General features: G+C 69.8%; 61 protein-coding genes and 3 pseudogenes (1 of these 64 cut by a window edge). 28 read left to right on the top strand and 36 right to left on the bottom strand.

Going from position 1 to position 54388, the window contains the following annotated elements; genetic code table 11:
- From ACIQ7M_RS39490 to ACIQ7M_RS39470, 5 genes and pseudogenes are all read right to left on the bottom strand, one after another.
- Positions 1-313 carry the 5' portion of a hypothetical protein gene (locus ACIQ7M_RS39490; protein ID WP_403653569.1) on the bottom strand. It extends 200 nt beyond the left edge of the window, so 313 of the gene's 513 nt are visible here — the first part of the coding sequence; it begins with the start codon at positions 311-313; the stop codon falls past the left edge of the window.
- A gap of 73 nt (positions 314-386) precedes the next feature.
- Positions 387-1208 (bottom strand): annotated as a pseudogene (locus ACIQ7M_RS39485) (DUF317 domain-containing protein).
- Entirely contained in the window at positions 1199-1480 is a 282-nt protein-coding gene (locus ACIQ7M_RS39480; RefSeq protein ID WP_403653566.1) for a hypothetical protein, read from the bottom strand. The pseudogene ACIQ7M_RS39485 and the gene ACIQ7M_RS39480 overlap by 10 nt, the downstream one beginning before the upstream one ends.
- Positions 1481-1506: 26 nt before the next feature.
- Complete coding sequence (locus ACIQ7M_RS39475; RefSeq protein ID WP_403653563.1) at positions 1507-2310, bottom strand: DUF317 domain-containing protein; 804 nt, start codon at positions 2308-2310, stop codon at positions 1507-1509.
- Complete coding sequence (locus ACIQ7M_RS39470; RefSeq protein WP_403653560.1) at positions 2307-2687, bottom strand: hypothetical protein; 381 nt, start codon at positions 2685-2687, stop codon at positions 2307-2309. Before ACIQ7M_RS39470 ends, ACIQ7M_RS39475 begins: the two co-directional genes overlap by 4 nt.
- Before the next feature lie 25 nt (positions 2688-2712).
- Between ACIQ7M_RS39470 and ACIQ7M_RS39465 the strand changes: the two genes are divergently transcribed.
- Positions 2713-3075 (top strand): hypothetical protein, encoded by a 363-nt coding sequence (locus ACIQ7M_RS39465; RefSeq protein WP_403653557.1) that lies wholly within the window; start codon positions 2713-2715, stop codon positions 3073-3075.
- Here ACIQ7M_RS39465 and ACIQ7M_RS39460 read toward each other — a convergent pair.
- From ACIQ7M_RS39460 to ACIQ7M_RS39380, 17 genes are all read right to left on the bottom strand, one after another.
- Complete coding sequence (locus ACIQ7M_RS39460) at positions 3059-3817, bottom strand: hypothetical protein (RefSeq protein ID WP_403653554.1); 759 nt, start codon at positions 3815-3817, stop codon at positions 3059-3061. The genes ACIQ7M_RS39465 and ACIQ7M_RS39460 overlap by 17 nt on opposite strands.
- A gap of 380 nt (positions 3818-4197) precedes the next feature.
- Positions 4198-4623: a hypothetical protein gene (locus ACIQ7M_RS39455; protein WP_403653551.1), complete on the bottom strand. Its 426-nt coding sequence runs from the start codon at positions 4621-4623 to the stop codon at positions 4198-4200.
- 97 nt (positions 4624-4720) lie between these two features.
- Positions 4721-5218, bottom strand: coding sequence for a hypothetical protein (locus tag ACIQ7M_RS39450; RefSeq protein ID WP_403653548.1), 498 nt, complete (start codon positions 5216-5218; stop codon positions 4721-4723).
- 34 nt (positions 5219-5252) lie between these two features.
- Positions 5253-7052, bottom strand: coding sequence for a hypothetical protein (locus tag ACIQ7M_RS39445; protein ID WP_403653545.1), 1800 nt, complete (start codon positions 7050-7052; stop codon positions 5253-5255).
- On the bottom strand, positions 7049-8191 hold the full coding sequence (locus ACIQ7M_RS39440) for an AAA family ATPase (RefSeq protein WP_403653611.1): 1143 nt from the start codon (positions 8189-8191) through the stop codon (positions 7049-7051). The genes ACIQ7M_RS39445 and ACIQ7M_RS39440 overlap by 4 nt, the downstream gene beginning before the upstream one ends.
- Positions 8192-8386: 195 nt before the next feature.
- The gene (locus ACIQ7M_RS39435) at positions 8387-8608 is read right to left on the bottom strand and encodes a hypothetical protein (protein ID WP_403653608.1); all 222 of its coding nucleotides are present in this window, start codon (positions 8606-8608) and stop codon (positions 8387-8389) included.
- 413 nt (positions 8609-9021) lie between these two features.
- The gene (locus ACIQ7M_RS39430; protein ID WP_403653542.1) at positions 9022-9372 is read right to left on the bottom strand and encodes a hypothetical protein; all 351 of its coding nucleotides are present in this window, start codon (positions 9370-9372) and stop codon (positions 9022-9024) included.
- Between the two features lie 461 nt (positions 9373-9833).
- On the bottom strand, positions 9834-11018 hold the full coding sequence (locus ACIQ7M_RS39425) for a hypothetical protein (RefSeq protein WP_403653539.1): 1185 nt from the start codon (positions 11016-11018) through the stop codon (positions 9834-9836).
- Positions 11019-11125: 107 nt separating this feature from the next.
- Entirely contained in the window at positions 11126-11602 is a 477-nt protein-coding gene (locus ACIQ7M_RS39420; protein WP_403653536.1) for a hypothetical protein, read from the bottom strand.
- A 145-nt stretch (positions 11603-11747) separates the two neighbouring features.
- Positions 11748-12182, bottom strand: a complete 435-nt coding sequence (locus ACIQ7M_RS39415) for a hypothetical protein (RefSeq protein WP_403653533.1) — start codon at positions 12180-12182, stop codon at positions 11748-11750.
- A gap of 110 nt (positions 12183-12292) precedes the next feature.
- Positions 12293-13807, bottom strand: coding sequence for a VirB4 family type IV secretion system protein (locus ACIQ7M_RS39410; protein WP_403653530.1), 1515 nt, complete (start codon positions 13805-13807; stop codon positions 12293-12295).
- 28 nt (positions 13808-13835) lie between these two features.
- Positions 13836-14297, bottom strand: a complete 462-nt coding sequence (locus ACIQ7M_RS39405) for a DUF6238 family protein (RefSeq protein WP_403653526.1) — start codon at positions 14295-14297, stop codon at positions 13836-13838.
- A gap of 105 nt (positions 14298-14402) precedes the next feature.
- Positions 14403-15875: an SCO6880 family protein gene (locus tag ACIQ7M_RS39400; protein WP_403653523.1), complete on the bottom strand. Its 1473-nt coding sequence runs from the start codon at positions 15873-15875 to the stop codon at positions 14403-14405.
- An 81-nt stretch (positions 15876-15956) separates the two neighbouring features.
- A complete protein-coding gene (locus ACIQ7M_RS39395) occupies positions 15957-17336 on the bottom strand; it encodes an ATP-binding protein (RefSeq protein ID WP_403653521.1) in 1380 nt (459 codons plus the stop codon).
- Positions 17337-17372: 36 nt separating this feature from the next.
- Positions 17373-18065 carry a hypothetical protein gene (locus tag ACIQ7M_RS39390; protein ID WP_403653518.1) on the bottom strand — a complete coding sequence of 231 codons (693 nt, stop codon included), beginning with the start codon at positions 18063-18065 and terminating at the stop codon, positions 17373-17375.
- Complete coding sequence (locus tag ACIQ7M_RS39385) at positions 18065-18379, bottom strand: DUF6112 family protein (protein ID WP_403653515.1); 315 nt, start codon at positions 18377-18379, stop codon at positions 18065-18067. Before ACIQ7M_RS39385 ends, ACIQ7M_RS39390 begins: the two co-directional genes overlap by 1 nt.
- A gap of 138 nt (positions 18380-18517) precedes the next feature.
- Positions 18518-19642, bottom strand: a complete 1125-nt coding sequence (locus ACIQ7M_RS39380) for a C40 family peptidase (RefSeq protein ID WP_403653512.1) — start codon at positions 19640-19642, stop codon at positions 18518-18520.
- Positions 19643-20155: 513 nt separating this feature from the next.
- Here ACIQ7M_RS39380 and ACIQ7M_RS39375 point away from each other — a divergent pair.
- The 16 genes and pseudogenes from ACIQ7M_RS39375 (at position 20156) to ACIQ7M_RS39300 (ending at position 33147) form a co-directional block, all read left to right on the top strand.
- Positions 20156-20911 carry a DNA-methyltransferase gene (locus ACIQ7M_RS39375; RefSeq protein ID WP_403653509.1) on the top strand — a complete coding sequence of 252 codons (756 nt, stop codon included), beginning with the start codon at positions 20156-20158 and terminating at the stop codon, positions 20909-20911.
- A gap of 252 nt (positions 20912-21163) precedes the next feature.
- A complete protein-coding gene (locus ACIQ7M_RS39370) occupies positions 21164-21703 on the top strand; it encodes a DUF4913 domain-containing protein (protein WP_403653506.1) in 540 nt (179 codons plus the stop codon).
- Positions 21700-22185, top strand: coding sequence for a hypothetical protein (locus ACIQ7M_RS39365; protein ID WP_403653503.1), 486 nt, complete (start codon positions 21700-21702; stop codon positions 22183-22185). The genes ACIQ7M_RS39370 and ACIQ7M_RS39365 overlap by 4 nt, the downstream gene beginning before the upstream one ends.
- A gap of 269 nt (positions 22186-22454) precedes the next feature.
- On the top strand, positions 22455-23204 hold the full coding sequence (locus tag ACIQ7M_RS39360) for a hypothetical protein (protein WP_403653500.1): 750 nt from the start codon (positions 22455-22457) through the stop codon (positions 23202-23204).
- Positions 23205-23352: 148 nt separating this feature from the next.
- Positions 23353-23664 (top strand): SH3 domain-containing protein, encoded by a 312-nt coding sequence (locus ACIQ7M_RS39355; protein ID WP_403653497.1) that lies wholly within the window; start codon positions 23353-23355, stop codon positions 23662-23664.
- A gap of 70 nt (positions 23665-23734) precedes the next feature.
- Complete coding sequence (locus ACIQ7M_RS39350; RefSeq protein ID WP_403653494.1) at positions 23735-24211, top strand: hypothetical protein; 477 nt, start codon at positions 23735-23737, stop codon at positions 24209-24211.
- Positions 24208-24651, top strand: a complete 444-nt coding sequence (locus ACIQ7M_RS39345; RefSeq protein ID WP_403653491.1) for a hypothetical protein — start codon at positions 24208-24210, stop codon at positions 24649-24651. Before ACIQ7M_RS39350 ends, ACIQ7M_RS39345 begins: the two co-directional genes overlap by 4 nt.
- A 10-nt stretch (positions 24652-24661) precedes the next feature.
- A complete protein-coding gene (locus tag ACIQ7M_RS39340; RefSeq protein ID WP_403653488.1) occupies positions 24662-25075 on the top strand; it encodes a hypothetical protein in 414 nt (137 codons plus the stop codon).
- Between the two features lie 40 nt (positions 25076-25115).
- Complete coding sequence (locus ACIQ7M_RS39335; RefSeq protein ID WP_403653485.1) at positions 25116-25958, top strand: winged helix-turn-helix transcriptional regulator; 843 nt, start codon at positions 25116-25118, stop codon at positions 25956-25958.
- A 40-nt stretch (positions 25959-25998) separates the two neighbouring features.
- A pseudogene (locus tag ACIQ7M_RS39330) lies at positions 25999-27015 on the top strand (MFS transporter); the annotation flags it as partial.
- A gap of 387 nt (positions 27016-27402) precedes the next feature.
- Positions 27403-28629, top strand: a complete 1227-nt coding sequence (locus ACIQ7M_RS39325; protein WP_403653605.1) for an ATP-grasp domain-containing protein — start codon at positions 27403-27405, stop codon at positions 28627-28629.
- On the top strand, positions 28626-29771 hold the full coding sequence (locus ACIQ7M_RS39320; protein ID WP_403653482.1) for an MFS transporter: 1146 nt from the start codon (positions 28626-28628) through the stop codon (positions 29769-29771). Before ACIQ7M_RS39325 ends, ACIQ7M_RS39320 begins: the two co-directional genes overlap by 4 nt.
- Complete coding sequence (locus ACIQ7M_RS39315) at positions 29768-30388, top strand: HAD family hydrolase (RefSeq protein ID WP_403653479.1); 621 nt, start codon at positions 29768-29770, stop codon at positions 30386-30388. The genes ACIQ7M_RS39320 and ACIQ7M_RS39315 overlap by 4 nt, the downstream gene beginning before the upstream one ends.
- 55 nt (positions 30389-30443) lie before the next feature.
- Complete coding sequence (locus ACIQ7M_RS39310; RefSeq protein WP_403653602.1) at positions 30444-31286, top strand: DUF317 domain-containing protein; 843 nt, start codon at positions 30444-30446, stop codon at positions 31284-31286.
- Positions 31287-31315: 29 nt separating this feature from the next.
- Positions 31316-31804, top strand: a complete 489-nt coding sequence (locus ACIQ7M_RS39305; protein WP_403653476.1) for a hypothetical protein — start codon at positions 31316-31318, stop codon at positions 31802-31804.
- A 293-nt stretch (positions 31805-32097) separates the two neighbouring features.
- Positions 32098-33147: a SpaA isopeptide-forming pilin-related protein gene (locus tag ACIQ7M_RS39300; protein ID WP_403653473.1), complete on the top strand. Its 1050-nt coding sequence runs from the start codon at positions 32098-32100 to the stop codon at positions 33145-33147.
- Here the strand turns inward: ACIQ7M_RS39300 and ACIQ7M_RS39295 are convergent.
- Positions 33071-33418 carry a hypothetical protein gene (locus ACIQ7M_RS39295; protein WP_403653470.1) on the bottom strand — a complete coding sequence of 116 codons (348 nt, stop codon included), beginning with the start codon at positions 33416-33418 and terminating at the stop codon, positions 33071-33073. The genes ACIQ7M_RS39300 and ACIQ7M_RS39295 overlap by 77 nt on opposite strands.
- A 767-nt stretch (positions 33419-34185) precedes the next feature.
- On the opposite strand from ACIQ7M_RS39295, the gene ACIQ7M_RS39290 reads away from it, so the two are divergent.
- The 3 genes from ACIQ7M_RS39290 (at position 34186) to ACIQ7M_RS39280 (ending at position 36624) form a co-directional block, all read left to right on the top strand.
- Positions 34186-35586 (top strand): SMI1/KNR4 family protein, encoded by a 1401-nt coding sequence (locus ACIQ7M_RS39290; protein WP_403653467.1) that lies wholly within the window; start codon positions 34186-34188, stop codon positions 35584-35586.
- A 286-nt stretch (positions 35587-35872) separates the two neighbouring features.
- Positions 35873-36160: a hypothetical protein gene (locus ACIQ7M_RS39285; protein WP_403653464.1), complete on the top strand. Its 288-nt coding sequence runs from the start codon at positions 35873-35875 to the stop codon at positions 36158-36160.
- A gap of 266 nt (positions 36161-36426) precedes the next feature.
- The gene (locus tag ACIQ7M_RS39280; protein ID WP_403653462.1) at positions 36427-36624 is read left to right on the top strand and encodes a hypothetical protein; all 198 of its coding nucleotides are present in this window, start codon (positions 36427-36429) and stop codon (positions 36622-36624) included.
- Between the two features lie 59 nt (positions 36625-36683).
- Here ACIQ7M_RS39280 and ACIQ7M_RS39275 read toward each other — a convergent pair whose 3' ends face one another.
- Positions 36684-37316 carry a DUF2461 family protein gene (locus ACIQ7M_RS39275; protein WP_403653459.1) on the bottom strand — a complete coding sequence of 211 codons (633 nt, stop codon included), beginning with the start codon at positions 37314-37316 and terminating at the stop codon, positions 36684-36686.
- Between the two features lie 333 nt (positions 37317-37649).
- On the opposite strand from ACIQ7M_RS39275, the gene ACIQ7M_RS39270 reads away from it, so the two are divergent.
- From ACIQ7M_RS39270 to ACIQ7M_RS39260, 3 genes are all read left to right on the top strand, one after another.
- A complete protein-coding gene (locus ACIQ7M_RS39270) occupies positions 37650-38003 on the top strand; it encodes a DUF317 domain-containing protein (RefSeq protein WP_403653456.1) in 354 nt (117 codons plus the stop codon).
- A gap of 108 nt (positions 38004-38111) precedes the next feature.
- Complete coding sequence (locus ACIQ7M_RS39265; RefSeq protein ID WP_403653453.1) at positions 38112-38402, top strand: hypothetical protein; 291 nt, start codon at positions 38112-38114, stop codon at positions 38400-38402.
- Positions 38403-38417: 15 nt separating this feature from the next.
- A complete protein-coding gene (locus ACIQ7M_RS39260; protein ID WP_403653450.1) occupies positions 38418-39239 on the top strand; it encodes a DUF317 domain-containing protein in 822 nt (273 codons plus the stop codon).
- Between the two features lie 197 nt (positions 39240-39436).
- Here ACIQ7M_RS39260 and ACIQ7M_RS39255 read toward each other — a convergent pair whose 3' ends face one another.
- A complete protein-coding gene (locus ACIQ7M_RS39255) occupies positions 39437-40108 on the bottom strand; it encodes a hypothetical protein (protein ID WP_403653447.1) in 672 nt (223 codons plus the stop codon).
- Positions 40109-40187: 79 nt separating this feature from the next.
- On the bottom strand, positions 40188-40631 hold the full coding sequence (locus ACIQ7M_RS39250; RefSeq protein WP_403653444.1) for a hypothetical protein: 444 nt from the start codon (positions 40629-40631) through the stop codon (positions 40188-40190).
- Positions 40632-40817: 186 nt separating this feature from the next.
- Here ACIQ7M_RS39250 and ACIQ7M_RS39245 point away from each other — a divergent pair, with 186 nt between their 5' ends.
- A complete protein-coding gene (locus ACIQ7M_RS39245) occupies positions 40818-41633 on the top strand; it encodes an SDR family oxidoreductase (protein WP_403653441.1) in 816 nt (271 codons plus the stop codon).
- A 31-nt stretch (positions 41634-41664) separates the two neighbouring features.
- Here ACIQ7M_RS39245 and ACIQ7M_RS39240 read toward each other — a convergent pair whose 3' ends face one another.
- Entirely contained in the window at positions 41665-43392 is a 1728-nt protein-coding gene (locus tag ACIQ7M_RS39240; RefSeq protein WP_403653438.1) for a relaxase/mobilization nuclease domain-containing protein, read from the bottom strand.
- Between the two features lie 84 nt (positions 43393-43476).
- On the opposite strand from ACIQ7M_RS39240, the gene ACIQ7M_RS39235 reads away from it, so the two are divergent.
- Positions 43477-43962: a hypothetical protein gene (locus ACIQ7M_RS39235; RefSeq protein WP_403653435.1), complete on the top strand. Its 486-nt coding sequence runs from the start codon at positions 43477-43479 to the stop codon at positions 43960-43962.
- 9 nt (positions 43963-43971) lie between these two features.
- Here the strand turns inward: ACIQ7M_RS39235 and ACIQ7M_RS39230 are convergent, their stop codons facing one another.
- From ACIQ7M_RS39230 to ACIQ7M_RS39205, 6 genes are all read right to left on the bottom strand, one after another.
- Positions 43972-44442 carry a plasmid mobilization protein gene (locus ACIQ7M_RS39230; protein WP_403653432.1) on the bottom strand — a complete coding sequence of 157 codons (471 nt, stop codon included), beginning with the start codon at positions 44440-44442 and terminating at the stop codon, positions 43972-43974.
- A gap of 465 nt (positions 44443-44907) precedes the next feature.
- Positions 44908-45099, bottom strand: coding sequence for a hypothetical protein (locus ACIQ7M_RS39225; protein WP_403653429.1), 192 nt, complete (start codon positions 45097-45099; stop codon positions 44908-44910).
- Entirely contained in the window at positions 45096-46736 is a 1641-nt protein-coding gene (locus ACIQ7M_RS39220) for a hypothetical protein (protein WP_403653426.1), read from the bottom strand. The genes ACIQ7M_RS39225 and ACIQ7M_RS39220 overlap by 4 nt, the downstream gene beginning before the upstream one ends.
- A complete protein-coding gene (locus ACIQ7M_RS39215) occupies positions 46733-47374 on the bottom strand; it encodes a WhiB family transcriptional regulator (protein WP_403653423.1) in 642 nt (213 codons plus the stop codon). The genes ACIQ7M_RS39220 and ACIQ7M_RS39215 overlap by 4 nt, the downstream gene beginning before the upstream one ends.
- Before the next feature lie 162 nt (positions 47375-47536).
- The gene (locus tag ACIQ7M_RS39210; protein WP_403653420.1) at positions 47537-48253 is read right to left on the bottom strand and encodes a hypothetical protein; all 717 of its coding nucleotides are present in this window, start codon (positions 48251-48253) and stop codon (positions 47537-47539) included.
- A gap of 2 nt (positions 48254-48255) precedes the next feature.
- A complete protein-coding gene (locus ACIQ7M_RS39205; protein WP_403653416.1) occupies positions 48256-49152 on the bottom strand; it encodes a helix-turn-helix domain-containing protein in 897 nt (298 codons plus the stop codon).
- 611 nt (positions 49153-49763) lie between these two features.
- On the opposite strand from ACIQ7M_RS39205, the gene ACIQ7M_RS39200 reads away from it, so the two are divergent.
- Positions 49764-50636, top strand: coding sequence for a helix-turn-helix transcriptional regulator (locus tag ACIQ7M_RS39200; RefSeq protein ID WP_403653413.1), 873 nt, complete (start codon positions 49764-49766; stop codon positions 50634-50636).
- A 61-nt stretch (positions 50637-50697) separates the two neighbouring features.
- Here the strand turns inward: ACIQ7M_RS39200 and ACIQ7M_RS39195 are convergent, their stop codons facing one another.
- From ACIQ7M_RS39195 to ACIQ7M_RS39185, 3 genes are read right to left on the bottom strand one after another with little or no spacing between them, the layout of a single operon-like run.
- On the bottom strand, positions 50698-51150 hold the full coding sequence (locus tag ACIQ7M_RS39195) for an NUDIX domain-containing protein (RefSeq protein ID WP_403653409.1): 453 nt from the start codon (positions 51148-51150) through the stop codon (positions 50698-50700).
- A gap of 2 nt (positions 51151-51152) precedes the next feature.
- On the bottom strand, positions 51153-52445 hold the full coding sequence (locus ACIQ7M_RS39190) for an MAB_1171c family putative transporter (protein WP_403653406.1): 1293 nt from the start codon (positions 52443-52445) through the stop codon (positions 51153-51155).
- Complete coding sequence (locus tag ACIQ7M_RS39185) at positions 52432-52950, bottom strand: hypothetical protein (protein WP_403653403.1); 519 nt, start codon at positions 52948-52950, stop codon at positions 52432-52434. Before ACIQ7M_RS39185 ends, ACIQ7M_RS39190 begins: the two co-directional genes overlap by 14 nt.
- A 534-nt stretch (positions 52951-53484) precedes the next feature.
- Here ACIQ7M_RS39185 and ACIQ7M_RS39180 point away from each other — a divergent pair.
- Both ACIQ7M_RS39180 and ACIQ7M_RS39175 read left to right on the top strand, forming a co-directional pair.
- A pseudogene (locus ACIQ7M_RS39180) lies at positions 53485-53826 on the top strand (helix-turn-helix domain-containing protein); the annotation flags it as partial.
- A 48-nt stretch (positions 53827-53874) separates the two neighbouring features.
- Complete coding sequence (locus ACIQ7M_RS39175) at positions 53875-54315, top strand: hypothetical protein (protein ID WP_403653599.1); 441 nt, start codon at positions 53875-53877, stop codon at positions 54313-54315.
- Positions 54316-54388: the final 73 nt, after the last annotated feature.

Raw genomic sequence — 54388 nt, 5'->3', positions numbered from 1 at the left:
GAAGGGAGTCCCGGGTCACCAGCCACTGCTCGTGCAGTTCGTCGAGCCGGTCGAGGGCGGCGTACAGGATGCCCAGCTGGTAGACCCAGCGGCTCTGCATGGTGTCTTGCGGCAGGCGCCCCAGTTGGATCTCCGCTGTGGCCAGCAGGTGACGGGCGCCGTACCGGAGCGACTCGAACGCCTCGGCGGTGTCGGCGTCGCGCTGGCTCGCGCGCAGGCCGTAGGCATGGTTGTCGTAGGGCCATCCGTCGCGGTCGGTGTGCTCGTCGGAGTAGGCGTCCCAGGCGTCGAGGATCTTCCTGCTGCCGCTCATGTAGCGGTTGAGGTGACGGAGGGAGTCGCGGTGTGCGCGGTGATCGGCGGAAATAGGGAGGGGTCCTGTCAGTTCAGCGGCGGGTGGCTGGCCGGGGGGTGCGGGCCTTCGTCGGGGTTGGTGCGGGCTTTGTCTGCTGTCGGCGGGCGGAGCGTGCCTGGGCGCGAAGCGACTCGATACGTGCGGCGTGCGCGTCGACCACCTGCTGCGGGCGCAGCGGGCTCGGCTTCTGTACGGCGCTTTAGTGGCCGGTGCGGTCGTACATGCCGCGTTGGAGCGGGCTACGGTCGGCCAGTGCGGTGAGGAACGATCCGACGAGGTGGGCCGGGGTGTGTTCGTCGAAGTAGGCGTGCCAGATGCACGGGCCGGGGTACCCACCGTGACCGGGCTCACGGGTCTCGACGTGCCAGGACGGCCGGGCGCTGAATTCACTCAACGGGCGCAGTTCGATAAGGCACATGGAGTCCGGTGAGTACGCCGTGCCGTCTGCGTTGCGGGGCCAGCCCGCCGAAGTCACTGGCTGCCACGGGTCCTGCTGTCGTGGCGGCGGGGCGATGAGGGCATCGGTGAAGCCGACGAGGACCTCGGCGGGCACGAGTTCGCCGAACTCGGCGTACCAGCCAGGCTCGGCATCGGTGGGCTCGGCCCGCAACCGCCACCACGCGAAGGTGGCGGACTGCGGGTCGAACTGCAATCGGTGGCGAAGGTCGGGACTGTGCAGGACGATCTCGGCACCCAACGGGTCGGAGACGGCACTCCATCCGGCGGCGGCCAGGCCGTGGGTGACGTGGCGGGCATCGCCAGGGCCGGCGAGGTGGCGGGGGCTGGTGTCGAAAGGGATCTGCCAGGCGTGCTTGTCGGCGAACGCGGCGAGCTGCCGTTTACTCAGGGACACCAGCCATGCCCCTGCTCGCTCGCGGCAGTGCGCAACTCAGTGATCAGGAGATCGACCTGCGCGGGGCACGACGTGTCTGGGTGTTCCTGTACGGCGCGGGCAAGGGAGCACAAAGTGTCGGCGAGGCGGACAGGCAAGCCCGTGTATTCGTCGAGGAGGGGCTCGATGAGAGCGCGGACTTCCACGGGATCGGGGTTCTCGCACAGGTGGTCGGTGAGATCAGACAGGGTTTCGGGAAGTGTGAGCATGGTGTCCAGAGCAAGTGCGGGCATTGGGCTCCATGGAACGAGGCGTCGGGTCAGCGGTGGGCCCGTGCGCCGCCGACGGAGATGTCGGGACGAGCGGTGGCGCGTGACCGGGTGCTTCGAGCGCTGTTGTGGGCCCAGGCGGCGGCGCGGGCAGACGTGACTCTGGCCTGCTGCCACGCACTGAGTTGGGAGGGCTTGACGGAGACCGACCGGGTACGGATCTGCGCACTCAGCGGAATGCGTCCGCGCGGACGCATCACGGGATCGGGGCTGGCGAGTTCGGCCGAGAAGGCTTGCACCAGGTGCATCGGGGTGCTCGGCGTGAAGTTGGCCGTCCAGCCGTGGCCCTGTCTGTCCTTCGCCCCGGTCCACCACATCGCCGTCCCGTCGGGACTCTGCTGGTACTGCATCCACGTCGTGCCGTCGGGACTGGTCGCCGTGTAGTCCTGGCCCTCGAACCGGGTGTGCCAGTTCTGTTCCTCCAACGGTGCCCAGACGTTGGGGGCATGGGCGGAGCGGGGACGAGTGAGGGCGTCGGTCAAACCGGCGACGATCTCCACCGGGGTCTGCCGGCCCAAGTGCGCCGACCACTCGCTGTTCCGACTGCCTGCTCTGCCGTGGATGGTCCATCCGCCGGGAAGGACGTAGGGGTCATAGGCGATACGGACGGTGCGGTCCGGGCTTTCCACGAGCAGAGGACCGCCCTTCTTGGACTTGTCCCGCCATCCTGAGGCGCGCAGGAACTCCGAGATGTGCCGAACGTCGCCGCCACCGGCGAGGGCGCGAGGCTGGACGAGGTAGTGCTGCTCGGCCTGCTCGCCTGGTCCCCAGTTCTGCCACTGCCTTTTCTTCACCGGCGCCGCCAGACCACGAGCGGTGCAGGTGCCGGGGGCTTCGCCGCGGTGGTGGGCAGGGAGCCGACGTGCTGCAAGGTGGCCTTGTGTTCGTCCAGGTCGAGGCTGATGTCGCGCAGTTCGTTCGTTGCGCGGCCCAGGGCGAGCCAGACCTCCGCGGGGAGGGCGCCTCGTTCGGCCTGATCCTTGGCGAACATGCTGCCGGTGGCGACGAGGTGGGTGATGCTGCCGAGGATTCCGGCGTCCGGATCGAGAACGCGGGCGATGACCCGCGCGGCCTGGGGCGTGGGGAGCTGAGAGAGGTGGTCGGCGAGCTGGTCGAGCTGGCGGGTGATCTCGTCGGCCAGTTTCACCGGGTAGAGGGCGGGGTGGGACATGCTTCTCCGGGGCAGGGGGCGGTCAGTGGCGGTTGCTGACGCGCTGCGGCTTGACGAGGACGGCCTCCGGGTGGGTGCTGGCCTGTGGGGAGGCATCGTCCGGGTCGGTCGGGATGCAGGCGTGCAGGTAGCGGCGGAACAGTGCGGTGGCGAGTCGGGGCTTGAGCCGGTGGGTGATCGGTGGGGGCGTGCGGGCTGCTACGGGTTTCTCCGGGGATTGAGCGGTGCGATGGGCGGCCTCGACGTGATGCCGGTTCGCTGGAGGATGTCCGCTGCCTTCTTGGTGTCGCTGATAGCCACGATCAGATCAGTGCAGGGATCTTTGGCGATGGGGACGTACTTCCGCACCCAAAAGGGAGGCTTCTCGAACGTCATCGAGTCCGGGTGACCGACGTACGAGTGCCGACCGGGACCGGTGGCACGGAAGCGGGGGCGGAGGTGGGTGCGGTCCGGCCTGCGGGGTGCTGCAGCGCGATGCCGACGCCTAGCATGTGCAGCCGGGGGCCGATCTCGCGTAGGGCGCGCGCCTGCGCCTGGGTATCGTCGCCGTTGAGGCGGTAGACACCGTTCTGCGGGTCGTGGACGAAGCCGTGGGCGACGAGGATCGCACCGGCACGGTCGTCGGCGGGGTCGGTGGCGATGCTGCCGTCCTGCTGCCAGGTCAAGACCACCCGGTCCGACTGGGAGGGCTGGATGCTGGCCAAGGCGTTGTAGCGGACTTGGGCGAGGGCGCTGTCGTAGCGGGCGAGCAGGTCGCCGGCTATCTGCTGGGCACTCAGAAACGGGTCGTCTGCCAGGGCGATGCCGTTGGGCTCGGGAACGGCGCGGTACGCCTCGTCGGGTAGGGCGCGGGGGGCTACGGCGGCGATGAGGAAGCCGTCGCGTTCGTCGTGCCGGTCCAGGACGACGAGCTGGGCGCCGTCCGGGCGGCTCAGGACGACGGTCTGCCGGAGCGGGTGCTCGGCGAGGGAGGCGGCGACCAGGTCCAGGTCCCAGATCCGGTCGGCGAGTTCGGTGAGGTCATCCTTGGCATCCGGATGCAGGTGGGAGCTGGTCCAAGTGCCGGGGAGTTCGCCGGCGAGGACGTCGGCGTACGAGGCGAGGCGCTCGGAGATGTCGTGGTCGTGCATGGAGTCCTTGGGTGAAGTGGGAATCAACGGCGTAGTCGGGCGGTCCTTGGGGCAGGGAGCGTGCGCGGCGGAGGCGGGCGGCGCATACGGCGGAGCGCTCGTGTTCGGTGGTGGGGATCAGCTCCAAGCGGTACGCCGTGTCGGTGCCAGCGGCTCCCGGTTGACGGGCGATCCGGTGCGCGGTGTGTTCGACGAAGCCGCGCGCCGTAGCCAGCGGACCGAGCTGCTCGTCGGCGAGTTGCGTGAGGACTCTCGCGAACTGGGCCGATGCCGTGGGTAACGACCGTGTACTCCGCCGGGCCCTCGTCTGGTGAGACCGGCCGCCTCAGCGCCTCGGCGAGTGTGTCGTGCGGTGTGGGTCCGCTCGTGCATGCGCGGTATCACCGGCCGACTCTGATGTCGGCGATGTGCACGAGCTGGTTGAGCGCAGTGGTGGTGTACCAGCCGCAGTCGATCAGCTCGTTGCGTCCGGCGAACCGCCGCAGGAGGACGTCCTCCATGGCGCGCAGGTGGATCAGGCAGTCTGGGCAGCGGCGCGAGAGGTGCACGAGGTAGCGGGGGTGGGCGGTGACGTAGGACTGCTCACCGCCGCTCGCATCGCGCACCCGCCATCCGTCCTCGTCGGTCGGGGTGTGCCATGACGAGGCGACTACACGCAGCGCGTCGCCCCACAACTCTTCGCCGACCACCCCTTTCACGACGACGACCGTGTCTCCGGCCTGGAAGTGTGCGTGGGTGATGTCCCGGCCGGGGGTGAGCGGGTCGGGCGTCGGAGCGAATGCCGGGGTAGGAGGGGGCAGGGGCATGCGAGTCCTTCCACGCGAGAGGGGCGGTGGGGGAACAATGGTCCAGAGGATCGCCGGTTTGGCTAACCGGCGATCAGCGGCTATGTTCCGGTCCCGGTCAGCGAAACGGGTTCTCCGTCCCGCGGTCGTTCTCGTCCGCGGCATCGAGGAGTTCGGGCAGGTCGCCGCCCTGTGCATCCCGCTGATCGATCCACCATCCGGCACGGTGGATGGAGCGCGCCTTCTCCTCCAATTCGGTCCAGGCAGCCTCGTCCACACCGCCCTCGACGACGAGAGCAGTGTGCGCGGACGTCATCAGCTGATGACGGGACCGCTCGCCCCAGTCCAGAGCCTTCTGGGAGCCCTCCAACGACGGCATGTCGAACTTCCGCGCCCAGTCGGCGGCGTCCTGCTGCTCCGCGGCGCGCTTGGCGGCGAGCCATTCCTCCTTGGACTCCGTGTCGGCGTCGCGGGTTGCCTTCCAGCAGTCGGAGCAGTCCCGGCCAGCGAGCCAACGGGCGAATCCGGCGCGTTTGTCGGCAGGACGCTTGGACAGGTCATGGGCGACCTGGTGAGAGCAGGCGTGCTCGACGGTCCAGTGCGTAGGGATTGCCACGTAGTTGTTCCTGCTTTCTGTCTTCTGCGTCGTCTCAGCGTGTCCTGCGGATGGCGTCTGTGGCCGCCGCGGCGATGGCGACGGGAGCGCTGGAGGGCCGGGGCAGGTGCAGCAAGGTGGTCCCCGGCAAGTGGTGAGACTTCGCGGTGAGGGTGAGCTGGAGTGCGGCGCAGCCGGCGGTCGTGAGCTGCTTGACGCGGGTGACGGCTTGAGCGGTTTCGTCGCTGCGGTACCGGGCGTCGGTGACGATCACGAGGAGGCGGCCGGCGCCGGGGCGGCTGAGTTCGAGGCCGTGGTCGAGTGCGTCGATGGCGTCGCCGAGGTTGTGGTGGCCGCCGTTGGCATCGAACGTCGTCACGCGCTCTGGTGCTCGGTGGGTGGGGCGGGTCAATGCGGTCAGGTGCATGTCGTAGGCGATGGTGGCGGTAAGGGAGTCGGGGTCGGTCAGGGCTGCTGCGCGTGCCACGATCCAGGCGGCGGATGCGACGGGTGCGCAGGCGGCACGCATGGAGCCGGAGACGTCGACGGCGATACCCACGCGCAGCGGTGGGGTGGGGGAGTTCCGGCGGCGGGTGTGGGTGAACGGTTCGGCGGTGGGGACCGACCCGGCCGCGCGCTGAGCGTCGCGGGCGAGGGCCGCGCGCATGTTGAGGCGGCCGGGTGGGGTGGGGCTGGTGGTCCGCTCCTCGGTCCGCTCGCGGTAGGCGGCGGCACGCAGGGCGCGGCTCAGGCGTGCGGCGGCACTCTGCTCGGCGGCGGTGGGCCTGCGGGTGCCGGTGACCGGGTTGCCGTAGGGCGCCGGTGTGCCGTCGGGGGTGACGGTGGTGCCACGGGCGTTGAAGACCGACTTGGCGGTGGCGGCGGCTTTGCGTCGCTGGCCGGCCCGTTGGGCGCGGTCCTGAGCCTGCGCCTTGGACTGCACGGCCATGGCGTTGGTCGCTGCGGCCTGTGCCGCGAGGTCGGCGGCGTCGGTGGCTGCGGTGTTGTCCATGACGACCCCCACGGCGCCGGACAGCAGATCGGTGAGGTTCTCCGGCACGGGCAGGGCGGGGGCCGCGGTGTCCAGAGCGTCGCACCATTTTCGAGCGTGCGCGAGCATGGTCGTGGCGTCGTGGTCGGCGCACTGGTGGGCTGCGGTCCAGATGCGGGTGAGTGTGGCCAGCAGGTCTGGGCCCAGCACCTTTTCGCACAGATCGGCGACGGCCCGGGTCTCGCCGGCGTCCAGGATGCCAACGTCACGGCGGCCGAGGACCAGGGCCGCCACGGCGGCGGCGTGCTCGATGCCCTGGAGCGTGGGGTGGGCGATGTCGGGCATGACCAGGGTTCGGGTACTGGTGCGCAGGTAGGTGCGGTCCGTGGGCCGCGTGATCAGGTGTGCGCCTTCGACACGGCTCTCCTCCAGCAGGAGCGCGGCCTCGACGACACGGGGGTTCGCTCCGGGAGGCGTCGTCCAGACGGAGTGGGCCGCGTGCGCGGCCTCGTGGACGAACACTCCCCAGGCGGCGGGATACCGCTCCTCGTCGCCCACGATTCGCGGATGGATCTCGTGGGGCTGGAGCGGGGCGAACAGGCCGGCGTCGAACTCGACCTCGCCCAGAGTGGGGAAGAAGGCGGCCGGTGCGCCGCTGCGCGTGCCGGGGCGGCAGGTGACGAGGAGGTCCTGGCGGCCGGAGAGGGTGACCAGCCGATCGCCGAGTTCGGCTCCCACGCGCAGCCACGCGTCCGGGGAGGAACGGGGTTGCGCGGGCGGGGCGCCGTCGTCGTCCCATCGCGCGAGGTCGGCGTCGTCGTCCAGCGTGGTGGCGGGGGACTGGACGTGGTGGTGGGCGCTCATCGCGAGCGGCCCCGGTGCGCGGAGCCGGTGCTGCCCGGGGGCTGCCGGACGGCCGAGGCGGAAAGCTGCTTGCCGAGAGTGAGGGGGGTGACCTGCTTGACGCCGACAGTCTTGATGACGGCAGCGGCGACGGCGTCGCGATCCTCCAGAGGGGCGATGCCGACCAGGTTCGCGAGCGCGGCTTTGGTGCCGAGGACGGCCTCGGTCCTCTGGTAGCTGAGCAGTTCCCGCAGTTGGGGGGCCCAGCCCAGCTCACCGAGTTCGACCTGGTGGGAGAGGTGTCGGGCGACCCGGACCACCCGGGCATCGATCCTCAATGCCAGGGCGAGGTCATAGTCCGTGCCGATCTGGATCTGCACGCTGAACCGGCTCGCGAGCGCCTCCGTCAAAACCGCCCCGTGGACGCCGGGATTGTGGCCCGCCACCACGTAGAAGCCCGGCTCGGCCTTGATGGTCTCGCCCTTGTGGGCCTTGACCTGGATCTGCCTGCGCCCGTCCATCGCGGGATACAGCGCCGCCAGGACCTTCGGTGAGATCAAGGTGGCATCGTCGATCAGCAGGGCGCGGCCCTCGGTCATCGCGGTGACCAGCGGACCGTACTGGAAGACATAGGCTCCCGCGTCGTCCTGTGTGTACTCGCCGATCAAGTCGCCGACCGTGGTGTCGCCGTCACCGGCGACGGTGAGCAGGTCCGGGAACGCCGCCTCGACCAGACTCGTCTTGCCGGTGCCCGGAGGGCCGTAGAGCAGCACCGGCACCTCGGCGTCACGCAAGCGATTCAACGCCTCGACGTCGGGCAGATCGGCCAGCTCCCGGGGGTGGTAGACCTGGCCCCCCGCGCGGCGGATCGGGCCGGTCTGCCTGGGCGTGGCTGCTGCGGGAATGGTCGTGCGGGCCCTGGCCGCCTGGGCGCGCGGAGAGTGGGTGCCCGGCGGGCTGATCACAGCGGTCTGCGCGGCTGCGGCGGTCTTCGCGTTCGCGCGGAACTCCGGTTGCCCGGTTCCGCCTTGGTCGGCCTCGCCGCGCCGCACCAGGGTGAGGGCGGCGTTGCGGACGGCGCCGTGGGAGTGGCCCAGCTGCCTGGCCATATCCCCGATGGTGAGCGTGTCCGCCGGCCGGTCTGCTAGCAGTCGGGCCACCTTGGCCCGTAGTTCGCCGCCCTTGGTACGCGCTGGACTGGTAGGCGTTCCGGGTGTGGTCAAAACGAGACCCCTCCAACAGGTGTAGATACGGGCGGGGTTGGCGATGCGCTGGAGAGGCTCGCCGCTCTCGGAGCGGATCACGGACTGTGCCGACATCGGCGACAGGGCCAACCGGGGGAGTACTGTCGGCGCTCACCGGCCGACCGAGGGCTCGGTCCAAGTGGACGGGATGGCCGGCGACGAGCAGCTCGCTGGCTGCCGAGCAGGCCCGTGCGTCCGCTCCGTACCGGGTTCCGTCGCTCGGCAGGCGCAGCCTGGCGTCTCTTCGAAGCCGTCCTGGAGAAGGATCCGCCGGGCGGCGGCGTTGTAGCCGGTGGTGGTGATCTCGCCGGTGATGGTGTGCCGGATCGTCATGAACGGCTCTGCTGGTGCTTCGGGCAAGGCGGATCTCCTATCGGTGGTGGCGAAAGCGGTGGGGTGTTGGGCGAAGGCGAGGCGGGCCCGGAGCTTCCAGCACATCAACGGTGCGTGGCTGGACCACGAACGATGGGCAATGACTGCCGACATGCTCCAGGGCGGGCCTCACCGCCCCGCAGCTACCTGACTCGCCTTTCCGCACGTTCCGATAGCCGGGTGTACCAACAACTGTCACGGGTGATGGCTCTCCTCAAAACGGTGCAGGATCGGGGATGTCGAAGCCTGCGGGCCTTGATCTTCTGGTGGCCCGAGACACGCGGTTGTGGTGTCGAGGGAGACGGCTCTATGGGGTCGGCATGCGCGCGCAGGGAAACAGGGCAGCGATCGCGGACGCGAAACCCGCGGCTGGCTCAACGCCGTTGCCGTGGTGGGCTGCCGGCAGGAGCGGGCTGCGTGGTCGTCGCGACCCGTGTCCGGCCTACGACCGCAGGAGCCGATCCGTTGGGCGGCGTGGTGCACAGGTCAGGATCGAGGTCGACGTGGTACCGGGCGGCGGTCAGCATGTTCGCAGCCCAGGTGGCGTGCTTGTTCTCCCAAGCGCGACCCAGGTCGAACGGGAGGCGAATCCACCAACCCCGCAATGCGGGGTAGGTGGCGAATCCAGCGCGGGCCAGCACGTCGGCGGCGAAGGCGTCGACCGGACCCCGGACTTCGACTTCACCGCCCGGGCCGCGGATGATGCGAATGGCTTCGGAGCTCACCGGCTTCGACCCATTCGGGCCGACTGCGCGCGGCTGGTGAGGGGCACGTTGGCGGGGCGCGGCGGCTCGGTGCGGTGCGCAGCCGGGATGGCGAGGTTTCGAGGGGAGGGTGTCGCCGCCACCTGCGCGATACGGCGGTGCCGCTCCATCAGGCTCTGACCCAGGGACGGTTGAGGCGGCTCGGGAGTGCGGGCCGGACCGAGAGGAAGGCCCGCTTCCACTGTGAAGCCCACGCGGCGAAGGTCGCGGACGGCCTGGCGGTTACGGCGTGGGCCGTCCAGCTCGGGATTGGCCAGCCGGTACAGGCCAGGGACCGTGACAATGGGTTCGAACTGCTCGCTGACGAGGAACCAGTTGGCCAGGTGCGCGGGGATCTCTGATGAGGAGGTCGCCGCAAAGCCGTGGTTGGGATCGGTAACGAAGCGGAAGTGGTCAGACAGAGACAGATCCTTTCTGCGCGGTCAGCGGTGTGCGGCATCCGTCCGGGATGCGGGCGGAGGCGTCAGGCGGGAGGTGAGCTGCAGCGGGCTGGGAGCGGACAGCGCAACGGGGCCGCCCGGCGCGGCGGCGCGGGCCTGGCGCTCGAACGCTTCGCTGCCGGCGAGCCATGTCTCGATGGCCGGCAAGACGGTGAGACCGAGCCGCCCGCGGACCTTGCTCCATTCGTGGGCCGCCAGAGTCCGGGGGATCGAGTACAGGTCGCGGCGCAGGGCGTTCCATTCGTTCCAGGCGCCCTGGCTGTCGACGAGGACCTTGCCCAGCCGGGACAGCGCAGCGGCGTCATGGGGCCAGGCGGTGGCGGCAGGACGGCAACGGGCGAGCAGCCCCGGGGCGTGCTCGAGGACGACCAGGAAGGAAAGCCAGGCGTGGTCGGCGAAGTCCCGCTCCATTCCGGTGATCAGACGGGACTCCTTGAGCGGTACCCCGTCGCTGTAGCGGCCGGAATCCTTGATCACCTGGAGCGTCTCGTGCTCCTCCCGGATGCGTTCCAGACCGTCCAGGACGATGTGCAGGTCCTGGTTATGCAGAGCGCGGCGGTAGGCAGACAGGAAGGTATGGGAGATCGCGTGTGCGGCGAGGCTGGGATCGGCCGGCAACACGACGCCGGCTGGCGTGGTGGGGTCCTGGCGGGGGTCCTCTTGCTCGCGGTCGGTGAGAGCGCCCAGCAGAAAGTCGTTCCGGTGACCGGGGCGCTCGATCAGCAGCAGCTCGGTGTCGGCGCCGTTCTTGAGTACGCAGGTGAAGGGGATGCGGTGGTCTTCGAGCGCGCGGTGGATCTCTCCGGCCTCCCACAGCATGGGCCAGAGGTCTTCCTGCCACAGCGGGTGGCTCAAGATCTGCAGCTCCGCGCTCCATGACCCGGGGAGCCGCGCAGCGACGTCGGATCCGAAGTCGCCCAGGTAGGGCCGGCTGCTGGTGGTGAGGGTGGCGCAGTGCGCGTGGGCGTGGTGGACCAGGGCGCTGGCGGTCGCCCGGGTGGCCTGCGGGTCGGTCAGCGGGAAGGTGAACGCTCCGTTGGGCAGGCGGCTGAATCCGGCGGCCTTCAGAGCGTGCTCGGCGTTCTGGTACTTCTCGCCGGACGCAATGGCGACGAGGCCGAACGTGCGGCTGGTGGCGAGGGTGATCTCGGCGGAGAGGGGTGGCATCGAGGTCCTGTGGAAGGGAGGATCGAGCAGGCGCGGTCGCCGGGGCGGGCGAGGCAGGAAGAGGCCACGGGATCAGCGGGAAGGTATCCTCGCCTGTTGCATGCCCTTCAGCGGGGCCGCCTGTCGCGCCGGGGAGAGGGCGCGGTGCTCGGCCGCAGTACGGAGCACGGACGCCGCGCGGACCAAGCGCTGGTGTGCACGGACGACGGTCCACCCAGGCCGTCGTGCACGAAGGCAAGTGCCCGTTCACGGGCGGGACCTGCGGGCCGGTGCTGGCAGTCGTCGGCGCGGCCCAGGCAGGACAGCGCTGCGGCGAGATCTCGCAATGCGGCGCCGACCGGGTCGGCGGCCATCACGATCGCGGTGGTGGTCTGCCTGATGTGGGTGGCGGGCGGGAGAGGTTCCCGGCTGCCGGCGCGGATGCGGAAGGCGGACTCGCTGGCCAGGTTGTTCAGCAGGGCTCCGACGGCGCGGATCTCGTTTTCCAGGATCTCCGCGAGGGCTGCGTCGGGCTCGATCTTGTCGGGCAGCGGAAGTCTGTCGGCGGCGTCGTTGAGCTGCTCGGCCAGGGTGCTCAGCAGCAACCGCTGGTTGAGGTCGGGCAGAAAGAACTCCTCCCAGAAGGCTATGGGCTCAGCTCAGCGGCCGAACCAACGTGGGCCGGGAGACTTGCCGGGGTCCCGCACAGCTGTCCGGACGGACACCCACGGGCACCCGAATCCCGGCATGTCACCGCCGAGGCGGACGAGGGCTGTTGGCCGAGTTCAGTGGCGGCGTCGGCGGTGTTGGCCGTTCGGGACGCGAGGCTTCGAGGCTCGGCGGCGGGTCGTAGTGCGCGCGCAGGAGACCCAGGTCTGCCTCGAAGGCCATGCTCAGCCCGCGCCCGATGTGGCTGGCTGCGTCACGCAGCCGCGCTGGCGGTGAACCGGGTTCGGCGTTGCGATGCTCGCGCTGCCGAGTGACGCTTCTGCCGAGACAGTCGAGCACCTCGTTCAGAAACGGTCCGGTTGCGTCGAGCAGGGCGTTGAGGACGTAGCTGAACTCGGCTGGCGTCTGAGCGGCGCGCAGGGCCCCGGTGAAGGGCGTCAGGTCCGGCGCGAGGAACGGCTGCGGCAGTGGGTGTTCGGTACGGAAGCGTTCGGAGTCGCGACGGGCCCAGCGCATCAGATCGTTGTCGGTGGTGGCCCCGAAAGCGGCGGCAGCGATCTGTTCACGGGAGCGACCGATGTTGTCGTACGACTCGAAGTCGAGGTGGGACAGTAGTACTCCTCATCTCAGTGCATGCGGGCGTCGGTGTCGAAGAGCGCCAGCTCGTGGGGGTGCAGCAGGTGCTGCACGATGAAAGATCGTCCGGCGACCTTCCACAGGCCACGCCCTCGGTTGAGGTGGGCGATGGCGTCCATTTCGACGGAGGTCAGGCCAAGTAGCAAGGCTGCCGTGTGGAGTTGGTCCGTCTCCTGGCGGTAGATGATGCGGGTGGAGCAGTCCGCGAGGAGTCCTTCGGCCAAGGCGCGCCCTTGAGACCCTGCGTCGCCGGCGGTGAGCAGGTCGCTGAGCCGGTGGATCACCATGAGGTTGGCGATACCGAGGCCGCGGCTGAGCTTCCACTGGGCCTGCATGCGCTGGAGCAGTCCGACGTGCCTCATCAGGCGCCATGCCTCGTCGTACACAATCCAGCGCTGGCCTCCGGACGGATCGGAGAGGGCGGACTCCATCCAGGCGCTCGCGCAGGTCATCGCCAGGACGAGGGCGGTGTCGTCGCCGGACCCGCCGAGCCGGGACAGGTCGATGGTGAGCATCGGCGCGTTCGGGTCGAAGGCGACGGTGGAGGGGGCGTCGAACATGCCGGCCAAGTCACCGTGGACGAGGCGCCGCATCGCGTGGGCCAGGTCGCGGGCTGCGTCACCGAGCTGGCCCGACAGCATCCCGGTGGCTTCGTCCAGCGCACTGGGGTTGTTGAGGGTGGCTGCGACGTCGCCGAGGAGCGGGGTGCGGCCGGTGGTGGCGGCGCGAGTGACGACGGCGTCCAGGGCGACGTCCAGGGCGGTGTGTTCCATGGGCATCAGGTCCCGGCCCAGGACCGTCCGGGCGAGGGAGCCGAGCAGGAGCAGGCGCCGTTTGCGGATCTCGCCGACCCATTCGGCTGCGGCGACGCTCTCTGGGCGTGGGGCCGCGTCCAGGGGGTTCAGTCTGCCGGGCAGCCCGGGTCCGAGAGCGACGGATCGGCCGCCGAGGGCTTCCGCCACCGGCGTCCACTCACCTTTCGGGTCACACGGCACGTAGACGCGGTATCCGAAGGCCACCGAACGCAGCGCGAACGACTTGGCCAAGGCGCTCTTGCCCTGGCCGATGACCCCGGCGAGCAAGAGGTTCGGATTGGTGAATCCCTCCACGCGGCCGTACAGCGCGAAGGGGTCGAACACGAAGGACGCTTCGGCGTGAACGTCGCGCCCGATGTAGATGCCCTCGGCGCCGAGGCCACCCTCGGCCAGGAACGGATACGCGCCGGCTGCCACAGCCGTCGTCATGCGGTGGGCAGGCAGTTTCAGCCTGCCCACGCGTGCGGAGGCGGGACCAGGACGTCCGCTCGGCGGGTAGAGCGCGGCGGGCATCTGGCGCTCGGCAGACGTGCTCTCGGCTAGGTGGACGTTGGCTTCCGCGCGGGCCTTGGCGGTGGCCTCGGCGAGCTGACGACGCGCGATCTTGCGGCTGGCACGGTCCGTGCCATGAGGAGTGAAGAGTGGGCTGGCAGAGGCGCGGCGGCCACTCCGGGCGGGCCGATGGCTCATCAGGGGCCCTCGATTCTGCGGGTGGTGCTCATCGCACGCAGGCCGTGGTGTGCAGGCGGAGGCCGGTGGGGGTGGTCTTGCGGCGGACGACATGCCCGGCGGCGAGGTGGCGTTGGCAGATCGTCAGCACGGGCGGTCCCTCGGGCAGCCGCTCTGGACGGCAGGCGCTCGTTTCACCATTTGCTGCGGCGTTGGCGGGCAGTAGATGGAAGGCTGAATGGACCTCGCTGGTGGCCCGCCAGAGGAGGGTGTGCGCGCTGGCTAGGTGGCGGCCGGCCGCGGGGTGCGGCGGGCGGGTGGTTTCGGCGAGGCGGTCCAGGAGCTGGAGCAGGGCGGTGAGGTGGGCATGAAGCACGTCAAGGTGCGGACGGTCCGCCCGCCGAGGTGGGGTCGAGTCCGACGAGACAAGGGTCCGGGTGTGGTGACGGACCCCGGCGCTCGCGGCGCGGAGGTAGGGGTGTGCGTCGTCCGGAGGTGTGCGAGAGGTCAAAGGTGGTGGTCCTTCCTGCCGGGAGGCAAGGGCGGCGACGGGTGGTGGGCGCGGATGAGTGAAGAACAACGGGCCAGGGTGCCGGCCGGTGGGGACGGGCCCGGCTCACAGGGAGGTCCGAGCGAGCGGGAGCGCGGTGAGGGTGAAGGCCTCCGGCTGCTGATAGTTGAGCCGTCGCAGATCGACGCCCGAAGCAACGGCGTGGGTCTCGATCTGCGCGCAGGCGGCGTCCAGGAGAGAGTCGGTCTCGGCGGTGACGGTGACCAGGCCAGTCAAGGCCACGTCCGCGTGCCCAGCGATGAGCTGGCGCTCACGCTCCTTGACGTCGGCGTACTCGACGGAGTCTTCCTCGCTGTCGACCTGCCCCCGGCGGGCCCTCTCGCTGGCGTCGGCGATGATCGCCGCCTTCTTCCGCTGGACGTCCCGCAGCGCGGACTCGAGTCCCTGCGGCACGTAGATGAGGGAGAGGCTGCGCCGCACGCCAGCCGTGAACATGATCCCGTGCAGGAACCCGGCCCCCATTTCGGTGCGCGGCCAGTTCTCCACCCAGTACGTCGCGTGCCGTGCGCTGTCCGTGGCGAGGCGGTCGTACTCCTCGAACTGGACGACGGGCCCGGCGGCGGCGGGGTCGGCCTCGGCGCGGCCGGTCTCGGACCACTGCTGGAGTGCGGCGAGCGCCCCCGGGTCGTAGGCGGTGCGGATGACGGCGGCGATCTCGCGTGCTGTCAGCCAGCCCGTGACCATGAGTCCGGCGTTGCGGGCGGCCTGAGCGATGGACGCGGTGGTCTGCTCCATGACGGTGAACGCCCCGGGCAGCCCTCCGCCGGCCTGCGAGATCAGGCGCCGGGCGGCCTTGAGGTCGAGGGAGATGGCGAGGTAGCTCTCGTGCGGGGCTGCGGCAGGTCCTGCCGAGGCGACCAGTTCGGAGTAGATCTGTCCGGCGACCGGGGTCTGGGGCTGCCCGTTCTGGGTCCAGTGGCGGGTGAGGGTGTCGCCGCTGTCGGGGACGGTACGTTCCAGCACCTGCACGGTGGCGATGTGCCCGGTGCGGGCGATGCCCGCCAAGGCCCGTCCCCAGCTGGTGACGTTGTGGTTCTGGGTGGCGGGGTCGAGGAGGGCGAAGGCGCGGGAGGTGACGCGGGCGACGGCGGTCAGGATCTGCTGGTGCGGGTCGTGCACGGCCGCGGCCTGGTTGGCCGAGTCGCCGGGGGTGACCACCTTGAGGCAGGAGGCGGTGCCGGGCAGGTGAAGGACGCCGTCCTGCCGGGGCCGGGTGACGGGCCGGGCGAGCCAGAGGGTCTGGCCGGTACGGCGGCGGTGTACGTAGCGGGCGACGATCGGCGCCCAGTCGATGAGAGAACGGCCGTGTCGCCGAATCACGACGAGCGCACCGGATGCCGCCCACAACGGGGTCAGGGCGACGGCGCCCAGCAGTCCGGTGGAGATCACCGTCATCAGCAGCAGCGTCAACATGCTGGACACAAGGACGAGTTGGGACAGGGAGAGACCGAGGAGGATGCCGCGGCGGGACCGGTGCGGAAACTTCACCGTGACCGGGGCGACGGAGAGATCAGTCAAGGGGCAGGTCCTGGAAGCGCGGGTGGAACCCGGGGACGGGATGTGGCGTGCACGTCCCGCCCCCGGGAGTCGGGCAGGGGCTCAGAGGCCGGTCGGTGACGGCGGCGGTGAGGTCGACCCGCTCGACGTGGCATTCGGTGAACTGGAGGACGGCGGTGCACCCTGCGGCGGCGGGGTTGTGGTCGGCGCCGTGGACTGCCATCCCCCGCCCTGTCCGGACCCGGCATTCGCACCGGATCCGCCTGGCCCCGGACTGCCGCCCACCTGGCCGCTGGTGTCGCCGGACACGCGCGTCGGCGCGGGTTGCACGGTCCTCTCCGGACCGGACTTGACGGCATCGCCACCGGACGAGACGCTCATTCCGCCGCCCTGCGAACCTTCCTTGCCCTTTCCTCCGCCGCCGGTCGGGTTGGCGGCGACGTCGCCGGGAAATCCGCCCCCGCCAGCGGCGTCGGGGCCCTGCGGGGCGGCGCCCGCTCCGGCTGCCGCGCCGCCGGTTCCGGCGGTGGCCGCAGCCGCGGCGGCCTTACGTGCGGCCTTCTCGGCATGAGCCTTGGCGATCTGCGCTCCGGCGCCGCCGGCCCGGTGGATGGACTCGCCGTCAGTGCCGTCGGCTGCCCAGTGCACGAACTTGAAGACGGCGTACGGGCAGAGCAGCACCAGGACCATGATCACGATGCCGGACATGACGTCGGCCAGAGCGGCGATGCCGTCCTTGGCCTCGGTCTTGCCCATGGCGGCGATGCCGAGTACGAAGATCACGGTCATCAAGAGCTTGGAGACGACGAGGGTGGCGGTGGTCTCGATCCAGCCCTTGCGCCACCGTCTGGCGACCTCCCAGCCGCCGCCGGCGGACGCGAAGACGGCCAGCGTGACCATGACGAGGATGCCGACCTTGCGGACCATCATCACGCACCAGTAGAGGAAGGCGCCGACGGCGGCGCCGAGGCCGGCGACGACCGGGACGAGCCAGCCCAGCCCGGAAAGTGCCCCGATCTGGCTGACCTTCACGATGCGGCGTACGGCCGATTCGATGTTCAGGTGCGCCGTCTTGAACAGGCCGTCGGAGACGGTGTCGACCACGTCGACGGCGACCGTGGTGAAGGCGACGGCGCAGAAGGCGAACAGGACGCCGCTCATGGTGCCGGTGAAAGCCTGTGACAGGGCTTGTCCGTCGCGTCTGACGGCGGCCCGGACCAGCTGCGCGCAGAACGTCGCGACCAGCATGGTCAGGCCCAACGGCAACAGCATCTCGTAGTTGTCGACGAACCATGCGGCGTTCAGGTCGACCTTGGTGGTGGTGTCGACTGCCTCGGCGGCCAAGTCGGCTGCGGCGGCTGCCAGTTCACCGGCGGACTTTGCCATCCAGTCACCGATGGCCTTGCCGGGGTCTGAGGCGAAATCGACGGCGTCGCCGACGGCGCACAGCTTGTCGGCCAGGGGGTAATCACAGAAACCCACGAGGAGTTACTCCTCCTTTCGTGTCCCAGGTGCGGGTCACTGCGTGACGCTCGGAGCGATGGCGGCGAGAGCGCAGTCGTGGTCGGGACGGCACTGCACAGCGAGGGTCACCGCGCGTTCCTCGGCTCCGCCGCCGCCCTTCTTCCAGACGATCTCCTGCTGGCCGTTGACGGTGACGACGTAGATGTACGCCTCGGTGATCGCGGACGGGTCGTCGGCCAGGGCCGCCTTGAAAGCGGAGGGATAGTGGCCCTCCGTGACGCTGGCACTGGCGTGCTGGTTCTGGTCGGTCATCCGCGACCACAGCACCGGATGGGGAACCTGGCCGGAGACGGAGGCCCAGTCGGCGTAACTGGTCTCGCTGGTCATCCAGGCTCGCATGTCGGCGAGCTGCTGTTCGCGGCTGGTGTCGCGGGTGTCGTAGGACCACAGCATCTGGGCCGCCGCTTTGGCGTAGGCGACGGGCTCGGCGATCTGCGGCGGCTTGGGAACCGACCCCGATCCGGCGGCGGACTCCGGCGCGGTCTCGGAGGAGGACGGGCTGTGCGCCGGAGCTGACGCGGCGCTGCCCGGAGCCTGCTGGCTATTCCCGCCGTCGGACAGCAAGGCGACGGCGCCGGCGCTGGCGAGCAGGGCGGCGACGACCAGAGCGACGATCGCGATGCGCCGGTTGGCCGACCAGCCCACGCCGTACGAGGACAGCGAGAAGGAGGGGAATCGTGTCCGCATCAGTGGACCTGCGACCCGAGGGCCGAGAAGAAGCTCACGATGCCATTGGCGGCACCGAGACCGAGGGCGGCGCCCGCGGCGACGACGGCGCCCTTCTTGCCGTTGGCCTCGGCCTGGTGGCCACCGGTGTGGTGTCCCCAGGCCCACACGCCGAGCGAGACGGCGAGGGCGCCGACGACGGCGATGATCCCGAACATGTTGATCGAGTTGACGACGTTCTTCAGCACGCTCAGGCCGGGCAAGCCGCCGCCCTTGGGTGAGATTCCTGGGTCGTAGGCGAGCTGGATGACGCGGTCTGTGAGAGGGAGGGACATACGGGTGGCGGGCTCCTTGCATACGCGGGCCAGGCGAGGGCCGGCGGGAAAGAGGGAAGCGGAGGGGAGGTGTGCTCGGGGCGCGGAAGGTGGCCGCAGTGGCGGCCCGCTCGGAGCGGTGTCCGGGTGAGGGCGGCGTCAGAGGACGCGGCGGACGGCGAGAATGTCCCAGTCCTTGACCGGGGTGATCCGGACCGGCTTGGTGGTGCGTGGCGCCTCGATGACGAGGCCCTCGCCCATGTACATGCCGACGTGCTCGGGACGGGCGGCGCTGCCGCGGCTGAAGATCAGGTCACCGGGCTGCAGTTGGCCGGGTGAGACCGCTTTGCCCTCGTTGACCTGCGTGTACGTGGTGCGAGTGAGGGTGACGCCAGCGTGCGCGTACGCCTGCTGCATCAAACTGGAGCAGTCGCAGCGGCCCATCGGGTCGGGGCCGTGAGAGTTGGTGCACGATCCGCCCCACTGATAGAGCGTGCCGAGCTGGTGCATCGCCCATTCGATGGCTTTGCGCGCCTTCGGGGCGGCGTCCTTGGGGATCGTGTATCCCTTCGGGACGCTCCCTTCAGGGATGCGGCCGAAGCCGGAGCCGTCCTGAGCGCACCTGGTGCCGGTTGCGGGCTGCTTGCCCTGGCCCGGATCCTTGCCGTCCGGGTTGTTGCCGCTGCCGGGGAAGGTCCTGGCGATGGCTTCCTGCAGCGCGCTGGCCAGGTTCTCCCACTGCGCGTATGCGTCCGGCAGCCCGGACTTCTGGACGGCCTGCGCGGCCTGGGTGACGGTCATCTGCTGCCAGCCGTTCACCTTGAGCAAGTGCTTGTAGAACTGCTCGGATGCGTAGACCGGATCACGGATCTGCTGGGCGCTGCCCCATCCCTGCGAGGGACGTTGCTGAAACAAGCCGAGGGAGTCGCGGTCGCCGGAGCTGAGGTTGCGCAGCCGGCTCTCCTGCATCGCCGTAGCGAGCGCGATGACCTGGCCCTTCTTGGGGACGTCGAGGCTGATGCCCGTGGCCACGATCGTCTGGGCGTTGGGGACCTGCTCTGCGGGCAGGTCCAGGCCCTCGATGCGGACGCTCTTGCCAGAGGCGCCGTCGAGAATCTTGGTGACCTGCTCGGCGACCTTGTCCGTGTCGATGTCGGTCAGGCAGCTGTTGAAGGAGCTGCTGGCCTTCACGGCTTCGGCGGAGGAGGCCAGCACCATGCCGGTGCCGGCGATCAGGATCGGGGACAGGAATACGACGCCGATGCCGGCGGCGAGCGCCTTCAACCGGAGCCGATCGCTCGCGGGTCGGCGAATTCGGGCAGCGGTGGGTAGCGAGACGTCATGAACGTGTCCTTCGGGATGCGGTGTCCGGCGTGCCGGGTGCGCGAGGCGGGGTGGAAGGGCGCGGCGGCCGGGATGGGCAATCGGAACGGGCCGGCGTGGGCGAGCTGCCGCTCGCTCCGCGTGGCCGGACCGTGGGCTAGATGCGCCGGGACAAGAGGAAACCTCTGGAGGCGTGGCGGGGAGTAGGCGACGGCGGTGTGCGCCGGGCGGTTCAAAAACAGTAGGTGCGGATGGGCGGTTGACCAAAAAGTCGGCGTGAGGTGCCGGAATTCGGCACCTTGGCAACGCACTTCTTGGGCGTCGGCGGATTCGCCTCTACAGTTTTTGGACTCCCCTCGCCCTCCTCGGTCCGTGGCCCCGGGCTTTGGCCCGCCCGAATTTCGGCTCCCGAGGGCTCCTGTGCGAGACGGGTATTTCCCTCCAGGCTTCCACACTCGAATTGGGGTTTCCTCTTTGCCTTTTTCCCTGCACCAGGGTGACGCACTCAGCGTTCTCGCCGGCCTGCCGGACGACTGCGTCGACTCCGTCATCACCGACCCGCCGTACAACTCCGGCGGGAGGACCGCGAAAGAGCGCACCACCCGGTCCGCGAAGCAGAAGTACACCTCCGCCGACGCCCAGCACGCCCTGCCGGACTTCACCGGCGAGAACATGGACCAGCGCAGCTACGGGTTCTGGCTGACGCAGATCATGACCGAAGCCCACCGTCTGACCCGTAGCGGCGGCACCGCGATGCTGTTCACCGACTGGCGCCAGCTCCCCGTCACGACCGACGCGATCCAGGCGGCCGGGTGGCTGTGGCGCGGAGTGCTGGCCTGGCACAAGCCGCAGGCCAGGCCGCAGAAGGGTCGATTCACCCAGAACTGCGAGTTCATCGTCTGGGCGTCGAAGGGGGCGATCGACGGCTCCAGCAATCCCGTCTACCTGCCCGGCCTCTACAGTGCCTCGCAGCCCTCGGGGGCGAAGCGCCAGCACATCACGCAGAAGCCCGTCGAGGTGATGCGCGAGCTGGTCAAGATCAGCCCCGAGGGTGGCACGGTGCTCGACTTCTGTGCCGGCTCCGGCTCCACGGGCGTCGCCGCCCTGCTGGAAGGCAGGGACTTCATCGGCGTGGAGAAGACACCGCACTACGCGTCGATCGCGGCCGACCGGCTCGCGGAGACGATCCGCGAAACCCTCACCCAGGACGACGTGACACTCACCGTCTGAGCCGCGACGGCGCCTGACGTTACGGTGATCGGCACCCGCGCGGGGCCCTTTGGCGGCATTGCGCTGGAGCGTGCGTGTACCCCGCCGGCCGGTCCGTGTTTCGCCGCTTTCGTTTTCCTCTCATTCTGCGTCTCGTAGGAGGTCATACCTTTTATGCCCGAATCCAAAGAATCCGCGGACGGCGGCGAGTTGGAGCCAGTTCGCATTCCGGACCCGCAGCTGGAGGGAATCGAGGCGAGCGTCCGACGACTCATGGAGCAGTCAGCGCAGCAGGCCCAGCACCTTGACCATCTCGCCTCCGCCCCGATGCCGGGCGCCTCGCCGTTCGCCGCGTTCGGTATGCCGGGGCTCGGCGGGCCGTCTCCGACCGTACCGCCGGAGCCCCGCCCGATCCTGGAGCTGGACGGAGAGGAGCGCGAGGACGAACTCGACGCACTGTCGGACTGGGTCGACGACTTCTTCCTCCCGGTCTACGGGGCGGAGGTCACCACCGCGGCCCCTTGGTGCCTGCAGTGGCAGGAACACGACGACGTCGTGGCCTGGCTCCACGCTCTGTGGCTCGCTTACCAGCAGCACAAGGACTCCGAGGCCGGGCTCTCCGGCCTGTTCGTGTGGCACCGGGACTTCCTCACCCATGCCCTGGCGGCGATCCGCGCGCCGGGCGGCCCACTCTCGGCCTGCATGACCTCTCCCGATCGGCCCGCGCACCGGCTCCTGCCCGGCCCGCCGCCGTCCGTGCGCACAGAGCCGGCGACCACCGGGCCCGCTGAGCCGGACGAGCCGACGTCATGAACGCGGGACGGGCAGAGCCCGCCTTCGGCTTGAGCTTCGACCCCCGTGCCCTGACCGATCTCCTCCAAGCGCCCAGCGACATCCGCGATCTCACTCTCGCCTACCTGCAGGAAGTCGTGAACGCGCAGCGCTTCGGGCTCCGTCTGGACGGTGACCTGGAGGGCTATCGCAAGCTGTTCGTGGACTCGCGCAAGGACTGGCGCATCGTCTACGGCGTGCGTCCGGCGCCCGCGGAGTGCGCGCACCGGAGGGAGATTCACGTCGTCGCGGTCCGGCCGCGTGCGGGCAACGACGTCTACGACGAGGTCGGGCGCCGCCTGGGGATGACACACCGGCCGCTGAGCGCCCGCACCCACGCGGCACGCTCCGGCTCCCCGCAGCTGACCCTGCACGGTCGCGTACCGCGGCCCGTTCCGCCGCCCGCCATGCTGCCGGGCCTGCCCCGTCCCGCGCAGAACCCCGCGCACCGTCACACCCGTTGAACGCACGGAGTCCCGCCGTGACCGCCCCCTACGGCACCCGCATCCTTCACACCGACCTGCAGAAGTGGGAAGCGGTCGGCCTGGTCGCCCGGGATACCGGCCACCCCGTACACGCTGCCGGTTCGTCGTACTGACCGACGCCGGACGCGCCGTGCTGTCGGCCACCGGCCGGTCGCCCGCATGCCACGACCCAGGTACCGAAGTCGCCAGCTCGGCCCGCGGCGTGGCCGTCCACGCCCGCACCCCGGCGCTGATCTCCCGAAAGGTTCTTGTTGTCCCCCACCGAACCGGCGCCGACCCGGAAGACCATCCCCCAAGTCGATTTCGAACTGGACGACTTCGACGCCGAGAAACAGGTCTACCTCGACTTCTACCGTCAGGTCGCCGTCTCCGAGGACATGCTCGTCCCCCTGGCCGAACACCACACAACAAATGGCGCGCACAGCTATTACGTCCTGCTCGACCGCACCGCCACCTGGGGACACCCCGGGATGCCCCACATGGTTGCCATACACCTTCAACGGGACTGGGAGAGAGGGACGTTCAGCTTCGAGCACGTCCCGCTGCCGCTGCCGGCGATGGCACAGTCCTGGCTGATCCATCGCGGCTGCCCGCCCGACGCGATCGGTCTGAACCCCGAGCTGGATTCACCACCGGCGGACGAAGCGACGCGGGCGCTGGAACAACGCCTCGCAGCCGACGGCGACCACTACGCCATGGGGTACTCCTACACCCGAGACGACCCGGACGACATGGTCACCGTCGTGGTCCTGCGGGCCCTGGATGAGCGAGCCCCCTCTCCGTTCCGCGTGGTGATCGAGGAGATCGACACCAAAGCGTGGACTCACACCCTGCGCGAGGGCGGCTTCGCCAGGGCCGAGGAGGCTCTGCAATGGTGCGACGACCGGCTCACCGGCGAGGCCGGCCCCCTTCCGCCGGTCCGCCCGGCAGCGGCAGCGCCGCGCTCGGCCGCACTACCGAAGGCCCCTGTTCCCCGCCCGCCCGGCCGCGCACGCTGACCACCAGAGCCGACCGGCGCGCCGGAACATAGCCGATGATCGCCGGTTAGCCAAACCGGCAATTCCCCGGACTCTTATACAGCCGCCGGGACAACTCCCGCAGCGCCATTCCACGCAACTCCCATGCCTTCACGGAGGGTTCTTCCGCATGTGCTCCACCCGAATCGCCATCTCCACGGCGATGCTCGGCGCGCTCGCTCTGCCGGTGCTGTTCGCCACCGCCGTCAGCGCGGCCCCTGCTGTGACCGCCGCCTCGGCCGGCGGCTGCTCGTCCCTGCCGCCGCTGCCGTACGAGGTGCACGCCAAGGCCGTGACCATCCGGTCCAAGGCCACCACGAAGTACACCGCGCTCGGAGTGCTCTACCGCGACCACGGGGCTGGGTCTTGGCGAAGTACGTCTACCGCGACTCCCGCATGTGCCTGGACTGACAGGCACATAGCAAGTGTCCGTAAGCGATGAGCCGCCGGGCACAGACGCCCGTTCGTATGCGTCCCGAAGCATCGGTCCTTCCCGAAAAGGAGATTCCCCCTTGTCCGACGGCACATCCGATGGCACCGAGGATGTCGTGGGCGTTCTCACCGAACGGATCGAAGCCCACTTCGATATGGACATAGCCCAGTTGAAGGCCGCAGTCGCCACTGCGCCGACGGTGAACCCTGACGCCACGGATGTCATCAGGTGGCACGGCCTCCTCGTCGAGGCCCAGTCGGTGCTCGACCGTGCGGAGGACGACCTCCTTGCCGCGCTGGACACCCAGCCCAGCGAGGTCGACGACCCGACGATGGGCCTCGCGCACCGCGTGAACGCGGCCGTCACCGCCCGCGACGGCCGAGCCCTGGTGGTGCGGTGGCTCCTCGACCCGGACGCTCCGGGCAAGAAGGACCTCGCCGCCGAACGGCTGGCCCGCCTTCGCCCGCGAACTGGCCCTGCAGTGCAGACCAGCGCTCCCCACCGGCCTGCGGGTACGCCCGCGCCGGCGTCGAGGGCGGGAAGGGCCGCCCGATGAGCCGGGACAAAGCCAGCACCATGGACGGCGACCTGCAGAAGGTCTTCGGGAGCCCGGTGCCCGAGCTGTACGAGGCGGCTGTCGGCGACGATGCCTTGCCCGCCCTCGTCCGTGCCCTGGAGCTCCGTACTTTCCTGGCTTTGACCGAGGAGCAGGTAGCCCGCGTCCGTGACCGCGTGCACGCGGACATGGATCCGGACCGTGACATGGGCGAGCTGTACGCGAATCAGCTCCGCTTCGACGCGCAGTGGCTGGACGCGGCGCTGGACGCCCGCGACGGCTACCGCGCAGCCCTCGGCGAGCTGCTGCGCACCATGCCTGCGCCCGACCAGCGGGCCAGACCCGTCAGCACGACGCAACTCAGGGCCACCGCAACCCTGTCCCCGTCCGCCGCCCCGGCACCCCAGCGTGCCGGGGCAGCCCAGGTCCGCCGACCCTGAAAGCTCCCGCTTGACTCTCCTCACGTCTACCGAGACAGCCGGACGGATCGAGGACCTGTACGGCGCGCCGCTCGCCGACCTCGAAGCCCACGTGCAGGACCAGCCGCCCGGCATGCTGTCCGCCCTGCTCGGCATGCACGACGATCTCGTCCTCGCCGAGCGCAGCATCGATTTCCACCGCGACCACCTCGCCCGGCTCATCCACCCCGAGCGGCACATCGGCCGGCACGAGGTCTCCCACCTCCTCGACGGCGCCCGTCGGCTCGCCGAAGCAGTCGCCGTGCGCGACGTACAGGTCAAGTCGGTAACCGCCGTTCTGCAGAGCCTCACCCGTATCCCGGCCCAGGCGCAGTCCCCGCCGGCTCCCTCGCTGCCCGTTCCGGCTCCGCACCGTCCGTCCCAGAGCACGGCCCACAGCCGCTGATCCGCGGGCGATTTCCCTTACGCACACAGGAGTTCTTCCCTTGGCCATCACCGCTCTGCCTCCCGACACCGACGCCGACATTGCCCGGGTCACCGAGGCCTTCGCCATGATCACTCCGCGTTGGAACGTGCGGATCCTGTTGGCGCTCTCCGGGCCGTCGCTGCGTTACACCGAGTTGGCGGACAAGGTGTCCTGGCTGCAGAACGGTCAGCTCCACCCCAAGCTGCAGGCGCTGTGCGACGCCGGTCTCGTCGAGCGCACCGAACACACCGCACGGCACGTGACCTACGGCCACACGGAGCGTGGCGTGGCCCTGCTGTCGGTCCTGCCGGTGATCGTCACCTGGGCCGAGGAGCATCTGGAGACCGCGGAGCATCCGCTGCCCGCGATCGAGCAGATCGAGGACAGTCTGACCCTGCTCACACGGCGCCATGCCGCCGCCATCTTGTGGGTGCTCAAGTCCCGCGAGGAGGTCAGCGGCCGGGCCCTGGCCAGGATCGTGATACCCAGCAGCGACTGGACCAACATCTACCCGCCGCTGCGGCAGCTCGTCGCTGACGGCCTGGTCGACACCGAGGGCATCGGCCAGCCCTACCGGCTGTCCGCGGCGGGCCACGGCCTGGGCCCCGTTCTCGGTGCCCTGTCCGCGTGGTCCGCCGGGCAGCCCCTCAACCAGGCGGCCCAACATCCGCTCTGGGGGCACCCGCAGGCGAAGCCGACGCCGAGGCCGTGGGTCAGCAACCAGTCCCGGCCGACTCCCGCGCCGCTCCCGCAGGCACGGACGGGTGAGTCCTCTCCGGCGTGGCACAACCGCGACCTCTTCTCCCACGCCGCGACCGCCCGCCCGAAGGCGGCACTCCAGGCAGGAGGCCCGCACCGATGACTACCCCCTTCACCCCTGCCGAAGTACGCAACGCTGTCGAGCTGCTGGCATCGTCGACCGGCGCGGGGCAGCGCACGTCTTCCACCTTGCCTCCCTTGGACGCGCGCTGGCCCTCGCCGTCGGCGCGTTCCTTCTCCACCTCCACCCGTCCGGCACCGTAGCGATCACGACCGTGATGACGCTCGCGGCGACCACCGGCGTGCTCACCCAATTCAGCTACATCGCGGCCGAGACCGCGGGCGCCGCCGCCGCCCGCCGAGCAGGAGGGCGGGCTCACCGCGTCCAGGCCGTCCTGCTCGGCATCGACCAGACCGCGATCCTTGCCGGCCCGGCGCTCGCCGGAGTGCTCCTGCTCGCCGGCCCGCCACCGATGCTCGCGGTGATCACCGTGCTCTCGCTTCTCGCCGCGGTGCTCGCCCTGCGCACACCCCCCTCGCCCGCCGCCCCGGCCGACACGCCGAAGGCGCAGGCCGGTGCCGGGTGGCGCACCATCCGCACTCTGCCTGCACTCGGCTGGCTCGTGACCGGGTTGGCCCTGTCCAACCTGGCCACCGGACTCCTTCAAGCAGCCGGCCCCGTCATCGTCGTCCAGCACTTCGAGCAGTCCACCACCGCCGTCGGCCTGGTCTGGTCCGCAGCCGCCGGTGCGACCCTCCTCAGCGTCACCCTCTGCCGGTACGCGATCGACCGCCTGGGCCTGTGGCCGGTCGGCGCCGCCTGCGCGGCCCTCGCCTCGCTCGCCTGTCTCGCCGTCGCCCAAGCACCGGACTACCTGTCCTACCTGGTCCTCGTCGCGATCCTCATGGCGGCAGACGGCGGCATGACGGTCGTCCTGCGCACGCTGCGCTCCCGCCTGATCCCGCCGGAGAAGTTCGGCAGCACCCTGTCGGCGACCATCCTCATCCTCCTGCTGCCCTTCCCCGTCGCCGGCGTGCTGACCGCACTGACCCCGCCCGACGCGATGAGCCACGTCATCACCGCCTGCGCCGTCCTGCAAGCCCTCGGCCTGCTCCTCGCCTTCACCCGCCTACGCACCGACCCCGCCCTGCGCACCTGAACCGTCCCGCATCCCCAGCCTGTGGATCACTCCAGGCCCCTTGCCTGCCCCGGGGCGAGCCGGGAGAGCGGTCGCACCATCGCCGAGTGCTTCCACGTCTTCGACGTACACAACCCGCACGTTTACCGCGTCCTGAAACGCATGGCCGCCCGCAGCCTGGCGACCGGTGTCTCGCGCCGCCTGACGGTCCCCGTTCCCGGGCACCGATCGCCCCGTTCGACAGCGAGTCCCACCGAGCCGCAGACCACGCGTTGACTGCTCGCCGAGCGCCCGCAGTGGCCCTCCACCACCGGGGACGCCGCCGATACCACCCCCGCACCCCCACCCATCCTGAGGAGCTTGCCCTTGTCCGACCGTCCTGTCGTTCTGGTCGTCGCCGCAGCTGACATGGAGGCCGAGGCGTACCGCAGGTATTGCCTTCAGTCCGTGGCCGCCGCCTATGACGTCGTCCTGATTACCAGCGAGGAGCCCTCGTGGGAGGTGCCCTACCTGCGGGACTGCGTGGTCGTGTCCGACCCGACCGATCAGGCGGCGCTGTCCGCCGCCGGCCGGACTCTGGCCGACCGCTACGACCTGGCCGGGGTGTTCACCTGGACCGAGTGGTACCTCGTCCCGGTCGCCCGCCTCGCCCGCCGGCTCGGTCTGCCCGCCAACGCCCCAGAAGCCATGCAGGCATGCCGCAACAAGGCCACGTCCCGTGCGCTGTTCGCACGGCACGGGGTGCCGTCGGCTGCCTCGGTGAGCGTGCGCACCCTGGCCGAGGCCGGGGCAGCGGCCCGACAGATCGGCTACCCGGTCGTGCTGAAGCCCGCCGCGCACGCGGCCAGCATCGGAGTGATCCGCTCCGACACCCCCGAACAGCTCGCCACTGCCTTCAGGTTCGCCGACCAGGCGGCCGGGCTCGGGCAGGAGTCCACCAGCGTGCTGGTGGAGGAGTATCTCGACGGACCCGAGGTATCGGTCGAGTGCGTCACCTACCGCGGCGAGACCACCGTGGTCGCGGTCACCCGCAAGACGGTCAGCGCTCCGCCGTACTTCGAGGAACTGGCCCACTGCGTGGACGCCGCCGACCCGCTGCTCGACGTAGTCACCCCCGTGGCATCGGCCGCGATCCGCGCTGTCGGGATCACCGACGGCGTCAGTCATGTCGAAATGCGGCTGGTCGACGGCCGACCGCGACTGGTCGAGGTCAACGGCCGGATCGCCGGCGACATGATCGGCCACCTCGTCCAGCTCGCCACGGGCATCGACCTGCCACGCGCTGCCGCCGACATCGCCTGCGACCGTGCCCCCGACCTCACCCCGACCCGGTCCTCGGCCGCCGCCATCCAACTGCTCTACCCGGACACCTCCGGCACCCTGCACCGCCTCGGCTTCGACGGCGTCAACCCGCGCTGGCTGGAACGCGTGCACTTCCAGCACCAGGTCGGCGACCAACTGCTTCTCCCGGCCGACGGCGGCAACATGTGGACCGCACGGATCGGCTACCTGATCACCACCGCACCTACCGCAGAACTCGCCCAAGCCCGCGCCGAGCAGACTGTCCGCCGCATCCAGATCGACGTCGCACCCCGTACGGCCGACGAGCCTGTTGCGGATGGGCTTTTCGCATGAGCCCCGATGTTTCCGTCCGCCGCAGCCGTACCCTGCTGACCGGTTACTTCCTCGGCCTGGGCGTGGTGATGGCTGTCTGGGGCGCCCGAATGCCGGCCGTCCAGCACGCAGCCCACCTCACGACCGGCAGCCTGTCTCTCGTCCTGCTCGCCGCCGCCCTCGGCATGGTCGCCGGGCTGCAGGCCGGCGGCCGACTCGCCCGCCCCGAACGACTCCCTCTGCTCCTGATCGGCGGAGCTGTCGCACTGGCGGCAGCCCTCGCCCTGCTGGGGCAGTGCCGGACGCTGGCCTCGCTGCTCGCGGCGGCGCTGGTCTTCGGCGCCGCGCACGGTGTGCTGGACGTCGCCGCCAACACTGCGGCGGTCCGCTGCCAGAACGCCATTGGCCGACCGGTCATGTCTTCCCTGCATGCCGCGTACTCGATCGGCGCGCTGGGCGGCGCCGCCTTGGCCGCCGCCGCTGCCGGCCAAGCCCACAGCACTCTGTTCCTGGCGGTCGGCGTCGCGCTGATGGTGAGCGTGCTCGTGGCCGGGCCGCGCACCCTCGCCCTGAGCGGCGCCGACCACTCCACGACCTCCGGCCTCCAGGAGGCCGGCCGGGGCCGGGCGGCGGGGAGGGTATGGCTGCTCGGTGCGCTGGCGGCTGCAAGCCTGCTGGGGGAGGGGGCGGCAGCTGATTGGGCCGCCGTGCACGTGCATGCCCTGCACGCCGGCGCGGCCGTCGCCGCCAGCGCGTTCGCTCTCTACAGCACAGGCATGGCGATCGGCCGGCTGACCGGTGACCGACTCACCACCCGCTTCGGTGCCCCCGCCGTGGTCCGTACCGGCGCAATGCTCGCCGCCGCCGGACTGGCCACAGGCGTCCTGGCCGACAATATGCCGGCAGCGCTGGCCGGCTGGGCGGTCTTCGGACTCGGCCTGTCCGGCGCTGTCCCTTCCCTGATCACCGCCGCCGGGAGACACGGCCCGAGGGCCGTCGCCACGGTTTCCGTCACCGGCTACCTCGGCCTGCTCGCCGGCCCGGCCCTCATCGGCGCCCTCGCCAGCGCCACCACCTTGCCCACGGCCCTGCTCCTGCCCGTCCTCCTCGCAGCCGCCCTCGCCGCCCTCACCCCTCGCGCTCTGGAGAAGACCACCCCTTGACCCTCCTCACCAGCCCCGACGCCGTCATCCTCGACTACAACGGCGTCATCGGACTGCAGCCCACCCGCGCCCACTGGCTTCGACTGGCCCGCACCGCCTCCTGGCCCGAAGACGATCTCGCAGGCTTCCAGCGCGCCTTCTGGAACGCTCGCGACCTCTATGACGCCGGACAGCTCAGCGACCTGGCGTACTGGGCCCGCGTCCTCGGCGCCCACCCCGGCCCCCGCCTGCTGCGCGAACTCCTCGCCGCGGACACAGCCATGTGGACCGAGACCGACGCGAGAGTCCTGTCCGTCCTACGCCGCGCTCACGCCACCGGACTGCCGATGGTGCTGATGTCCAACGCACCCGCCCACCTCAGTACCGTGCTCGACACCCACGAGTGGCGCCGCATGATGACCCAGGCGCTGTACTCAGCCCGCCTGGAGCTGTGCAAGCCTGACCCGGCCGTCTACCACCATGCTCTGCAGGTCACCGGAGTCCGAGATCCACGACGCGTTCTGTTCGTGGACGACCGTGCCGACAACTGCCGGGCCGCCGCCCGTTTGGGCCTGCGGACGCTGCACTACAACGGCTCCAGCGATGCCCTCCAAGAAGCCTTGCTGCCTGCTCATTGACCCGTCCGTCTTGACCACTCGGGAACCTGTGACCTCTCACGACGATCTCCACGCGATGGACGGAGACGTCTTCGTCTCTCCGCGCCATCTTGCCTCCACCACCGGAATCGGCGACCCAGCCCTCGCCCCGCTCCTCGATCTCGGCTGGGACCTCCAGCACGACGATCTCGGCAACGCCTACCTCAACGCTCCCGACCGCAAGGTTCGCCTGGGCTACCTCCCCGAGGGCGAGGACGACGGGCTCTGGCGGATCAACGCCTACCGCGATCCGTTCGGGCCGCCCACCTGGGGCGTCTGTTTCAACGACCGCGTCCCCACCGAGTTCGTGGCCGCCTTCACCACTGTTCTCGCCACGGCCTACGAGCAGGGGCCGGACGCCTACCTCGCCAGGCCGGTCTCCGGGATCGACGAGCACGATCCCTTCCTCGCCGTCGTCCCGCTCCTGAAACAGGGCTGGGAAATCGACCGCCCGCGCTGGGGCGTCTTTGCGGTCCAGGCCCCGGACGGCCTCGCCGGCATGGAGTTCACCACCGGCGCCCTCGATCCGGAAGCCGAACTGACGACGCGTGACGCCCGCTGGCAACTGTGGGCGGGCAAGTCCATCGACCGGCCCGTCTGGTACGCCACGGCCAGCACCGACACCCCCGTCGCCCTGCTCACCGCCGTCACCCAGTGCGTCGCCGATCCGGCTCCGCTGCCCCGGTGGCGTCAGGAGACCTTCAGCTACATCAAGGGCATGGCCCAGCTCACCCCGATCCTTCCGCCCGGGCCGTCGGCTCCCACTCCGCTCGAAGTGCAGCGGGCCGCCGCATCCCGCCGCCCGGCCGTGCTCTCCGCGACCAGCGTCCCGCGCTGGAGCACCACCAGCCGACCGACCCTGCCCAGCCCCCGCCGATAGCACCGGCCCCGACCCCGACCGGAAACTCCTTGTCCCTGCAGGCACACGAGTTCTTCGCCGAACTGTGCCTCCCCTTCCACGACAGCACCGTCGTGGGCAACACCTACTACGCTGCCCCGGTTCCGGGCACGCCCCTGCGGCTGCGGATCGACTTCAGCCGCACCATCTACGCCGACACCTACGGCGGGCTACGCCTGGCCGTAGTCCACCCGGACCGCGGCGAGATCGACGTTGTGGCCCTCAGCTTCATGGACCACGGCACCTTCCACCGCCGCGACGAAGCCCACAACACCAACCCCAACACCAGCCGGTACGGCACGTTCGGGAAGTACCACAGTCCCGGCCGGCCACCGTGGGACGGCGCCGTCACCACCGGGCTGCGTGATGCCATCGAGCAGTACACCGCAGTCTGGTTCCCCGGCGTCTGGACCGCGTCCGCGTCGAACCGCATGGCGGGCCGGACCCCGCACACGGCTCCCGCCGTGCCGGTCACCCGTAGCAGCGCACGCGCACGCTGAGCCGCGCCCGCATCCGCCAGCGCCGGCGTTCCGCGCTTTCCCGCAGGAGCCTTGCCCCTGATGACCCATCCCTTGGAGAACCTTGACGCGGCCCAGGCCGTGAGGCACCGCCTCAATGATCTCCACCGGGCCGTCCAGGACATTCCCGTCCACACCCGCCGCGCCATCTATGTCACAACCACGACAGCCAAGCAGTCACCCGGCAACACACCTGTGGCCCCGCCGCCTCCTGCCCCGGTCTCTGGCCGGCCCCGATGACCTTCCCCGCCCCTGATCAAGGAGCCCCTCTTCTCGTGCATCTTCGTTTCGTCCGCCGCGCCGTTCGATCAGCTGCCGTCGCCGCCGCGGTAACCGGCACCCTCACCTGGGCGCCGGCCGCGACGGCGCAGCCGTCCGAGCCGACGCCTTCTGCCTCCGTCGCTCCCGCAGAAACACCGGTCCCAGACGCGGGCAGCGTCGCGATTACCGCGAAGGACCCGGTCGGGGACGTGCTCCCCGGCGCCGGATTCCTGCTGCTCGACTCCGCAGGCCAGGAGGCCGGACGAGGTAAGACCGACGCGCAGGGCAAGCTGGCCTTCCGCGACCTCGCGCCAGGCGTCTACCGGCTCAAGGAGACGGCCTCCGGCAGCCCGTTCCACGAGGTCGTCGCCGACCAGGACGTCATCGTCACCCCGGGCGGGACCACACGGCTGACAATCACCGACCCGTTCAAGGCCGCCAAGGTCCTCCTGCAGGCCAAGGACGATAGGACCGGCAAGCTCCTGCCTGGCGCGACTGTGAACATCGGTACCGGGGACTCGACGCTGCTCACCCTGACCACCAGCGCCAAGGGCACGGCCTCCGGAGAACTGCCTGTGTCGAGCCGGAAGGCGCAGTTCTGGGTCATGGAGATCAAGGCCCCCGTCGGCTACGACCTTTACAAGCCGTCCAAGACGTTCAGCGCGGGCCCCGGCGCCCCGGTGACCGTGACCGTCACCAACGCCAAGACCGCGACCGACCCGAAGCCCGACCCCTCGGACAAGCCGACGCGCAAGCCCACCGGAACCCCGTCCACCTCTGCGGACAAGCCGAGCAGCGGGACCGGCGGGGCCAAACCCGCCTCGCCGGGCACCGGCACACCGGATGCCGACTCCTCGTCCACCGCCGCCGCGACCCCGGTCGGCGATTCCACGCCAAAGGTACCGGCGGGCTCCCTTACCCGTACCGGCGCTGGCGTCACACCATGGATTGCCGCGGGTGCCAGCCTCCTCGTTGCTGGCGGCGTCATCACCCTGGTTGTCGTTCGCCGTCGCACGGCGGACGGGTCCGAGCCCGACGACAGCGGCACGGCCAGCTACCGGTAACCGAAGAGCAACCACCGTCAGCAGGCCCCCGGGACGTACTCCCGGGGGCCTGCTCGCGTCTCTCTACGCCGACCCGATGGCCAGGCTTCGGCGCCAACGGCGCGATCGCTGCTGCTACTTGTACCCGTGGCCGAGTTCGAGAGCCGGGACGAGCACGGCCGCCGCAGTCGGTGCAGGCACGCGCCCCGTCCCGCATCAGCGCGTTCACGGCCTCTTGCGTGCCCAGTTCCGTCACGCCGCCCGCGGCGTGACGGAACGTGGCGTCGTGCACGACCGTCCGCCCTCACGGAAGCGCCGCAACCAGGTGTACAGGGACTGTCATGACGTGCCGTACCGGCGTGCCACCTCCGCCACCGGCGAACCGTCCAGCACCTCGACCACGGCCCGGAAACGGTGCTCGACCGTCCAGTCCTCACCGACGTCCCGAGCACGATCGGCTATCTCGTCCCTGCCCGCGCAACGAGCGCCACCCGTCAGGGATGTGCTCGGACCATCAAGAATCTTCCGCGACCGTCAAGCAAGTCCAGCTCCAACGGTGTCAAGGATGAGTTGGGACTGGACAGTCAGTCCCGTACTCCGGCCAGTGTGTCCCTTACCAGGGGATGGAGTTCCGACACCCACGGTCCCGTCGCCCACGGGACGTCCTCGAACTCGGGGCCGTCCGGACCCGGTTCCCGGGAGGTCGGCCATACGGTCGTCTGCTCCACCAGGTCCACTCGTCACTCCGTCCGGCGGATGGCGGCGACCGGCTGCCCCAGGACGGCGACCGGATCCACGTGCTTGGCGTCGACTCCGTCGAACACCGGGGTTCCGCGTGGAGCGGGGATCCGCCGTCCGTCTCCTCCCGCGACTGCACCACCGCTGCGGCGTTCGGTGCGCGGAAGTAGCCGGTCAGAACACCCATCGCTCTTCTCCCGGTCTCCGTGTCTCGGGAGGCAGTAGACGGAGCGGCAGTGTCAGTGGCCGGTCCTAAGATCGCGTCGCACGCAGTGATCAGGAGTGCTGCCGGCCAACCAACCGACTGAGCGGAGAGCGCCGTTGTCCTCAATACATGACTTCGCGACCTGGGAGCCGCTGCTGCGGCTGGTGCGGGATTCCCGCGCGGAGCAGCTTGCCGCGCCGGGTGGTTGCTTCACGGGCCAGATCAGTCTCGGCAGTTGGACCCTGCCCGCGCAACAGCCGCGCCCAGTGCCAGGGCGAGCCCTGCAAGTGGCAGACATGCAGGACCAGTTCACCGCCGTGGAGCGGGTCCAGGCCGCCCTCAGGGCCGACGGCGCGAGCGGCGTTTCGTACATGGTCGAGACGGTGCCGGGCGGGAAGACCGTGTTCCATGTCATCGATGTGGGGGCCGCCGTGGAGTACGGCGTCAGGAGCCCTTTCGTGGGAGCCCTGCTCCTGGTCGAGGGCGCTGTTCCCGAGCCCTGGCGGCGCCTGCCCGAGGAATTCCCGGGGGCGGGACCGTCGCCGTCGTCGGACCCGGCGCTGCTGGAGCGGACCCTTCACGATCGGCTCCCCGACACCATCGGTGCCACCGAGGAGGAGATAGCCGCAGCGGAGGCACGCCTTGGTGTCACACTGCCCGACGAGCTCAAGGCCCTCTACCGCGTCACCCGTGCGCGGCGGCAGGACTGGAGCGGCGACTACGCGGCGCAGGAACGCGTCAGCGAAGCGGTCGGCTGTGAGCTCTTCCCCCTGGACGGGCTCTACATCGCGGACGCCCGGTCCCGTCCCTGCCCTTGGCAGTTCGCCGCCGAGGACGCGGTCGTCACCGCACCGGACGCCGCCGTGCAGGGCCTCGTCGGCTCGCCCGGCTGGATCGCCTTCGGCGACAACGGCGGCGGCGACCGGCTGGCCCTCGACCTGACACCGGGCCCGGGTGGACACGCCGGGCAGGTCATCATGATCGACCACGAGCGGAGCATCGGGGCCGCACTGCGCGCCGACTCCCTTACCGACATGGTGGTCAACCACCGCGACGACTGGCGCTCGGACGATGACTGGAACCGTCCGCCGGTGGTGGCCCAGGCGAGCACCCACAGCCCGGGCGGCATGGTGGCCGCCGCCCGGCCCGAGCTGGAGGTGCTCCGGATCGGTGGTCGGAAGGGCGAGCCGGTCGGCCTCGCCCCGGTCGCCGGCCTCCCCCGCCTGCGGACGCTCACCGCCTCCCCGGGCACGCTGGCCGATCCCCTGGAGATCGCCGGGCTGACGGGTCTGGAGTACCTGAGCCTCGGCCCCGAGGAGTGGCGCGTCCTGCTCGACGAGGGCGCCGTCCCCCGGAGCCTGTCGGCCGCCGCCATCGATGTGCAGGGCGAACAGCACCCGTTGCCGGTCTTCGACCTCGCCAACGAGCTCCTCGCCCTGTGGAACCGCCCCCTGATCACCCGGACCGTCCTCGAAGGCGACCTGGACACCGACAGGACGGCCGGGGGCACCCGGTGAGCGACGGCGGAGTGGAGGAGATATGGGCGCCGCTGCCCGTGTACAGGGTCGAGACCGGTACCGAACCGCTGGACCGGCCGGCCCGGAACTCGTAGTGCGATGTCTAGTCGGGACCATCCCCGCGTGCGCGGGGAGCAGCTCCGGGCTCGCGCCGTCCGCCTGGACCATGCTCTGCTCCCCCGCACGCGCGGGGATGGTCCCGTCACACGGGCCGCGCGGAGCAGGACGTGGGGGGAACTTCAAACATCGCTGAGATCAGGCTGAAGTTCAAGGACGCGCGGCGCTCGTGGTGGTCCTGGAAGGGCCCAGGACCGTCGCGGAGGCGGCACAAAACCTTGTCGATCAGTTCTCTTCTCTGGTCCAAGGGGTTCGTGAGTACGCGGAAGCAACTGCGGCGAATGACCTTGCAGGCGGGGGCGACACCGTGCATGAGACCGGCATGGAATTCATAGCGCAGCGCAAGGCGTTTCTTGGCAGGGCCAGGGACGCGCTCGACGAGTCTGTCGAACATGGCCACCGCCTCCCCGATCAGGACCAACTGCTGTCACGAAACGAACGTCGACTGTCTCGATGACACAGCAACTGGCTTTGCTGATGTAGGGTCTCGCGCTTCGTTGCATACGCCGAGGCTGTGACCTGCGACTTCTCGCGGTGTCTCACGCTGCTTCATCTGCGGTTGTCTCAGCTCTCGGTGCATCCCCGCCGGGTTTACTGAGGCCGCTCCGGACGGGCAGACCGCTAACCTGCGGTGTCTCACGGCCTGCTATCACCCAGGACGGCGGTGCGGTCGGTTGTGCGGTGGAGCCGTACGGCGGGAAACGCGGGGGCGTTCTGCGCCGGATGTTCGACCGCATCATCGCGCTGCGCGGGGGCATCGCCCCAGTCCGTGCCTACATTCCCAGACTCCTGCCGGATGTGCTCTCCGCGGTCCTCGATCCGAGGCCCGTCTTCGACCATGCCGTCTCCCTGGCCGAGGTGCCGGACGGCCATCGGTCGATGGACCATCGGTCGGCGCTGAAGGTGCGCGTCACCTTCTGAGCGCGGGGGCCGATGGCACGGGTTTGGTTCCTTTCGTGCCGCGCGGGGCCCTCGTGATGTCAGGCGGCGCGCTTCACGTGGCGGACCAGCCACATCAGCAGGGCGTCCAGGTCAGCGGCGACCAAGAGGACTCGGTCGACCGCCTCGGGGGTGTGCAGCCACTCCTCGCAGCCGAAGGGACGGGCGGCGATCAGAGAACGGTGGCGCAGCAGGTTCGTACGGGAGTGGTCTGTCGGATAGCCGCGCGGGGGGCGTTTCATCACGTCCCCGGAGATGTCGTAGCCCTTCTTCCGCACATCCTCGACGATGGCGGACAGTTCGCGGCCGCTCCCCTCGGAGGCCACCGCTTTGCGGAACATGTCCACCTGGCCGGGATCGGGGTACCACCAGGCGCCCTGGATCCGCAGGCCGTCCAGGGAGAACCGGAGGCCGATCTCGATCTTGCGGCCGAGCCGGATCACCGCGCCCTGGTGCTGCCACCACCAGGAGTCGGTGCGGTAGTGCCAGACAGAGAAGTCCTCGTACCGGGGGTCGGTGTCCGCGACATCGTTGAGCAGGGCGATCATCGGCTGCCGGACCAGGCGTTCGCGGTCCGCGCGGTAGCGCTCGCGGGTCGCGTGGGTCGGTTCGCCCTGGAGCTGCCACAACACGTCCATGGCCTGCTCCGGCCAGCCGGTGAACTGTCCTCGCATGCGCGCAGGCTAACCCATGGATCCGCGCGCGGAGAGTGAGAGGGGCAGGGAGGCTTGGCCCCAGACACGGTGGGAGGTGCTGCGGCGGGGCTCGTCGGCCAGTTCGATGTGCCGTGTGCGGTGGGCGAGTTCGTCGAGAAACACGGAGAGTGCAGTCGATATGAAGCGGGCGGCGAAATTGTGCAGCCGAACTTGAGATCCCACACGATGAGACACGACAGCAGTTCGCCGGGGGCAGACAGGAAAGATCGCGGAAAGACTGGCGAACGTGCGTGAGGGCATGTCAACGTAGACGACCTTGCAGGAAACCCCAGGTCAGAGAGGTGATTGCCTGTGACCGTAGCGCCTGTTGGCCCCGGTTTCTCCACCACCGTCGAAGCCCTGCGGTTGCGCGAGTGGCAGCTCGGTCCCGGCCAGCCCACGCTGGTCATAGACCAGTTCTCCGCGGAGGACTTCCACCTGATCGTGGACGACCGCGCGGACGTGCACGTCAGCTCCAAGGACGGCCGGTTCTACCTCGGCTGGTTCCCGCTCGGCCGCCCCGGAACGGACGGCGAGGGATGGAAGATCGCCGTCACCGGCACGGCCAAGGTGCGCGGCTACCACCTGTCGTTCGACGTCGAGACGCCGTCGGACATCGTCGCCGCCGCAGTGGCGCGCGTGCTGGAGACCTCACGTCGCCTATGACAGCGCGGGTACCGACAGGTAGTCCTCGCCCCGTGGGCGGTCGGCTGTCTGCCGGGCCACCGGCCTGTTCCACTGCTCCCCGTTTCCCCGCACCCCAGGAGGCTGTTCGTGACGTCCACGGAGATGACCGTCGGCGATCTCATCGACCTGCTGTCCGGCTGTGACCGGAGCGCTCCAGTCCGCCAGGCCGTGAATCCGTTCTTTCCGATGGCACACCGCCTGGCCCAGGTCGTGCAGTCCGTGGACGAAACCGGCCGGGCCGTTGTCTACCTCGCCGAAGGGCGGGACGAGGACGCGCAGCTCGGCCATCTGCCGCCCGAGGTCGCTGTCGCCCTGACGTGGCAGGGCCCCGTCCAATTGCCCCCGCGCCGCCCCCGCCGCCGTGCTGGCGGCAACTAGACCTACACCGAGCCCTTGGAGGCGCCCCTGTACCCCGACTTCCCGCTCGACCCGTCCACTCCGCTCGGCGGCCAGCCCGCGTTCTGGGTCGGTCCTCGGTATCTGGCCGGTGATGACGGGCGCCTCTACGACGCCGTCGCCGACACGCTCGCCGGTCTGGGCTGGACGAGCCTGACGATCGTCCGAGGGCGGCACGAGCCGGACGAGGCGCCGGAGGACCGCCAGGTCCTGCGCAGTACCGTCCTGCACATCAGCCCCGACGTCCTGCGCTGGGCGCAGTGGAGTCTGGCGGATGAGCCGTTCCACCTGGGCGACCTGCCGATCGCCTGGCAGATCTCCGCCCGCGCCGAGACGAGCAGCCCGCTCGCTCAGTGGTCGGCCTCCTTCACCCCCGACGTCCCCGGAGAGGCGGTGGCCGACTTCCTCGTCGCGCTCGACGCCCGCGACCAGCCCGTCATGCCGTACGCCGGCCCCGAGTTGGTCCTCGACGCCGTCACAGCACACGGCTGGCTCCGCGACATCGACCAGCCCCACGCGGCAGCGACGGACCCGACGTTCACCTCGCACATCAGCCTCGGCGAGGTACCGCCCCTCATCCAGGACGCCGACCCGCGCGCCCTGACAACCGAGGCCGACGAGGCGGGACCGGCCGGATGGCAGGCATGGGCCGAGCCCGCGCTCGGCGCACCGTGCCTGTGGGCGGCCTCCTTCGGGGCCAGCGTCCCGCACGACCTCGTGGCCGCCTTCGTTGCCTCCCTCAGTTCGACCGCACCGGTCCTGCGCCGAGTCCTGCCCGAGGCCACCCGGGAGCGCCTCCTGCGCGCGCCGGCCATCTGACGTCCCGCGCTCCACTCCCAACGCACGCAGCCCGGCCCCTCCCAGTTGGAGGGCGCCGGGTTCCTTGCTTTCCGGGCTGTCAGGGCCTGGGGCCTGGGGCCTGGCCAAGCTGCCCGCGCCGCTCAGCGGGTCGGCCAGTAACGCGCTGTTGCCCCCGACCCATGATGGTCGGGGGCAGCAGCTGGGTGGTGGAAGGGCTAGCTCGTTGTCGTGGCCTTGTCGAGGTGGCGGTCGACGAGGGCCGGGGAGCCGGAGACGATCAGCAGCAGACTGCCGTCGCGGATCGCGGTCTGCTTGACCACGGTGCCCTTTCCTCCGGTGGAGAACGCCAAGAGCTGGCTCCACTGCTCGTCACCGAGGTTGCGGTGCGCGGGCAGCTTCTGTGAGGCCATGTCGATCGGGGTGCCGCCCGCGACGACCTGGTACGTGGGGCATCCCGTCATGGCGTCGAAGATCCGGCCGATGCCGTCAGACAGCTTGTCCGCACTGTCGCTGTACAGCTCCTCGGCGACCTCGGAGCTGCTGCCGCCGTAGGTGAAGGCGGCCTTCGCCCTGTGGGGGAAGGTGAGAGTGCCGCCGGTCGCCGCGTCGCCGCCCAGCTCGCTCAGGGCGGGGCAGCCGATGACAGTGACGTCATCGTGCTGAGAGGGGCGCTCCTGCTTGCGCAGGTAGCCGCTGCCGAGGTCGCTCTGGTCGAGCAGACGCGTCTGCAGCGTGGCCGACGTGAGCGGGGCAGCCTGCTGGGCGGCGTCGGCCGGCTTCCCGGTTCGGGCGGAGGCTGCGGTGCCGGCGGTGCCGATGGAGCAGGCGGGCACGGCGAGGAGGGCGCCGGTGATGCCGAGGGTGATGGTGGCGACGCGAACGCGCATGACGGAACTGACCCCTTGGTGCTGGGCGACGGGTGGTCAGTGCGGGCCCGCGGGCCCGGTGGGGTCGTAGGAGTGGAGGTCAGTGTCCGAGGTGGCGCAGGCAGTCCTCGAACGTGGCGTACGTTGCGTCCGCCGGCCCGGAGTTCCGGTTGTACCAGGCGGTGTCGAGGCGGGTCTCCTGCTGCTGGTGGCCAGCCCGGCAGCGCAGCCAAATCTGGCCGCGGGTGGAGAGGATGAGCCAGTCCCGGTACGCGCCGCACTCGGAGCAGGCGACCATCTCACCATCGAGGACGAGCGGCTGCTTCCACGGCATCATCTTGCCGTCGACCTGGTCATGGCTGGGCACCCGCAACTCCGGCGGAAGGAAGTCGTCCACCACGGCGGCCGGCTCGGTGCGCTCCGGCTCGGTCAGCGGTACCCCGAACCCGGGCGGGACCTGGTTCTGCAGCCGCGCGTGCAGCTCGGCGAACTGGCGCTGCGCCTCACTCGGCTCCTTGGCCCGGCGGCGTATTCGGTGAAACACCCTGGCGTCCTCCTCTGCCTCGCCCTACTCGCTTCATGATCGTGCCCCACGCCCCTGGCGGTTTCAATTCACAAAGACCACAGTCAGTTTTGGCAGGTCGCAAGGTGATTCATCGCTTCCTGGGGCCGGGCCCCGCTCCATGCGAGGTGCTTCCAGCGACGTGAGGACCGTCTACCGTGGCATGCCATGACTGTCCTCATCGTCGGCGGCAGCGGGTTCCTGGGCACCGAGTTGGTCCGCCAGGCATCTGCCGCCGGGCATCTCACCGCCGCGACCTTCGCGACCAGGCCGGTCAGCAGTCCGGAGGCCACTTGGTACGACCTGGACCTGCGGGACGGCGATCGCGTCGAGGAGGTCGTATCCTCACTCGCCCCCTGCCTGGTCATCAACGCGAGTAGCGGCAGCGCCGATTGGGCAGTCACAGCCGAAGGTTCCGTGCGCCTGGCGATGACCGCGGCGAATCACAACTGCCGCCTCGTTCACGTAAGCAGTGACGCCGTGTTCTCCGGCACTCGCGTCCACTACGACGAATCCTGCCTCCCCGATCCCGTAACCCCGTACGGCGCAGCGAAGGCCGCGGCGGAGACCGGCATCCGGTTTCTGGCCCCGGACGCCGCCATCGCCCGTACCTCACTGACTATCGGCGGCGTCCAGTCCGAGCACGTACGCTTTGCGCACGACCTCGCGACCGGCTCCCGAACGGGATCCCTGTTCACCGACGACATCCGCTGCCCGGTGCATGTCGGTGACCTGGCCGCCGCCCTGCTGGAGCTGGCCTCCACCGACGCGCGCGGCATGCACCACCTTGCAGGTCCCGACGCCGTGAGTCGTCACGGCCTTGGTGTTCTTATCGCCCAGCGCGACGGGCTCGACGCGTCCCGTCTGCCGAAGGGCCTTCGGGCAGCCACCGCACTTCCCGGCGCACTCGACGTCCGGCTCGACAGCCGCGCAACCCAGCTCAAGCTGCGTACCAGATTGCGCGGCGTCCACGAGTTTCTCTGACCTACAAGCGCAGTCGTACCTGCGGCGGGACTCATCGTGTATTGCCCGGCGCCTTTTCACCGAAACGGCGGCCAGAGGCACTGGTGCGGGATGCCGCCGAGCGTGCGGTTGTCGGGTTCTTTGCCGTGTTGTTCTCCGGCATCCCGGTAGCGTCGGCTGGCAGATCGGCCAGGCGCCGAAGTCGCCACACCAGGACGTCGCTGACCGAGTCCGCGGTGTCGAGTTCGCGGCGCTCCACTGCGTGGGACAGGAGGTCCGCTGGGTCATGGCCGGCGGCCTCGGCGTCGGAGATGGTGGCAGCCAGGGCGTACCAACCGGGCTCGGCAAGGATCTGCTCAGCCAGCCCCGGCAGCGCCTCGCGCAGCAGTGCCGTCTGCCGCTGAAGCACCGGTCGGCTCAGACGCTGGCCGCGCTGGTAGAGCATGACGAGAGGTTGGGCGGCGGCCTCTTGGTAGGCGGCGCGCAGGTGCTCGGCGGCCTGACGGGCGGCGGCGGCCTGCTGCGCGTGTCGCTTCTTCGCGTGCCAGTGCATGGCCGCGGTGATGAGGAAGAACAGCATGTCGATCGCCATCGCGGTGCTCGCGCCGTCCTCGCCCCGGCCGAGCGCGGGACCGCCGTGGACGAGGTCGCGGGCGGCCTGCCGCAGGGCACGGTCGTGCCCGCGCTCGGCACGTACGTGGGAGCGGGAGGCCCGCTCGAACGCGAAGGCGGCGTCCCGCAGTTCGCGGCGGGTGTGCGCGGCGGACGTCTTCGCGAGGGCGTCCAGGACCTCGCCGACCGCAGCGATGTGGGCGGCGACGACCGCGTCGTCACCGTTCTCGACGACCGTGATCGCGGTCCAGGCAGCCGACGCTGTCCTCCGACGTGCGGCAGACGGGCTGGCCGCAGTCGCACGGCTGGCTGCATCTGTCGATGAGGTTTGGTCGGCGGACCAGCGCTCACGGATCCGTGGCAGGGACAGGTCCGGGGCGAGGCGCACCCCGGGATAGAACACGGGCTCGCCGTCCTTGTTGCGGTCGTCCAGTAGAGCCACTTTGTAGCCGAGCAGGTCACCGGAGGGAGCCTCGCGCGTGCGGATCAGGAGGCCGGCGGCGGCGAGGCGGTCGAAGAACTCCGCCTCGCTTCGGGCGCCGGACACCGCTCGGCGTACGGTCTCGCGCAGTTCTTCCCGCGCGGTGCGCTCGCGGCCCTGGCGCTGAGCCTTGTGGCGCTCGGCGCTGGTGGGGCGCTTCGCCGCGGTGCCGTCACCCTTGTTGAGGCAGCGCAGGCCCAGCTCTGCTTCCAGGGCGCGGGCCTGGGCCTGGACGCGGTTGGCGTCGTTGTCGAGGTCGGGTTTGTACCCGTCTTCGCGGACGAGGGTGGCGACGATGTGAATGTGGTCGCCAGCGTGCCGCACGGCCGCCCACCGGCAACCCGCTCCCGCCTCAGGGCCGTCGATCCCGGCGGCGGCGACCATACGGCGGGCCACGTCGCCCCATTCCTCGTCCGTCAGGATCCGGTCCTCGCCGGCGTTGCGGATGGAGAGATGCCACACATGCTTCTTGGGTCGTTGTGACTGGTCGATGTTCTCGACGGGCTGGTCCAGGAGTTGCTGGAGCTGTTTGAGGGTCGCGGTGGCGTCGCGGCCGGGATCGGGAGCGTTGTGATCCCAGGAGGCGACGAGGTGCGGGTCGGTGTGTTCCTCGAACTTGCCCGGCCCGTACAGGTAGTACAGGAGGCCGATGGTGCGCTGACCGCGCTTTTGGATCCGGGGAATCATGCTGCTGTCCTCGACCGGGTGATCAACGGGAATGGGCAGTGGGAAGCGGGCGTTCCGCGTGCGCGGTGCGGGAAGTGCTCACGGATGAGCTGGATATCGCCGCTTTCCGCGCTGCTTGGAGTTCTGCTGGGGGTCGGCGCGACGGCGCTGGCGGACCGCCGGCGTTGGCGTCGGGAGGCGGTCACGCGCCTGCTGGAGCTGCGTACGGAGCTCTACGCCGAGTACCTGGCTGCAATGGAGGACACGGGCAGGGACTTGCTGCGCGTGCTGCGGACCACGGCAGTCGAGGAACGTGAGACGGCAGCTGCTGATGCGTTCGCCGGCTTCAATCTCGGTGGCACTCGGCAGCGGATCCATGTCCTCGCTCCGCTCGACGTCGTTCGGGCAGCAGACGAGATCTTTCGAGGTCTGCGACGCGCGAGCGACTACGTGGCTACCGCGGACGCACAGGACACCCCGGCGCTCATCGCCGTGAAGGACGAGATCGGGACGCTGCGCAACCGGTTCCAGGAAGCTGTCCGGCGCGACGTCCGAAGCCTGCTGGCCGGCAGCGCCTCGTGGTCTGCATGAGCCGCTCGGTCAATCCTGTTCCAGCAGCCGGTCGGTGACCGCCTGCACGCGAGCGACCGCTCGCTGAACAGCCGAAACGACGGCGTCGAGTTCCGCGGGTTGCCCGCCGCTGTTGAGGACACGGGCGGCCTGATTCAAGTTGTTGCCGACCTGCCCGAGATGACGCCGCGCGGCGAACAGCTCGACTATCAGGTCCCGGTGGCCCGCGATGACCGCAGCGGTGTTCTCGGCGTCCTCGGCGGCGGCGAGACCGGCGCGCACGAGGTAGGCGGGCAGGCTCTTGTGCGAGGTACGTGCTGCGGTGGTCAGACGACTCCACTCGTCGTCGTTGAGACGGATGTTGCAGACGCGTGCGCGCTTGTTCTTCTGGGGGGAGCGCTTACGCGCGGTGGATGCTGAAGCGGCGCTCGCGCCGCTTCGCGGCTGCTCCTCCACCCCTGGCTGCGATCCGCCCTCGGTCGCCGCATGGCGGTCCAGCACCCCCCGGTGCTGGACCGCTCCCGCCACCTCTGGGGCGAGAGACGGCCAAGCTGCCTTCCCCGACGGGGAAGAGTAGCTTGGCCGATAACTTGCTCTCCCCCAGACCGAGTTGGAGTCGGGAACAGGTTGCGGGGTGGTGCCGTTCTGGGCGGGGTTCGTCATCAGGATCCGGGCCTCGTGGAGCGGGTGTGGTGCTGGATGGCCGCGGTCAACGCGAGGACGTAGGCCGGGCCCAGAAGGACGCGGACGGGTCCGTCAGGGTGGTCCTGGACGAGCCGCTGGACGGCGGCGCGCAGGAGCCGCCAGCCGATCAGAACGTCCGTCCAGGCGCTGGCCTCGGCGGCCGTTGGCTCGGATGAGTGAGGGGGCGCGGAATCACGGCGTGTCTCCTGAAGCGGGATGGTCGCCAGGTACAGAGCTGGGCCACTGGTTGCGATGATGGGTCTGAGCTGGAGCTTTGCCGGTTCAGCCGCACTCTGGGCAGCGGCCGACGTGGCTGTTGAGCGCGCGGGCCATCCGCTGCTTCGTCGAGGCAGCCTGCTTCGCGCTGGACTTCGCCGCCAGCCTGCCCTCGTACCGCTTGGAGTGGGCGAGCATGAAGCCGATCTCCCGCTCGTACTCCGCGCGGACGGTGTCGAGCCGGTGGCAGGTCTTCATCGGGCGGTCCTCCGTGTCGTCGTGGTGCCGTCGCTCCGCAGTTGCTGGAGGACGAGGCTCAGCCGATCGTTCCGGCTGCCTTTCAAGCCCTCGCGGCGGAGGATTTCCCGCAGCTGGACCCGGGTGACGGACTCGTTGCCGTCCCGCTCGAGCAGGGCGGGGACGTGGGGACGGATCTCTTGGGCGAGCTGGTCCACCGACTGCTCCGGCTCGCGTGGCGGGCGCTCTGTCTGCGGGGTGCCGGGCCGGGCGCGCGTCCCCTTGTTCCTCGTACGGGGCTTCGTGGTCGTCTTCCGGCGAAGGGGGACCTTGTCTCCCCGGTTCCCGCTGGGTTCAGTCCCGGTCCCGGTGTCGGTCGGTCCCCGGTCCCCGGTGGTTTCGGTCCCCGCGCCAGCGGCGATCGGTCCCCGGTCCCCGGCCTGCTCGGTCCCCAATTCGGTGGCGGTCGGTCCCCGATGCGAATCACGGCCCTGAGCAGGTACTTCTCGCGCAGGACGGTCGGTCCCCACGCCTCCGACCTCCCACTCTTCGGCTTCCGGATTGGCGGGACCGGTCCCCGGGACCGCTCCTACTTCTTTGGTCTCGGTCCCCGCGCTGGTCCCGATGTCGTCGCCTTCGGTCCCCGTGTTTGCCGACGCCTTGGAGTCTGCGATTTCGGGGACCGGTCCCCTCGGGTCGCCGGGTCCCCGGTCCCGGTCCCACTCGTCGGGATCGTGGGGACCAGCTACGGGGACCGGCGCTTCCGAGGTCTTCTGCGAGGGGACCGTGGCAGTCGTGGTGGTGCTGCACTCTGGGGACCAGGGTGAGGGGAGCGGGACCGTCGCGAGCGAGAGTGCGTGCCGACGGGCGGCGAGCTGGTCGAGCAGCTGCGCGCGCTGGAGGGGGTTGGTGCCGACCGCGGCCCTGCCGACCGCCTTCGACAGGCGCCGGGTGAGCCGTTGGCCGCGCCGGTTCTGCCGCTGCTCGGGCGTGCGCTCGGCTAGGCGGGCGGCGAGGGCGACCGCGCGGGCGGTGGCCCGGTCCCGGGTGATTTGCGCGGCGTCGCGGTCTCGCGCGGCGATGCCAAGGCGGGACAGGAGCCGTTCGCGCGCCTCCCGCCCCAGGACGGCGATCAGTCCGTGGGAGGCGGCGCCCGGGGTGTGCAGTCGCAGTTCGATGCCCATGGCGAGGTGCCACAGCATCGCCGCCATGACCGGCCCGACGAAGGCCCGGACCGTGCCGCCGATAGGACCGCTCTCGGCATAGGCCGGGATCACCTGTACCCCGGTGATCACCCAGACCAGGGTCCCCGGCAGACCGGGGGCACCCTGAGTGGCCAGGTTCTGCCGCGCCATGAGCGCGGTCGCGAAGAGCGCCAGCTCGGCCGCGGCGAACATCCCGGCCCGCTCGGCGGTGCCGGCCATGTCGAGGTAGTCGGCCGCGAAGCGCCACGAGGTGTCGGCGCTGTATGCGGTGCAGCCGAGGGCGGCCAGAGCCGCGACTTTGACGGCCGGGCCACCGAGACGTTTCTGCGGGCGCGGGCTCCGGCGCCGGATGGTCCAAGCGGTCAGTACGAGCGCGAGGGCGGCGGGCACGCCAGCGGCGAGGAGGAGAGGGAGGTCCGGAGCGGCGCTGAGGGCCAGGACGGGGTGGGTCATGCGGCCTTTCCGAGAGGGGCGTGCGCCGGGGTCGACGCTGCCGGGCGGGCTGCCGACTGCGGGGTGTCGGGTGCGGTGGGTGCGGGGCTGCCCGTTGCCGGAGTGGTCCTCTTCCGCTTCTTCTTGGGATCTGGCACGCCGTAGGCGCGGTCGCGGTCGAACACCTTGTTCGCTGCTTGCCGGAGTAGATCGCGGGCGTGCTTGTGGCTGATCTGCAGGGCGGCGGCGAGCCGGTCGGGCCGCCAGCCGCGCACGTAGGCGTGGTCGATGACGACCTGCCGTTCGGCCTCGGTCAGGTGCACGTCGCGTCCCTGGAAGTAGGCAATCACGCGCCGGTAGTCGAGGCGCTGGGGCAGTCCGTTGTGCAAGGGTCGCCGCTCGGCTTCGGTCAGGCCGCCCCAGATGCCCTCCTTGAGGACGTTCTCCAGGGCGAAGTCGAGACAGTCGCGGCGTACCGGGCACCAGCCGCACAATTCCTTCGCCTCGGCGATGGCTTCGTGGTCCCGGGGGAGCGGGAAGAACACGGCGTCGGCGTCCTCGACGTCCATGCCGTGGCACGCACCGCGGGCGTGCCAGCTGGTGTCTCCGATGCCGCGCAGGCCGGTGGTCGGCGCGTCGTGGGTGGTGATGTGGCGCAAGGGGGTCTCCGATGTGCTGCCGCGTCCGCCGGCTGGGGTGGTGCTGGGCGGATGCGGCGTCGGGCGTCGGCTGCGGCGTGAAGGCCTGCGCCGCAACCGGGGCGGGACGGTGGTGTTGGGCGACGGTGCACCCGGACGGAACGCATGGGCCGGATGCGCCGGTCAGGCCGTGGCGGGCTGCTGGGCCTGCTCGTTCTGCCGGGTTTGCCGGGCTGCGGCGAGGTCGAGGCGGCCGGGATGGAGGGTGGCGCGCGGGGCGGTTCCGCGAGCTCTGCCGTCGGGGCCGATCCGGCGGCGACGACACGGCTCGCCGGGTCGGGCCAGGCACCACTCGCACCGGACGCTCAGAGCGTCCGGCAGCCCTTTCGCGACGGTGGCCTCGCGAGCTGCTCGCGCGGGTCGGTAGGGCGCGAGAGCGGCACGGGCGGCGGGCGGTATGCAGGAGCCGATCTCCCGCAGCCGCGCCTCCAGCCTCGGGTCGATCCCGTCGCGACCGCTGGTGATCGCCCTGGCTTGCGCGGGCTGCGTGGTGCCGACGGCTACGGCGCGGCGGGTGCCGACCAGCTCGGCGGTCCAGGCTGCCTGGTCGTCCGGGTCGACGGACGGCGTGGGATCGGAGTGCCTCGCCAGACGGTCGCGCCGGTAGCTCTCCCAGGGACGGGTCACGTCCGCGGGCAGAATCTGGTACGGCGAGGTACGGATGTGCCGGCGGACGGTGACGCGGGCATCCCAGCTGTGAGGGGTCGCCATCGGCACGTCGCCGAGCAGTTCGTGCCACTGGGCGAGCTGGTCTCGGGCCTCGCCCTGGTCGGTGCGGATGGTGCGGGGGTCGAGTCGGCCGATGTAGGCCAGCAGGGCGGCGATTTCGCGGCGGTCCACGGCTACTGCTCCGTTCCGGTCGGCTCGTCGAGGGCGGCGAGGAGGGCGGCGGTGTGGGCCTCGGCCCGGGTCATGCCGCCCGGAGCAGCCGGGCCCTTGCCGGGTACGGCGTAGAGGTTCGGGCGCCCAGGTGCGTGCTCTCGGGTGACCCAGGAGCGCCAGTCGGCAGCCCAGGCATCTGCTGGCCGCGGCTTGAAGTCGGCGCGGTGGGCACGCCACTTCGCGTCGGCGGCCTGCAGGCCCTGCTCGCCGAGGCGGTCGAGGTGTCCCTGCTGGCGGGCCCAGGCATGGGTGGCGGGGTCGATCTGCCACTCGGCAGCCGAGGTGACGGCAGCACCATCACTGCTGTACCTACGGTTCAAATCCGGTTCACTACGGTTCTGTGTGCCGGTTTCCGGTACATCGCTATGCCGGTTTCCGGTACGTCGAGGTGCCGGTTTCCGTCGGGACCTGCCGGTTTCCGGTACTGCCGGTTTCCGGGCCCTCACGGGGGATTCCGGCACCTCACGCGGGCGGATTCCGTACCGCCGCAGTGCCGAGAATCGCAGGGGCAGCGGCCCGTCGGGCAGTTCCTCTCCGCTGGCGGCGTGGTCGCCCTCCTGCTGTTCTCGCAGGTCCTGTGAGATGGCTTCGGCGGCTAGGGGCAGACGGTAGACGGTGCTGCGCTGTGGGCCGGTGAGGTCGTCGAGCTGCTCCAACTCACCGGCCTCGACTAGGCGGTTGATGACTTCGCGCACCGTGGAGATGGAGGCGCGCGTGCGCTTGGCCAGGCTCGTCAGTGAGGCCCAGGAGATGCACTGCTCGTCGACCACCCGGTCGGCGATCGACAGCAGGACCAGGCGGGCGTTTCCTTTGCTGGAGCTGTGCTCCCATACCCACTCGCGGGCATCGCTGCTCACCGGCCGCTCCCGACCGGAAGGGCCGCAGCAGCCGTGTAGGCCGCCCCCTCGGTGCTTTCGCGCATGGCAGAGCGCATGCAAGAATCCCTTCGGTGTTGCCACGCTGAGACGCCCCGTGTGAAGGGATCAGCGTGGTGATGGTGGCGAAGTCCGTCCTTCCCGGGACGGTTTGCCCATTCAGCGGTGGGCGTCCGGGAGTTCCCGCTCCCGGGCGCCGCCGCGTGTAGATCTTGCGGCGTGACTGCGGTGATGCACTCCTACGGTCCGGCGCCCAGGGCGGTCTGCCCGAGGCAGGACGACGAACATACGCACCACCAGCTGTCAAGGTCCAGAGTTGGCTCTAGAACTCTCCAGTACTCATCAGTGCAGGTCGGGGCTCTTTCGTCTGTTCTCGGCCGTGACGGGGCGTGTCGGCGGGCTCGCTCTCGCGGGCGGCGGGCACAAGCGTGGCGGGCTCCTGAGTGAGCGAAGTGCGACAGGATTTCTGAGTGGTGGGTGCACACACTTGCGCGCCCAGGTAGCCTGTACACACCTGAATCGACGGAACGAAACTATCCTCGTTTCGGCATTCGATCAAGTGCTTCAACGAGACCGGGAGGTGCGGGCGGAAGATGGCGACACGTCGGTTCGCCCCTGAGCGCCTGCTGCTTACCCGCCGCGAGGCACACCTCAAGCAGGCGGATGTGGCCGATGGCGTGGGAGTCACTGCTGCGCGGGTCAGCGCGTGGGAGACGGGGCGCTCGGTCCCGGACCCGGAGAAGCTCCCCGGCTTGGCCCGCGTCCTGGACTGCGACCTTGACGAACTCTTCCCGCGAGAGGGGTATCCGGATCTCGCTGATCTGCGTGCCGACGCCGGATATTCGCAGACTGCCACGAAGGAACTGACAGGCACCCGTTCGGCTGGCCCCGTGGCAGCCGCAGAGACTGGGCAGCGGCGTCTCGCCGAGGAATACCGTGCCCCGCTCGCGGCGGCCTACGGCGTGAGCGGGGAGCAGCTGCTGCGGGCCCAGGAGCGTTCCTTCGGCATCGACGTGCCAGAGCCAGGTGATGGCGAAAGGGCGGGCCTTGACGGCCAGTTGCCCGAGACGCTGGCGGAGAAGATCACCTATCTTCTGGGGCGGCTGTCTGAGGACCTGTCCGACCAGCAGGTTGCGGCCCGGGGGAACGCCCGAGCGGGCGTGGAGGTACTCAACGCCGACATGGTGCACGAGCTGAGGACGGGGCGTGTCACGCACGCCTCCCAGGATGTTCTGAGTGCTCTGGCCGAGGCGCTCGACACCACCCCGGTGATCTGGTCCCAGGACGCCGACGTGCAGCGAATCCTGAGCGAGACGATGCTGCTCAGGGGGCAGATCGCTGCCATTGCCGCCCGCGGTGGCGAACAGAAGGGACTCTCGGCCGACCTGCTGGACTTCATCCTTCACGAGGTCGACAAGGCTCGCGTCGAAGCGCAGGGCAACGAGGAGTCGACAGGCCGACGCTGATAAGCGTGGCCGCCGCGAAGCCTGGCCCGAGGGAGCTGCCCCGAGCCAGACCCTTGCGCGCCTACAGGCGAACGGTGAGTACTCGCGGGTACTGCTCAGAGCGTGCGGCCAGGGCCGCCTGCCAGACTTCGGTCAAGTGCGGGGGGATCAGGCCGTCTTCCATGTTGTCCGGCGGACAGAAGCGGTGTTCGCTCAATTCCGACCTCTGCAGGGTGATCGCCGCCTGCTCATCCGGGCTGAGGACACCGCCGTCGAAGACGTAGAAGACCTGCGCGCCTCGGCCCGGAACGGTGATCCAGGCGTGGACCAGCAGACGGCCGATGGGCGGGTTGATACCGAGTTCCTCGCGGACCTCGCGTGCGGCAGCTTCTTCAGGGGTTTCGCCCTGGTCGACGGCGCCGCCGGGGAGGTTCCAGAAGGGCTTGTAGGTCGGGTTGACGATGAGGATCTCGCCGGCGGCGTTGGACAGCAGAGCGGCTGCCGAGGCTGTCACGGTGATCGGGGAAGGTTTCATGGTCAGGTCCTGGTGGTGTGGGGGAGAAGCGGGGTGTCGGAGGAACGGATGAGACGGGAGATGCTTGCAGGATCAGCCTCGCGGTACGCGGCGGCCACACGCAGCAGCCAGGCCACCTCGGTGGTGAAGTCGTCGCCAGCGGTCCGGAACGTGACCGGTGCTCCGGCAGGCTGTCCGGCAGCCGTGAGGGCGGCCTTGATCCAATACGCCTCCGCCATTGCGTCGGCGTCGGTGCCACGGTGTCCGTTCGCTTCTGTGAGCTGGACGGCGCGGTCGTAGAGATCTGCTGGGGCACGCCGGCGCAGTTCGTGTATTGCGTCGCGGATCTCGGTTACGTAGCGGCCGAGGCGGATCTGGGGCGTGGCGTCGTGTGACAGCACGTCCCGGAACCTGTTGAGCGCACCGACGGCCCGGTGTCCGTGAAACAGGCTGCTCGGCTGGTAGAGAGCGACACCGTCGACAGCGAGGACCAGATCTCGCCACAGACGGTGGAGTCCGATGACCGCCCACGTGCTCTGGCCCCGTGTCCGCAGGGCGTGGAAGGTGGGGGTGATCGAGCCGAACAGCCAGAGCAGGAAACCGGCGTACAGCACGGTGTCGGTGATGTGTTCCTGATCCGCGACCGCCCGCTCGGACAGCGGATGCAGGGTCGTGGGGACGAGAAACGCGGTGCGCAGGAGTGCGTAAACGACGATGAGGGCCATGCCTGCAGCCATCATCCACAGTCCGACGCGTAGGGGCCATCGGTGGGCCTTCTGCGAGGCTCGGCCCCACTGGTACCCGCACACGAGTGCGGCTGCCGCGGTGTACAGGTAGAGCAGGCCCATGTAGAGCACGAGCCCCGGCTCACCGGCGTGCCGGGCCATGAAGTACGGGCTGTCGGCGCCGGTCTTGGTCCGGTTCAGGAAGAAGAAGAACACCACGGCCAGGCATAGCACGGTGGCGAACGATGCGCGGGCGGCCGCACGGTGGACCCCAGCCGTGATTTTGATGTGGCGCGTTGTGGCGTCCTCGTCGGCGTAGACGTCCGTGACGTACGTCAGCAGCAGACAGGTGCCAGCTATGGCCAGCGCGTGCTTGAGGAGGGTGGGCAGGTCGTTGATGCCCAGTGGGTCGACGGCGGCGCGGCCGAGGTCAGTACGGAGCCACCAGGACAGCGCGAAGGCGGTGAAGGTGCCCCAGAGCCAGAGGGGGCGCCCTCCGCGTCGGCTGCGTACGGTGCTGGGCAGACGGATGGCGGTTTGGAGCAGTAGCAGCGTCACAATGGTGGTGACGATTGCGTCAGAAGCGGACATGGTTCTTCCGGAGAGTGCGGGAGTTGGGGGTGGACCGAGGGTGGGAAAGGTCTTCGTCGAGGTGGCGCAGGGTGGAGTCTTCGATGTAGTCGACGGCGTACGCCTCGTGATGCAGCAGGTCGGCCAGGGTCTCGGCGCGCCGCTCGATGTGGGAGTCGTAACGGTGGCGGGCCATGACACGGCCTCTGGCGGTAAGCCGCTGCAGGACGTTGGCCGGGAAGTCGGGCAAGAGCTGGGCGAGCCGCTCGTAGCTCTCCTCGCTCGTGTCGTCGCACCACATATGGGCCAACTCGTGGAGAATGATGCGCGTCCGGTGGAAGGACGTGGTGCCCTCCACGTACAGGATCAAGTCGACAGGGGTGTCGTGGAGCTGTAGCCACAGCCCGCACACGTCAGTGTTGGCGAGCAGGTGATCCGGAATGGGCACCAGTTTGATGCGCCGGCCCCGCACGGTTTCGATGCCCGCGATCAAACCATCCAGAGTGAACGGCCTTGGGATCGGCATGTCGACCAGCAAAGCCTCGCATTCCTCGCGGAGTTCACGTCGTGTGACTGGCTTCGTGGAGCATTCCGCCGGGGAACGGGGAGTCTTCTGCCATGGCTGGAGACCGAGTCGGGTAATCCATCGAGCAGCAGGTTCTGGGCTGCTCGCATCAAAGATCACAGTCAGCTCCTCGGCGAGCCACAAGCCAGCGCCAGATGGCGTCAAAACGGTCGTCGTTCTTCGCTGCAACGGCAGGGTGGTCGTTTCTGTGGCGAATGTGGGCAGCTGTGGGCGGCATTTCGCCGTTGTCCCTGATGTGTAGAACGGAGCGCGACATGAAGATCCTCTACGAGCGCAAGCCGAGCCGGATTGTGCCAGGGAAAGGTTCCCAGGTTTCCGTGACCCTACGGTCGGTTCGGAAGAGCTACGGGAGTCAAGGGGGCTGCTTACCCTGCTCGTTGAGAACTGACAGTTCCCATAACTGGATTGTCGGCGCTTCAACTATCGCCCGTGCTGCGGGGCTTCCTGCTTCAACTCGCCGAAATTTACGTCGTGATGGAGGGGGGTGGTGATGGTGGGGTGCACTCCTGCCGATGTGGGAACTGTGACGTGAGCCCCACGGGAGGGCGTTACTCGAACGTTACGGGAGGTGATTCGGAGGGGCAGCTCCTCCTCACGCGCATTCTGCGGCAAGCCCGCGTACGTCGGAATACATCGGACGTACCAGGTTTTACAGCTGCGTTCGGTCCCAAGTCCACCCCGGGGATCACCCAAGCGCAGACCGCATACCTGGCAGGTGTCTCCCGTCGGTGGTACAACGCGCTCGAAGCCGGGCGCCCGGCGAACTACAGCGACACCTTTCTGCAGTCGGTCCGCCGAATCCTTGCTCTGGACGCCGAAGAATGGGACATTGTGCACCGCATCGTCCGCGGACGGGCCCCAGACGTGAATCCTGTGACCTTTCATGAGGAGCGCTTGCCGCTGGCCCTCGTCACCCTCGTAGAACAAAGCCCGACTTGGTGCATCTACCTCAGGGACCGTAGATGGGACTTACTGGCCTACAACTCGACGATGAAGGAATACTTTCCGCAGGTCGCCAAGGGGCGCAATGTCGTGGAATGGGTGCTGACTTGGCCGGAAGCCCGGGACCAGCTCATCAACTGGCGAGAGGAATGGGCGCTTCCCGCGATCGCGGCTCTCCGCGCAGATGCAGAGCAATGGCCACGAGACGAGCGTCTTGCAGAAGTCATCGAGGCTGTACGTCTTGACCCGGTGGCCCGCAAACTCTGGAATTCTCCGGACCTGCCAGCGGTGAGCTATCCGGCCTCCAGTACGCCTCGCCGTCTTTACCTCCCCCGGCAGGGCAGGGCTGATTCAAAGTCTTGATGCTCGTGCTGCGTCGCTGGTCAGGGGATCTGCAGGAGGTCCAGGGGGCGGGTGAAGGGCTTGTAGGAGACGT

Origin of the sequence: Streptomyces sp. NPDC096324 (assembly GCF_044763015.1) — a bacterium.
Taxonomy (GTDB): Bacteria; Actinomycetota; Actinomycetes; order Streptomycetales; family Streptomycetaceae; genus Streptomyces.
Note: the sequence above shows the minus strand (reverse complement) of the source record. Positions and strands in the feature narration are given on the sequence as shown.

Excerpts from the sequence above, each read along its gene's own strand:
- ACIQ7M_RS39480 (WP_403653566.1), bottom strand. The coding sequence starts at position 1,480 with ATGCCCGCACTTGCTCTGGACACCATGCTCACACTTCCCGAAACCCTG.
- ACIQ7M_RS39470 (WP_403653560.1), bottom strand. The coding sequence starts at position 2,687 with ATGTCCCACCCCGCCCTCTACCCGGTGAAACTGGCCGACGAGATCACC.
- ACIQ7M_RS39460 (WP_403653554.1), bottom strand. The coding sequence starts at position 3,817 with ATGCACGACCACGACATCTCCGAGCGCCTCGCCTCGTACGCCGACGTC.
- ACIQ7M_RS39455 (WP_403653551.1), bottom strand. The coding sequence starts at position 4,623 with ATGCCCCTGCCCCCTCCTACCCCGGCATTCGCTCCGACGCCCGACCCG.
- ACIQ7M_RS39445 (WP_403653545.1), bottom strand. The coding sequence starts at position 7,052 with ATGAGCGCCCACCACCACGTCCAGTCCCCCGCCACCACGCTGGACGAC.
- ACIQ7M_RS39435 (WP_403653608.1), bottom strand. The coding sequence starts at position 8,608 with ATGACGATCCGGCACACCATCACCGGCGAGATCACCACCACCGGCTAC.
- ACIQ7M_RS39425 (WP_403653539.1), bottom strand. The coding sequence starts at position 11,018 with ATGCCACCCCTCTCCGCCGAGATCACCCTCGCCACCAGCCGCACGTTC.
- ACIQ7M_RS39415 (WP_403653533.1), bottom strand. The coding sequence starts at position 12,182 with ATGCGCTGGGCCCGTCGCGACTCCGAACGCTTCCGTACCGAACACCCA.
- ACIQ7M_RS39410 (WP_403653530.1), bottom strand. The coding sequence starts at position 13,807 with ATGAGCCATCGGCCCGCCCGGAGTGGCCGCCGCGCCTCTGCCAGCCCA.
- ACIQ7M_RS39390 (WP_403653518.1), bottom strand. The coding sequence starts at position 18,065 with ATGCGGACACGATTCCCCTCCTTCTCGCTGTCCTCGTACGGCGTGGGC.
- ACIQ7M_RS39385 (WP_403653515.1), bottom strand. The coding sequence starts at position 18,379 with ATGTCCCTCCCTCTCACAGACCGCGTCATCCAGCTCGCCTACGACCCA.
- ACIQ7M_RS39370 (WP_403653506.1), top strand. The coding sequence starts at position 21,164 with ATGGAGCAGTCAGCGCAGCAGGCCCAGCACCTTGACCATCTCGCCTCC.
- ACIQ7M_RS39365 (WP_403653503.1), top strand. The coding sequence starts at position 21,700 with ATGAACGCGGGACGGGCAGAGCCCGCCTTCGGCTTGAGCTTCGACCCC.
- ACIQ7M_RS39355 (WP_403653497.1), top strand. The coding sequence starts at position 23,353 with ATGTGCTCCACCCGAATCGCCATCTCCACGGCGATGCTCGGCGCGCTC.
- ACIQ7M_RS39345 (WP_403653491.1), top strand. The coding sequence starts at position 24,208 with ATGAGCCGGGACAAAGCCAGCACCATGGACGGCGACCTGCAGAAGGTC.
- ACIQ7M_RS39325 (WP_403653605.1), top strand. The coding sequence starts at position 27,403 with ATGGAGGCCGAGGCGTACCGCAGGTATTGCCTTCAGTCCGTGGCCGCC.
- ACIQ7M_RS39320 (WP_403653482.1), top strand. The coding sequence starts at position 28,626 with ATGAGCCCCGATGTTTCCGTCCGCCGCAGCCGTACCCTGCTGACCGGT.
- ACIQ7M_RS39310 (WP_403653602.1), top strand. The coding sequence starts at position 30,444 with ATGGACGGAGACGTCTTCGTCTCTCCGCGCCATCTTGCCTCCACCACC.
- ACIQ7M_RS39280 (WP_403653462.1), top strand. The coding sequence starts at position 36,427 with ATGTTCGACCGCATCATCGCGCTGCGCGGGGGCATCGCCCCAGTCCGT.
- ACIQ7M_RS39275 (WP_403653459.1), bottom strand. The coding sequence starts at position 37,316 with ATGCGAGGACAGTTCACCGGCTGGCCGGAGCAGGCCATGGACGTGTTG.
- ACIQ7M_RS39255 (WP_403653447.1), bottom strand. The coding sequence starts at position 40,108 with ATGCGCGTTCGCGTCGCCACCATCACCCTCGGCATCACCGGCGCCCTC.
- ACIQ7M_RS39245 (WP_403653441.1), top strand. The coding sequence starts at position 40,818 with ATGACTGTCCTCATCGTCGGCGGCAGCGGGTTCCTGGGCACCGAGTTG.
- ACIQ7M_RS39240 (WP_403653438.1), bottom strand. The coding sequence starts at position 43,392 with ATGATTCCCCGGATCCAAAAGCGCGGTCAGCGCACCATCGGCCTCCTG.
- ACIQ7M_RS39235 (WP_403653435.1), top strand. The coding sequence starts at position 43,477 with ATGAGCTGGATATCGCCGCTTTCCGCGCTGCTTGGAGTTCTGCTGGGG.
- ACIQ7M_RS39225 (WP_403653429.1), bottom strand. The coding sequence starts at position 45,099 with ATGAAGACCTGCCACCGGCTCGACACCGTCCGCGCGGAGTACGAGCGG.
- ACIQ7M_RS39220 (WP_403653426.1), bottom strand. The coding sequence starts at position 46,736 with ATGACCCACCCCGTCCTGGCCCTCAGCGCCGCTCCGGACCTCCCTCTC.
- ACIQ7M_RS39200 (WP_403653413.1), top strand. The coding sequence starts at position 49,764 with ATGGCGACACGTCGGTTCGCCCCTGAGCGCCTGCTGCTTACCCGCCGC.
- ACIQ7M_RS39195 (WP_403653409.1), bottom strand. The coding sequence starts at position 51,150 with ATGAAACCTTCCCCGATCACCGTGACAGCCTCGGCAGCCGCTCTGCTG.
- ACIQ7M_RS39190 (WP_403653406.1), bottom strand. The coding sequence starts at position 52,445 with ATGTCCGCTTCTGACGCAATCGTCACCACCATTGTGACGCTGCTACTG.
- ACIQ7M_RS39185 (WP_403653403.1), bottom strand. The coding sequence starts at position 52,950 with ATGCCGATCCCAAGGCCGTTCACTCTGGATGGTTTGATCGCGGGCATC.